Genomic DNA, 56,653 nt, shown 5'->3' with positions numbered 1-56,653 from the left:
CCCCACTGGAATACAGGCAATACCTGCTTAGTTCAGCAGCATAAAAAATGGCACCAACCATAAGGAAATGGCCGGTGCCAGAGTTTTTGTTTTTATACTGTCTACTTGACGGGGTGCAGTTCACATGTCCGAACCAAGGTTGTTTTTTTGATTACCTGTTCGTTTGTGCCGCGAGACCGCTGAAGGAGATGGGGCCTACGACGTTGGCTGCTGTGCCCGCGGTAAGATTTTCCGCAGTGACCGTGTAACGGTGAGTGCCTCTCGGTACATTGCGGTCAATTCCTTGGAAGGTCACGGCGTAGTTTTGTTCGGAGCCGGCGGATTCGATGCCTTGTATAGTGTTGAAAATTTCCCTTCCGTCACGGAAAATTCTAAAAAGGATCTGGGCGATGCCGGTTATCCCCCGTACCCCTACGGTGGCTACCAGTTCGACACGATTAGGCTGGGCATTGACCGGGATCGTAATTCGAATTGTCGCGAGGACGATTCGTCCAGGTGACCGGGGAATTCTAGTAGCCGTCAGCCTGTTAAACCTTCTGCGCGGCTGAACCGCTTCTTTATCAAGAAAGCGTGCCATTTCTATCACCTCTCTTCGAGATAAGATAGATTATGATATGGCGTCAGTTTCGTAAGGATTGTGCGCATACATGAGAGAGACAGAAAATGGAGGAACGTCTCGTGCGGCGATATACCTTGCGAAATTGTGGTGGAGTTTTCCTCTTTTCAACTGCTGCTTAAAGGAGGGTTTTCCTCGCTTCTCTTGTCAAGGAGCGTGGAATCCACTATTCTGTTACTGAACATAAAGAAGAAACGGTGGATGGCATATGGCACGAGTAGGACCGAAGCTGAACCAGTCGAATACGCTTCTCATGATCTCCAGCATCTATTCTTCTCTCACGAAAGCGGAGAAGAAGGTCGCGGATTTCGTCCGCAGCAATCCCGAGGAAGCGGTGCTGGCTACCGTAACGGATTTGTCGGAACAGGCCGGTGTCGGAGAAACGTCGGTTATCCGTTTTTGCCGGAAACTCGGTTTTCGAGGATTCCATGAATTTAAACTGTCGGTGGCGCAAGATTTGGTGGACCGCCCTCCTTCGGTATCGAACCTGGAAATCGAAGAAGAAGACGACGTGCTGACCGTAGCGCGCAAAGTGACGATGAAGCACGAGATGCTGCTTAAAAACACGCTGGATCTCATTAACGTGGATAATCTCAAAAAAGCGGTTGATAAAATGTTGGCCGCGGATCGAATATTCATTTATGGCGTCGGTTCTTCCGGCATCACGGCATTAGACTTGCATTATCGTCTCATGCGGATCGGCATGAGCGTGGAGGCGCACCGGGATTCCCACATCATTGCCATGAATGCGGCACTGGTGAAGAAAGGGGACTTGGTGTTCGGCATCTCGACATCCGGAAGTACACGGGATTTGGTGGACCCGGTACGCCAAGCCAAGCTGAACGGAGCGGACGTCATCTGTCTCACCAGCCATTTGCGATCCCCGATCGCGGCGTATGCGGACACGGTGCTGCTGGTGCCTTCCCGCGAAATGCCGACGGAAGGCGGCGCATTGTCGACCAAGTTCTCGCAAATTCATTTGCTTAACATCTTAACCACCTTGCTTTCGATGAAAAAGGACAGCGCGGAGGAATCTCTCGAGAAAACGGCGATTTCCGTGGCGGACAAACTTTATTAAGGCACTGAAATTAAAGGGAAGGTCCGAGAGGATCCTTCCTTTTTGTTATGGATTATTATTTCTATTTGCATATAAATAGTGGAGTAACAATCCAGTATGTGGTACGATAATATCATCATATCAAGTGATTACGGTAGGTGAGGCGATGAGCAACTCAGCGGATATTATCGTAATTGGTGGAGGGCTTGGCGGATGTATGGCCGCGCTGGCTGCTGCCAAAGCCGGAACCCGCGTCATCCTTACGGAAGAGACCGACTGGCTTGGCGGTCAATTGACGAGTCAAGCGGTACCGCCGGATGAGCATCCCTGGATCGAGAGTTTCGGCTGCACCGCCACATACCGGGAGTTCCGAAATCGCATCAGGCGTTATTATTACGATGAATATCCTTTAAAGCCGGAAGTGCGGGACAATCCGAGGCTGAATCCCGGGAACGGCTGGGTCAGTCGGTTGTGTCACGAGCCCAGAGCAGCTCTTCGCGTATTGAACGATATGCTGGCTCCTTTCGTTAGCAACGGACGAGTTCTTGTCTGCTACGGATATCGTCCTGTAGAAGCCGAGACAGACGGCGATTTTGTGAAATCGGTTACGGTTTTTAACGACTCCACCGGAGACCGCCTGACGCTTCGAGGCTCATTTTTTTTGGATGCGACGGAGTGCGGAGATTTGCTTCCACTTGCAGGTGTCGAATATGTAACAGGTTCGGAAGCGAGAGCCGAAACCGGTGAGCCGCACGCCGCAGAGAGCGCGGATCCGCTCGACATCCAATCCGTCACGCATGTGTTTGCGATGGACTACATTGAAGACGGGAACTTTACGATTCCCAAACCGGAACAATACGATTTTTGGTGCACTTATGTTCCTTCTTTTTCAACGGTTCCGATCCTGAGCTGGATGATGCCCGACGCGAACAGCGAAGAAAGAATGAAAGAATGGTCGTTTATGCCGGATGGAGTCAACCCCATGCCGTTATGGACGTATCGACGCATTATCGACGCTTCTATCTTTGCCGACGGGTTCTATGAATGCGACATCACGCTCGTCAATTGGGCACAAAACGATTATTTTCTCGGACCTGTGTACGATGTGCCGGAGGAAGAACGGCGTATAAATCTGGCTGGCGCCAGACAACTGAGCCTGTCTCTTATGTACTGGCTGCAAACGGAAGCTCCCAGGCCGGACGGCGGAAAAGGTTACCCCGGACTCCGCCTCCGTCCTGATGTGCTAGGAACCGAGGATGGCTTAGCCAAACAGCCGTATATCCGGGAATCCAGACGCATCAAAGCGGTTTACACTGTAACCGAGAATGATGTAAGCCGGGAAGTGCGGGGAGATCAAGGCATACGCCGTTATAAAGACAGCGTGGGAATCGGCCATTACTGGCTCGATCTGCATCCGACCACCCGTACGAACAAAATGTGCTTCATTCCGACTTACCCTTATGAGATTCCGTTAGGCGCACTTTTGCCGATCCGCTTGAAAAACTTGCTCCCGGCTGGCAAAAACATCGGGACGACGCAGATCGCGAACGGTTGTTACCGCTTGCACCCGACCGAATGGAATATCGGTGAGTCGGCTGGCTGCCTAGCCGCATATGCCTTTCAGAACGAGGTTACCCCGCATGAGGTTCACGGGAAACCGCATCATCTGCAGAAATACTTGGAGTTGTTGGAGCAGCAAGGGATTCAAACCCATTGGCCGGAAGACATGACGCTGTAAGGAGAGTCCGCATATGGAGTTTGCGATCGGAGTCGATATTGGGGGTACGAAAATCCAGTTTGCGGCGGTGAATCGCGAGGGGGCGATCATGGAACGGCAATTGATGCTGACGGAAGCGCTGCTCGGTCCGCAGCAGTTAGTGGATAAGGTGCTGGCCGGCATCGAGGGCATGATTTCCAACTTGACGCCTGGCGGCAGGATTGCCGGTATCGGGATCGGCAGCGCCGGGCAAATCGATTTTCGCACCGGCTCGGTCGCTTTCGCGGGAGAGACGCTCCCGGGTTGGACGGGGACGCCGATCAAGCGCTTGGTGGAAGAGAGATTCCACATCCCGGCTTACGTGGACAACGATGTCAATGTCATCGCCGTTGCCGAGAAAGTGTTCGGCGCCGGTCGCGAGTTTGAAAGCTTCGTTGTTATCGCATTAGGCACCGGGCTCGGAGGCGCCATCGTCGAGTCCGGTCAATTGGTGCGCGGCGCGTTCGGCGGAGCCGGCGAGCTTGGGCATGTGTCCGTGGACTTTAACGGCCCCCGCTGCCCCTCTTGCGGTAATTACGGATGCATTGAACTGTACGCGTCCGGCACCGGTATTGCCAGATTGGGCGCTGAATCTCTGTCTGCCGGTGCAACAGCTGCCTGGAAGCCAAACTCGCGGGAAATTATCGAAGCATGGCTGCAGGGCGAACCGCTGGCGGGCGATGTCATGGACCGCGTTATACGTGCGCTGGGTTCTGCCGTCGCCGGATTCATTCATACGTTTAATCCTGAGGCGGTCATCATCGGAGGCGGCGTATCGGAGACGGGGCCGGTTTTCCTCGATGCCTTGAACGAAGCGGTGCAGGCCCGCACCTCCGCTGCGATGAGTAAAGCCTGCAGGCTGCTTCCGGCCTATGTCGGAACCGACGCGGGCGTCATCGGCGCCGCTGCGCAAGTGTGGCATTACGGTAACAACCGATAAACGAATCAAGGGAGAGATCGAGATGAAACTGTCCAACAAAATCGGCGTCATTGTCGACAGCTTCCGGCTTCCCGTTCGGGAAGGCCTGCTGAAGGCGAAGGAGGTCGGCGCTGAAGGTGTTCAAATCTATGCTGTAAGCGGAGAGATGGATCCCTCGGAACTGAGAGGCACGGCCCGCAAAGAATTGAAGGCGTATATCGAATCGCTGGGGCTTGAAATTTCCGCGCTTTGCGGAGATTTAGGCGGACATGGATTCCAAGACCGGGCCGCCAATCCGGACAAAGTTGAAAAATCGAAACGAATTCTCGACCTGGCCGTCGAGCTCGGCACGAACGTCGTCACGACGCACATCGGCATTGTACCGGACGAGCATAGCGCGGTATACGAAGCGATGCAGCAGGCTTGTGAAGAACTCAGCCAATATGCGAGCAGCATGGGGGCCTATTTCGCCATTGAGACAGGGCCGGAACGTGCGGCGCATCTGAAGTCGTTTCTTGATACGCTCAGCACGAAAGGTGTTTCGGTCAACTTCGATCCCGCCAACATGGTCATGGTCACCGGTGACGATCCGGTTCAAGGGGTGCGACTGCTGAAGGACTATATTGTACATACGCACGTGAAAGACGGAATCCGCTTTCAAGAAGTTGACCCCAGGGAAGTCTACGGCGCGCTCGGCTTCGAACCGATGGATCACGGCAAAATCGCGGAAATGGTGTCGTCCGGCAAAGTGTTCAAAGAAGTGCCGCTCGGTGAAGGCAGCGTGAAATTCGACGAGTATTTTCAAGCGCTTCAAGATATCGGTTACAAGGGCTACTTGACGATCGAACGCGAGGTCGGAACCAAGCCGGAGGAAGACATCCGCAAAGCTGTAGAGTTCATAAAACGGTATCGCTGAAGGAGACGAAGCACTCCGTTATGAAGATCCATTTCCTCGGAACGGCCGCGGCGGAAGGCTTTCCCGCCCTGTTTTGCCGCTGCCCGCATTGCGCCAAAGCCCGGGAGCTGGGAGGAAAGAACGTCCGGACCCGCAGTTCCGCCATTATCGACGATACGCTGAAGATTGATTTTCCCCCGGATACGCTGCACCACGTGCTTCGGGACCGGCTTGACTTGGGACTCGTCAAAGACTTGTTCGTGACGCATACCCACTCCGATCACCTGCGCGCCGAGGACTTGGAAATGAGACTTCCCGTGTATGCGCACGGATTGGACCATCCACTAACCGTCTACGGTCATGACGCGGTGGTGCGCAAATGCCGCGAAGCGTTCGGCCGGCCCGGCGATGAGCAAATCATCGTCCGCCGCATTGTACCGTTCGAGACGATCGACACAGGATCCGCCAAGGTCACGCCTTTGCCGGCGAATCACGATCCGGACGAAACTTGTCTGCTTTTCTTTATCGAGAAAGACGACAAAACGTTGTTTTACGGCCATGATACCGGATTGCTGCCGGATGAAACCTGGGCTTGGCTGTCCGATCGACAGTTGGATCTCGCCATCTTGGACTGCACGAACGGAAACCTCCCGTGGACCGGAAGCCATCTCAATATCGAATCGGTGCTGGCCATCCGGAACCGAATGCGGGATAACGGGATATTGCGGAACGGAGCACAGACGGTCGCGACGCATTTTTCACATAACATCGGATTGCAGCACGGGGACTTGAAGGCCATTTTCGATCCGGAAACGATCACTGTAGCCTTTGACGGCATGGTGCTTCACGTTTGACCGGTGAGGGATAAATCAAATCATACCCAGACATGGAGGAAACAGAAATGAGCAAAATCAAGGTAGCGGTCATCGGATGCGGTACAATCGCCAACACGGCGCACATTCCGGCTTACATGAAAAATCCGAATGCGGAAATCAAGTATTTTTGCGACATCCAATTAGACAGAGCCGAAAAAGCGGTTAAGGAATACGGCTGCGGGACGGCGATCGAAGATTACCGCAAGATACTCGAAGATCCCGAAATTGAAGCCATTTCGGTCTGTACGCCGAACAACGTGCATTCGACCATTACGATCGATTGTCTGCGTGCCGGCAAAAACGTGCTTTGCGAGAAACCCGCGGCCAGAACCTACGAGGAAGCGCTGGAGATGCAGAAGGTACAGCACGAAACCGGCAAGGTCCTCAACATCGGCGTCGTGAATCGCTTCAATACGGGCGTCAATATCATCAAAAAAATGATTGAGGACGGCGAGCTTGGCGAGGTTTATCACGTGTATGTAAGCTTCCGTTCGCAGCGTTCGATTCCGGGACTGGGCGGCGCGTTCACGACCAAGGCCATCGCGGGCGGCGGCGCACTCATCGACTGGGGCGTTCACTTCCTTGATATCGTGATGTACTGCACCGGCGATCCGAAGCCGAGAACCGTGACCGGGCAAGCATACAGCAAACTGGGCCGCGATATGAAAAACTACTCTTACATTGATATGTGGGCGGGTCCGCCGAATTATGAGGGAACTTACGACGTAGACGACTTCGTGACCGCGATGATCCGGACGGAAGGGCCTAGCATCACTGTTAACGGCGCTTGGGCGCAGAACATTTTCGTAAACGAAATGTATATCGATTTCTTGGGTGATAAAGCCGGGATCCGGCTCCAATACGGCTCCGACTTCAAGCTGTACAGCGCCAAGAACGGTGCGCTGCTCGAAACCTCGCCGAAATTTAATTCAACGGACATGTTCCAAAACGAGATCGACGCGTTTCTGGCATGCATCCGTTCAGGGGAGAAGCTGCCTTCTCATATCGACACCGTCATTCTGACTTCTCAAATCATGCAGGCCATCTACGATTCTTCGGAAACCCGCGCGGAAATTAAACTTTAATCGGATGGGCGGGAGAAGAGATGAAAAAAATCGGCTTTATCGATTATTTTCTCGATGAATGGCATGCGCAAATGTATCCGGAATGGATCGAACAGGCTTCGGGCGGCAGCATGAAAGTGGCTTACGCCTACGGCAAAATCGATTCTCCAAGCGGTGTGTCGAACGTTGATTGGTGTTCGGCGAGAGGGATCGAGCTGCTGGGCTCTATCGAAGAAGTGGTGGAGAAAAGCGACTATCTGATCGTATTGTCACCGGATCATCCCGAGTTCCACGAAGAATTGTCGCAGCTGCCTCTGCGTTCGGGCAAACCGACCTACATCGACAAAACGTTCGCTCCGGACCGCAAAACGGCTCTTGCGTTATTCGAACTGGCGAATCAACATGGCACCCCGATGTTTTCGAGCTCGGCTCTTCGTTATGCGGCCGAGTTCACCGGAATCGAGCGGGAAGGAATCGATGCGATTGTTAGCATTGGGCCGGGCAGGTTCGAAAATTATTCGATCCATCAAATTGAACCGGTAATCTCCTTGATGGGAAGCTCGCCCGAGCGGGTGATGTCGATCGGTACAGCCGACTCACCGGGTTTGCTCATTCAATTCGCGGACGGCAGACAAGCGGAGGTGCGGCATTTCGGGGAAGGGGCCCCGTTTGCCATGGCAGTAAATTACGCTGCGGGCGATTCGAAATTGATCAAGGTCGAGTCGGACTTCTTCGCAGCGTTCATCCGGGACATGATTACTTTTTTTGAAACCGGGAAGCCCAAGGTGGACCCAAGCGAGACCGTCGCCATTATTACGATCATCGAATACGGATTGAAAGCCATGACTAAGCCGTTCGAATGGCTCGAGCTTCGGTCCTGACGCGATTTCCGCACCAAAAGGGAGGATGCCCGGTCGTTCAATACGAACCGGGTATCCTCCCTTTTTCGATCAGCGAATCTTCGAAACTTCGTCGCAGCGGTCGTAAAACTCTGTCTGCAGCTTCAACGCGGTGCCGTCTTCTTTGATCCGTTTCACCGCTTTGGCCAAGTTGGCCGCGCAGAAATCCAGGTACGTTTTGCCGTATTCCGCATTGGACAGAGAAGGATTTCCGGCAATTTGATTCGGATACTCGGTGTACCAATGGATGCCGGCGAACAGCTTCTCTTCGCTCATCCACCGGCCTCTGCCCATCGGATCCCATTCTCTCGGGTTCAAGCGGTCCATATGAACGAGAGACGGATTGATGTGCAGGATTTCGGAAGTTTCCATATGATCGGCGTGCCCGTAATCCCCGGGTGTCTCAAAATGATTTTCCAGATATGCATGCTGCTCTGCGGACAGCTCCCACAAATCGTAAATATACACCATATAATCTCTTCGCTCGTCCAGCATGGATTGGGCGAAGTAACGCAGCCAATGGTTGTTTCCACCATGGCCGTTGGCTAGCAAGATTTTATCGAATCCGTTCCGTCGGATTTCCTTCACTACTTCTCGCAGCAGCTTCATCTGGATGTCGCTGCCCACTGCCACCGTTCCTGCAAAATGCCGGACTTCGGATACTTGGGCGAAAAAATAATAGGGAAAGATGACAAACGGCTCCAGATGGGAGGCTTTCTCCGAAACGGATCTCGCGATCATCATGTCGGTTCCGATCGGTAGATGGTCGCCGTGCTTCTCCAGACAGCCGATAGGCAGCACGCACACTCTTTCTGAAAAAAGGACGGCTTCTTCAAATTGTTTGACGGTTAAATTTTCCCACAGCATAAAATTCCCTCACTTTTTTATCACAGCGGATTTTTTCCATTATAATTCCATCATATCCGAGCAGAGTGTGAAAACATAGTGGAGTAGTTCTTTATTTCTAAACTTAATGGTGGAGTGAATATTCTACTTATGTTAAGATATTTGCAAATTTAAACGATTCGTGAACCCATAATGGAGAGGGGATCGAAAATTGAATCTCATCGATTGGAAAGAGACACTGGAACAGGAGCTCGTGCAATTATCGCAGCAAGGTGCGGATCTGAACGAACTTCCGGCCCATTTGCGAACCGTATCGGGTACGCAGGCGGAGCTGGCAGCCAAATGCCGCGAACTCTATGAAAAGCAGGGGCAATGGCCAATCGTGCCCGGGTACCCGTATCAAGAGCCATCCGACTGGTCCTCCATACAAGAAGCATCCCTTTTCCACGCGAAACAGGAGAAGATCGACCGGAACCGTTTGTTCGATAGAATTCACGGAGCTTGGCTTGGACGGGCCGCGGGCTGCTTGCTCGGAAAACCGGTGGAAGGCTGGATGCGTGAAGAAATTCGAAACTTGTTGGCCGCTTGTGATGGTTACCCCCTGAGAAATTATTTTACTGGAAGGTTTCCACCAGACGGCCTCGAATCGTGGAAGCATGAACAATACGCGCAGAACGTCATTGAGAACGGTTCAGGAATGCCGAGAGACGACGACATGGATTACACAATCTTGGCATTAAAAACATTAGAAATTTTCGGATCTGAATTTAATACCGACAATATTGCGGAAATGTGGCTTACCTATCTGCCTCCTTTCATGACATATACGGCCGAGAGAGCGGCCTATCTCAACTTGTGCGCCGGCGTGCCGGTCGCAGATGCCGCACTACTGAATAATCCGTACCGCGAGTGGATCGGCGCTCAAATCCGTGCCGATTTTTACGGCTACATCAACCCGGGCGATCCTGCGGAAGCCGCGAGGATGGCTTTTCAGGATGCGGCCCTCTCCCACAAGGGCAACGGCATCTACGGAGCGATGTGGATTGCCGCCATGAACTCGGCGGCATTCTGCCTCGAGGATCCGGAAGCGGTGATCCGCGCAGGCATGGATCATATCCCGCAGCAATCCAGGCTTCATGAAGCGCTCGACTGGGTGCTTAGGCTGAAGAACGAACAGCCGAGCTGGGAGGCGGCCGGCGATCACTTGCTGAAACAATTTGCGGGATACCACCGCATACATACGATCAATAATGCGGCCATTGTAGCTTTGGCGCTTTTATACGGGGAGAGAGATTTGGAGAAAACCATCTCCATCGCCGTGATGATGGGGTTGGACACGGATTGTAATGGCGCAAGCGCCGGTTCCGTAATCGGCATCCTGAACGGAGCGAACGCTTTGCCGGATAAGTGGACGCGGCCGCTTCACGACCGGATCGAGAGCTTTATCGCCGGTGAAGGAGTACAGACCATCAGCAAGCTTGCCTTGCGATCATGGGCGATAGCTGCAGAAAGGCGTTATTAAGATGACGGTATCCTTGTCCTATAACAGTCAAGGGCAGTTTAAAATCGTACAATTCACGGATCTTCACTGGGGAGATAACAACGAAGGAGACCGACAAACCCGCGCTTTAATGGAAGAAGTGCTGAAAGCCGAACGTCCCGACCTGGTGGTAATTACCGGTGACGTGATCGAAGACGGCACCTGTAACGATCCGAGACAGTCAATCCGTCAAGCCGTGGCGGCGATGGAGGATTCCGGCATAGCATGGGCTATCGTTTTCGGCAACCACGATGCTGAAGCTCGCATTTCCCGCCAGGAGCTGTTCGACTCGCTGAAAGGGGTTCGTTACGGCATAACGCAGAGAGGTCCGGAATCAATCACCGGGGTCGGGAATTATGTCATTCAATTAACCGGGCGCGATGGAAACACGGGGCACGCGCTATTCTTTCTGGACTCCGGAGATTACGCGGAGGCCAGAATCGGCGGTTATGCTCACATTGCGAGAGACCAGATTGACTGGTTTGTCCGGGAATCTTCACGATTGGCGGCCGAGAACGCCGGTTCGCCCATCCCCTCGCTGGCATTTTTTCATATTCCGCTTCCAGAGTACAACGATGTTTGGGATTTTGAAGTATGCCGGGGTTATAAACAAGAAATGATCTGCTGCCCTCGTCTGAACACCGGGATGTTCGCGGCGATGGTGGAGATGGGAAATGTCATCGGCACCTTTGTAGGACACGATCATGATAGTGATTTTTGCGGAGAATTGCATGGGATTATGTTGTGTTACGGCAGAAAAACCGGATACAACAATTACATGAAACCCGGTTTCGCGAAAGGTGCAAGAGTGATCGTTCTCGAGGAAGCCGGCAGCGGGTTCCGGACTTGGCTTCGGCTCGAGGGCGGACAAACGGTAATGGACCAGCCGATCCATCAACCGGAGGAAGGAAACCGCCTACGCAAGCATGATCATCCTCATGCAGCAAAAAGCCTCCCGTCCGCGACTGACGGGAGGCTCTCTGGATCATCACGCTTCGAGATGAAGGTCGAAACCCACCTCAAACATTCGCTTCCACGGCAGGATCACATTCTCAAGCCGGATCCGTCCGGGATCCAGCTCCTTTAGGAACTCATCAATGAAAGCCTGCAATTTGTCTTGAATCAGTGCGGCTGCCTGATCGTGTATGGCCGCGACGTCAAAGTAGTTTCCGCCGAGCTTCTCGATGTGCCGATAGGCTACGTCCATTCGCACGATGGCTTGATAGCCCCAATCTTCCACGAGACGGGATAAGTAGAATGCCTCGCTGTTTCTCGATCGGACGCTTCCGCCTTTTTTTTCCTTTTTGTGAAAATAAGACTCCACGATGGCGTGGGGGATCACCGTTCCGAGGGAATTCCCCGAAGTGTTCCATCCAGCGTAGGCAGACAAGCTGGACAGCAGGCCCATCCCGGAGAGAAGCTTCATCAGAGGCTCATCGGCGCCGTTGCAGGTGGCAACATCGGCAAGTGCCAACATATAGCCTTTGTCGGCATACCGGCGAATGGCATGAGCAAATTCACGATAATTGATTTCGGAAAAATAGGAAGCGTGCCTTTGTTCGAAGCTGTCTGTGGTTTCCGCCATGTCATATTGTCCGACAGGTGGAGAATTTATCATCAGGACAAAATCGGCATCAGACGCATGATCGGCTATGTATCCTCCCGCCGCTGTAATCTGGCATTTGAGACTTTCTGCCAAGCTTCGGTCCTCGTATTTGGGGATGGCGAACGGGCCCGAGGCGGAAGAATGACGAATGAAAATATCCGGTTGATACCATCTAATCTCGCAAAACACCCGGGCAAAGAGCGTATTGCCTACTTCGTCGGCGCCGGGATAGATGTGAACGCGGTCAAACAACTGTTTGTCCTGCACCGAGGCCAGCAATTTGCGCTGTTCGGAAGACGAGTAACCGTATTTGGCGTTGTCATCGAGCGGGATGATCAAGAAGTCGATCGTTTCGTTAGCGGTGAGTTCGACTGCCAATTCGTTGACCGCGGAATTGATGCGGCGGCGGCCGATGAAGTCTTGCTGCACCGCTTCGGGCAACTCTAAGGACAATTGCTCCCACTTCATTCGTTCCGACTCTGTCAGCCCCTCGCGTGCCTGCTTATCCTGCAGCCGGCCGAACATGGACAATTGTGCGCCATAATCGGCATAATAGTCGGGCTCTTCGTCGCTGCTGTTGTAAGCGGGAGCGCGCATGATCAAGTTAAAGGCATAAATCCGAAGTTTTGGATTCGCCTTTTTCAATTGCGCGAGTGTTTGAAGCCTGGATCGACAGTCCTCGATGGAAAGGTAGTGGAGCCTTGAAGGCACAATGCCGCCGTATACCAGCATGTCCAACGACACGATGAGATAGCCGGAGCCCGATGTTTGTTCTTGAAGCCAGTCGGCTATCCTTGCCGTATCGGCCGGCTGTTTTTTGCGTCCCAATAATGCCGGCGGGGGAGCCGCCATCTCGATATCCGCAGCAGCGGCGATTTGCAGAGGAAATTTGGCGTTGCACGGTCTTTCATCCAATGGGAGATAAACAATGCGGTCCATTTTGAAATCATCCCTTTTTTTGTTTATTGTAGCATAACTTTTGAAGGAAATATCCGAAAAGTGTAATCAAAATGAAAAATTCCTCTTTTGTATAATCCCATTTGTTGCTATAATAAAGGCAAACAGGTTGGAGGTGAGATTCAACAATTAATATGAATTCGGATAAATACTCCAGTTTGGGAACAGGTGAACTGATGAATAACACACTCATTACCAACCTGAAAAGTGGATTGATCGTATCCTGTCAGGCGTTGAAAGAAGAACCATTGTTCGGTTCCGAGCACATGGTTTCCATGGCTTTGGCTGCGGAAGAGGGAGGCGCAGTGGGAATTCGCGCCAATACGCCGAATGATATCTCAGCGATCAAGAACAGAAGTTCATTGCCGGTCATAGGTTTGTATAAGAAACATTATTCCGACTCCGACGTATATATCACACCCACAATCCAGGAAGTGATGGAAGTGGTAGAAGCGGGAGCGGATTTTGTAGCGATCGACTGCACCCGCCAAAAACGTCCCCAAGGAATATCGTTGCAACAATTTATCCATCAAATTCGATATCGCTTTCCGACAACTGCTATCGTAGCGGATATCTCTACTTTTGAAGAAGGCGTGGCAGCAATGGACTTGGGTTTGGATGTGATTTCGACCACCATGTCCGGTTACACCCCGTACAGCAAGCAGCAAGAAGAACCAGATATCGATTTGGTATCCCGTTTGTCTGCACTTCATCGAACGCCGGTTTTGGCGGAAGGCCGAATCTCGACACCAGAACAATGTGTCGCATGTTTGCATGCCGGAGCTCACGCCGTCGTAGTGGGCACTGCCATCACGAGACCTCAAGAGATTACCCGCCGATTTGTGAACGCGATTCACGCTGGTACTCAAGCTTAAACATAGAACCATCGTTTCTGGCTCTATTCCAAGAGCGGAATCGTAAACCCTATGTATTCGCTTCTGTAACCCTAATAAACGTTTAGTTAAGAAAGACTTTATTGAAGGTGGTGATGCAGCCTCATTGCAGTCGGTGTTACCGGAAAGCTTCTCTTTACCCTTCGTTTAACGAAGGAGGGTCGTAAGCCCGCAAGATCTTCTCGTGAACTCGCTCATCCTCTCATCCTAGACGAACGGACGGATCTTGTTGCCTCGGCAGTCTCAGCTTTGCGGAGTCAATTGCAATATAAAAAGAAACCGCTTACACAAACTGGCCACAAGCAACACAAGTCTAAGGAGGATATTCCGTGAAAAAAAGGTCACTGATGTCGCTTATGGTATTAATGGCGTTGATCGTCGCCATCATCTCCGCATGTTCGTCCAAGAATAACAATGATGCACAATCTTCTTCGCCATCATCTTCTTCGCCATCATCTTCTGCGCCGGCATCTTCGGCCGCTTCGGGAGAGAAAGTTGAAATTCAGTTCTGGTATGGCTGGGGCGGACCGGAAGGCGAAGTGATGGAGAAAATAATTAAGAAATTCAATGACAGCCAAGACCACATTGTCGTGAAAGGCACAGTGGAAGGCGATTACAGCAAGCAGCTTACGGCCATTACGGCTGGCAACCCGCCGGATGTAGCATCTAACTTCGGTAATGCGTCCGTGCCGAACGGCGAGAACGGCGCCAACACTCCTCTGGATGACTACATGGCGAAGAGCGGCCTCACGGCGGAGCAATTCGTGCCGGGCGCAATCAAGCAGCAGCAATATAACGGCAAAACATACGCGCTGCCGGTCGCCATGCACTTCAGCATGCTGTTCTATAACAAAGACTTGCTTGCGCAAGCCGGCTACGACAAGCCGCCGGAAACCGTGCAGCAATTGTTTGAATACTTTGACAAGCTGAGCAAATTCGACTCTAACGGCGCCATCAAAGTACTTGGACTCGGTGCTCCGACTCTGCCAGTCTATGACTACGCTTACCTCTTCGGCGGCAAATTCGTCGATGTAGACAAAAACGAGATCACGCCGCAAGATCCCGGATTCATCCAAGCAATGAAGCAAAGCGCCGCTCTGTATAAAAAAGCGGGCGGAGCCGACAAAGTGAATGCGTTCAAAGTGGGAGACTGGTTGTCCGCGAACGATCCGTTCTTTACCGGCAAATACGCAATGACTTTCGGCGGAGAATGGACCGGCACGTTCATCAAGAAATTTGCACCGAATCTGAATTATGGAATCGCTCCATTGCCGTATGACGAGAACCATCCGGAAATGAAAGGCGCGGCTTCCGTCGATACGTCCACCTTCTACATTCCGAAAGGCGCCAAACATCCGGATGAAGCTTGGGAATTCATCAACTGGTTCATGAAGCCGGAAAACATTGCGGAATTTGACGCTGGCATCGGTAACCTGACACCGGTCATTGCAGCGATTGACTCTCCTCTGTTCAATGACGCTGCCGGATTCAAAGAATTCCTGGATGCATCCAAAAACCCGAACTTGCAAAGCTTCCCGGCTTCTCCATATATGGGCACGTACACGAATGAAATCGGCGTCGCGTTTAACGATGTTCTTCTTGGCAAAACTTCCGCTGAACAAGCGGCGAAACAAGTTGCAGATAAAATGGCGCCGGAAGTCGCCAAGTACAAAAAGTAAGGAGTTCGCGGTAAACATGCGACTCCTGCCCGCGCTATGCGCGGGCAGGAGTCCATATGATTTGTATGCTATGGGGGTGCACCATCTTGCGCACGACATCAGAAAAGAAAATCGGCGTATCCAAATGGAAAGCGTTGCTCACCTGCGGGGTTTTGCTCACTTTGATTGTAGCTCCTCTAGGAAGCGCAGGCGCTTCGGAAAAGCTCGCGGATAAATACAAGGACGCACTGAAACTCAAGCCGATTGACTTTTCTGCATACAGCGAGTCTCAACTGTCGACTTACTCCACCGTGTTGAAAAAGCAGGAAAGTGCCGGTGTAAAGAATACCCAGAATATCCATGTGGAAATCCCGGCGGCAAGTTTTTCCGGTTCCGGCTCCAAAACGAATGCGGCACCGGAGCTGCAGACCGGTATCGGCGGCAGCCCGGATCAGGCTGTCGTTTATAAAGAAGAACTCGATTGGATCGAGTGGCCGGTCGATGTTCCGGAAGACGGATTTTACAATATCGAAGTGACTTATTTTCCGATAGAAGGTAAGCGTTCCTCCATTGACCGCAGCATGAAGATCGATAACGAATTTCCTTTTAATGAAGCACAGCGGCTGACATTCTACCGCATGTGGGCCGACCAGGCCGAACCGAAACAAAACAGCCAAGGTGACGATATTCGACCGAGGCAAGTAGAGGTCCCGCGTTGGGAGACCGTCAAATTAACCGATAATGAAGGAAAATACCCGGAGCCGTTCCGTTTCTATATGAAAAAAGGAAAACATACGGTCCGTTTCGATACGATAAAAGAGCCTGTCGCCATCTCGAAAATCTCTCTCGTATCCCCAGAAGCCGTGCCTACATACCAACAAGTTAAACAACAATATGAGCATAGCGGCTATAAACCGGCTGTGGATCAGGTGATCAAATTTCAAGCGGAAAAAGCCGCGTACAAAACGGAGCCGACACTTCGCAGAGAATCGAATTCGGATCCGCTTGTGGAACCTGCCATACATGGCAATCAACGGCTGAATGTAATTGGCGATTACCGTTGGCGTAAGGGCGGCCAGTACCTGGTCTGGGATTTCGACGTTCCGGAGGACGGTCTGTACAAAATCGGCTTGAAAAACGGCCAATGGTGGGGAGACGGCCTGCCTTCCTATCGAAAAATCGAGATAGACGGTAAAATTCCGTTTCAAGAGTTGGAGGAATACGCATTTCCATATGCCAAAGATTGGAGGGTATCCGGTCTCGGCAACAAGGACGGCGACTTTCTTTTCTACTTCACCAAAGGGAAGCACACGATGCGTATCACAGCTCAGCTTGGGCCTTACCGTGACGTGATCGATTCCCTTTCCCAAACGATATTTGCCATCTCCGAATTGAACAGGAAAATCATCATGGTGACGGGCACGAAACCGGACATGAATTTCCGTTATGAATTAGATCGCCGGATACCGAATCTCATTCAGGATCTCAATTTGGTTACCAAAAATTTGTCTCTCCAAATCCAATTACTTGACGACTTGTCGGGTAAGTCGCCGGCGGTTGTGCAGAGCTTGAAGTCGATCCGGGATCAGTATCAAAAAATGGCTGACAATCCGGACGACATCCCCAAACAGCTGGAAGACATCACCAACACGCAGGGGCAGCTCGGCAATTGGCTGCTGACCTTGAAGGAATCTCCGCTTGTACTGGACTATTTTGTAATTTCTACACCGAAAAAGAAATGGCCGAAAGCGACATCGAACTTCTTTCAGCGCAGCGTCTCCATGACGCAAAATTTCTTTCGTTCCTTTACTAAAAATTATGACAGCGTCGGAGACACCTTCAATAGCGGAGACGGCCCGGTTATCGAAGTTTGGATCGGCAACGCCCGTGAATGGGCGGAATTGATCAAAGATTTGGTTGAAGAAGATTTCACTCCCAAAACCGGCATCCGGGTGAACATCAACACCATTCCTGCATCTCAATTGGCCGAAGGGAATACGAACAGGCTGCTTCTAGCGGCAAGTTCGGGCATAGCCCCCGACGTCGCGACCAACCTGGACGCCACGCTCCCGGTGGAATTCGCGATACGCGGTGCGATAGTCGACCTCAAGCAATTCCCGGATTACGAGCAAACGATCAAGCAGTATTTGCCCGGCTCGCTAATTCCTTATCAATATAACGGCGGTGCCTATGCACTTCCGGAAACGCAAGACTTCAGTCTGCTGTTTTATCGGAAGGACATCTTATCCCAATTGGGATTAGGCATTCCGGATACCTGGCAGGATCTATATAAGATATTGCCGATTTTACAGCGAAACGGGATGAACGCCTGGATCCCGACGATGTTCGATCCGTTCCTCTATCAGCATAACGGCAGCTTTTACAATAATAATCTGACACGATCGGGGCTGGATACGTCGGAAGCCTACGCGGCTTTTAAAGAGTGGACGGACATCTATACCAACTTCCGGCTGCCCGTCGAAGCGAATTTCTTCAACCGGATGCGCTCGGGCGAAATGCCGATCGGCATCGGCAACTACACGACATATATGCAATTAGCCGTAGCTGCTCCCGAGCTCACCGGCCGGTGGGGTGTGGCTCCCGCTCCCGGCACGTTGATGCCGGACGGCAAGGTAGACCGGACGGCGGGCGGCGGAGTGTACGGCGATGTCATCTTTAAGCAGTCCAAACATCAAAAAGAAGCCTGGGAATTTTTGAAATGGTGGTTGAGCAAGGATGTGCAGCTTCGTTTCGGGCAGGAACTCGAATCTCTGATCGGCGTGGAAGCCAGATGGAACACCGCGAACGTCGAGGCGTTTAAGGATTTGCCCTGGCCGAAGGAGGATTTGCAGACGTTCGAAGAGCAGTGGAAATGGTATCGGGAAAGACCTGTCATTCCCGGGGGATACTTTACGCTGCGCCATGTCATGAACGCATGGAACCGAGTCGTCCTCTCCGGTACGAATCCGAGAGAATCACTAGAACAAGCGGTCAAGGATATTAACAAAGAATTGATGGCCAAGCAGGAAGAGTTCGGGATCAGCACGGCTCAGAAGTAACGAACATCAACCTCATCAGGTTGAATCGAAAGGACGGATTCCGGGTGGCGGGACAAACAGCGGTGGCGGCCAGCCATCCAACGGCTTACAAGACCAGGACAAGAAGAAGGTTGGTCGCCCATTTGAACGAGCATAAGATCAAATATCTCATGCTCGCTCCTTTTCTTATTTTGTTTGTGATGTTTTATATCGTACCCGTGCTTTCTTCCATCGCGCTCAGTTTTACTTATTACAACATGCTTCAGCCGCCGAGATGGATCGGATTGGCCAATTACCGGGTTCTCTTTTTGGAAGACGATATTTTTCTGATCGCCCTGAAAAACACGTTTGCGTTTGCCATTGTTACGGGGCCGTTAAGTTACTTTTTATCGTTCTTTTTCGCCTGGGTTATCAACAATTTGAGATTCAGCAACGCGTTCGCCTTGGCTTTTTATGCGCCGTCGATTACGAGCAGCGTGGCGCTTGCCGTGGTTTGGACTTACATTTTCTCGGCCGACAGATATGGCTTGATCAACAAAGTATTGATTGATTACGGAATGATTGACAGGCCGATCATCTGGCTGGCGAATCCGAATTACATGTTATACGTCGTCATGTTCGTTTCGCTATGGATGAGCATGGGCGCAGGGTTCCTCGTATTTTTGGCAGGTCTGCGCAACGTTCCTGCCGATCTGTATGAGGCGGGCGACATTGACGGCATTCGAAACAAGTTCCAACAGATGTGGCTGATTACCCTTCCGATGATGAAACCGCAATTGTTGTTCGGAGCGGTTATGGCAATCGTCGCCTCGTTCGCCGTTTTTGATATCGCCGTTGCGTTGACGGGGATGCCGAGCGCGAACTATGCGGCTCATACGATTGTGGCTCACTTGTACGATTATGCTTTCATCCGTTTCGAACTCGGCTATGCATCGGCGATATCCGTGGTCCTGTTCCTCCTGACCTTCACGCTGGGACGCATTAGCATGCGAATTTTCTCATCCAAAGACGAGTAAGGAAGGAGAAACCGGAATGCACGCAATATCCGAACAAATCTTTAAACCCATAAGCCGGGCGGCGTATCTGTTTCATAGAAGGTGGATCAAAGGGATAACCATCGGCAAAATTTTATTATATGTTTTCATGATCGGCTTGGTTTTCTTTACGGCGGCTCCCATTATTTTCGTTACTTCGACCGCGTTCAAACCGCTGGATGAGCTGTTTTTATACCCGCCGCGATTTTTCGTCATGAAGCCGACTCTCAAAAACTTCAGTGATTTATTGATCGCCACGGACTCGTCACTGGTTCCGTTTACCCGTTATTTATTCAACAGTGTATTTACGACAGTCGCCGTTGTGTTTTTCAGCGTCGTTGTCTGTTCAATGGGAGCATTTATTATTTCCAAGTATAAGCTCCCCGGAATGGGCTTTATCTTCGCGGTGGTCATTTCGACTTTGATGTTTCCACCTCAGGTGACATCAATTCCGACGTATTTCGTCGTTTCCAACCTAGCCATTCTGAATACGTATTGGGCGCTGATCTTGCCGAAGCTGGCGGTACCCTACAATTTGTTTCTCGTAAAGCAGTTTATGGACCAGATTCCCGATCAAACCCTGGAAGCGGCGAGGGTGGATGGCGCAAACGAGTGGACAATGTTCTGGAAAATCGTCATGCCGTTTGTTAAGCCGGCCTGGATGACCGTCGTCATTTTCTCCTTTATCGCCACATGGAACGATTTTGCCTCACCTTTGATCTATACGACGAGTGAAACGATGAAAACTCTCCCGTTAGCCATGCTCGGCGTATCCAACGGTACCGTCGGCCGGATGGGGGCTGCGGCGGCCGGTGCTTTCGTGACGGTGGCGCCGAGTATCATCTTGTTTATTCTCATGCAGCGTCAAGTCATGGACACAATGTCGCATTCCGGGATCAAATCGTAGAGACGAGGGGGGGTACATACGTGAGAAGGCTGCGGCTTGGGTTCGTTATTTTGATTGTCACCATGGCATCAATCTTTACGGGTACGCTTACGGCATTCGCCGTGCCTGCACTCGGCTACGTGATCGCTCCGGAAGGTTACCGCATTTCCGTCCCTCTCGGCTATTCTGTGGATCGGGTACTGACCGGAGATTACGAAAACGGTATGTTGAAAAATCCCGAGGATCTGTTCATCGACTCCCGGGATCAAGTGTACATAGCGGATACGGCCAACAACCGTGTTCTTAAAATGGATAAGTTCGGGAAAATACTGAAGGTTTTCGGTACGAAGGAAGACAAGCTGAATTTGATGGAGCCCCGAGGAATCTTTGTGGAGGATGACGGCGATATATACATCGCCGATACTGGAAATAACCGTATAGTTCATCTCAGCCCGGAAGGGCAGATGATCGAAAAATTCGTCGCTCCCAAATCGGATCTAATCGATAAAGATTTTCCGTTCATGCCGACAAAGCTGGTACTGGACCGCAGCGGCAACATGTATGTCACGAGCGGCAACGATTATCACGGCCTTTTGGTCATCGACGGACAAAATCAGTTTCAAGGCTATATCGCTCCGAACAAATTGAAGTTTAACCTGAAGGACTACATTCTTCGCAAATATGCGACCAAAGAGCAACGGGAAGCTTTAGGTAAAGTTGTACCTCCGAATCACCGCAACGTGACGATCGATCTCAACAGCGGATATCTATATACCGCAATTGAAAACACGACCATCGATGAAATCAAACGGTTTAACTTTTTGGGCATCAATACCTATCCGGCCGATAAGCACTATGGAGAATTCACGAATCGCAGGGGCATTATCACATCTCCTAATGTGGTTGACGTGTCGGTAGATAAGGACGGAATAATCACCACCGTGGATTCCAATCAGCGAAAAGTTTATCAATACGACCAGGAGGGCAACAACCTGCTCGTTTTCGGAGGCAACGGAGATCAGACGGGATTCTTCCAGGAACCGGTTAGCGTAGCTAACGATTCGGAAGGTTTGCTCTACGTGTTGGATCGGGCACGCGGAGAAGTTCAGGTGTTTCGAGCCAACCATTTTGCGTCTCTCGTGCACAAAGGAAGCCGGCTTTACTACGACGGACGTTACGAAGAAGCGCTTCAGCCGTGGAGAGAAGTCGTCAACATCGACTCCAACTATATTTTCGCGCATCGCGGAATCGGTAAAGCCTTGTATAAGGAACAAAAATGGAAGGACGCCATGGCTGAATTCCGCTTAGGGGAAGACATGGGCAGTTATTCAAACGCCTTTCGGGAATATCGGCACGAAACTCTCCGCCATCAGTTCGGTTGGATTGCGTTAATCATAGCGGTCATGGGTGCCGCACTCTATTATTCGATTGTAGCCTTGACCGCATACTCAAGAAAGGTGCTGGCGTCGCCGGCCGGGTCGGGAAATCCGTCCATTCAAAACGCGATTCTTACCATATTCGCGCCTCGGGAAGCCTTTTATCGAATTCAGTCCGCTCCCCGGTATATGCCGGTCATCGTTCTCGTACTGGGCATGTTGGCCGCAAGATTTTTTCACATTTACTTCACGAGTTTCCATTTTAATCTCACGCGGCCTGAATTCGCCGATTTCTATTATGAAGTGGCACAGCTAATCGTACCGTTCTTCTTGTTTACAGCCTCAGCCTGGATGATAACCTCGATTATGGACGGAGAGTCGAAGTTCAAGCAGATTTTGGCCGCTTGCTCCTATGGGGTGATCATTCCATATATCATCGGAACGGTTGCTCAAGCGCTGATGAGCCACGTGTTGTCGCGCGACGAACTGTCGATTTACAACGGGATCTCGACGGTGACGTATTGTTGGATGGGATTATGCGTATTTTTCCTCATCATGACGATGAACGATTACACTGTAGGCAAAACCATTTGGGTTATCGTGATTTCGATTTTAACCGCCATCGCTCTGCTGCTTGTCGGTATCTTGTTCTATATCCTCATGCAGCACGTGATCGACTTCTTTAAAGAAGTATTTTTGGAAGTTTACATTAGTGGATTTTAAAGGGGGGAGACGAACAGATGCTGCGACGATGGCTGCGAATCATTTCCTGGGTCCTTGTAATCGGGTTTTGTGCGTTTTTCATCTACAAGGCAGAACATTTTCAGATCGCTCGAAACGCGCTGGGTGACGGCAAAGAGCCGGATCCTCAGCCTGTGGCAAAGGAAATTGTCGATAAACTGAGCAATTTGGCTGGTTATGCCAAAGTGTCCGAGAATGACCGGCTCTCGCTGTATTTCGAACCTGTGACCTCCTCCATTGCAGTAAGCGACAAAACGACCGGAGCGACTTGGATGTCAGCTTCGAATATTACCGATGAAGCACTCGGCGGAAGTGAGCTGCTCAAAAACAGCGTAAGGGCTCCCTTAAATCTGACTTATGCCGATATTTCGCGGCCGGTTCAAGATCCTTTGTACACCAACTCAATTACGCTTCCTCCGAAAATCTCCAAAGAGGACATCGACAAAGGCATCCGCGTTCACTACGACTTCGACAAGCTGGGAATCAGCTTTGCCATCGAGTATACAATTGAAGCGGACCGGCTGGAGGTTTACATTCCGGCTGCGGACATTAAGGAAAAAACAAGCAATCTGCTCGTTTCCATCGAAATATTACCCAACCTAGGATCGGGGACGGACAAGGACAAGGGCTACATGTTTTACCCCGACGGAAGCGGGGCCATCTCCTACTTCAAGGAAACACACCCGCAGTATAAAGATAGATATTCCGCCACCGTTTACGGCTCAGAAGATGTGCTCAAGAGAACAAGCCAGCGGGTCGAAAATGCATATCTGCCGGTTTTTGGGGCCAATAAAAACGGCAACGGCTTTGTCGCTTATGTGACTCAGGGAGAGTTCGAGTCCAAAATCAACTATTACCCCAGCGGATACACCGTCAATTTAAACCGGGTGTCCGGAGAATTCTTTTACCGGCGTTTCTATGACGCAGCAATTCGCAGAGGTGAATTCTCGCAGCGCGTCGAGAAGGACTTGATGCCTGTCGACCACCGTCTGCGTTACGTATTTCTGCCGAAGGATCACTCGGACTATTCCGAGATGGCTAAAGCCTATCGTTCCTACTTGATCGAGTCCGGCAAATTGCAAAAGCGAATCGCCGACGGCGGTAAGGAGATTCCGGCGGCAATCAATCTGTTCATGGGAATCCGGGAAGACAATGTTCTAAGTAAACAATTTTTGAAAATCACTACCTTCGAACAGGCTAAAAAATTTTTGCAGGAATTAAACACAGCCGGAGTTAACGCCATGAGCGTTGTTCTGGAAGGGTGGATGAAAGACGGCTTAGGAGATTTTCCCGACAGCGACCAAGTTTCCAGCGAGCTGGGAGGAAGGGCTAAGCTCACTGATCTGACGAAATACGCAAAAGATCATCAGATCGATATATTCTTAGACTTTAATAACGTCGACGCATTCGACCGCAATTTGGGCTTCCGTAAAAATATCGACGTTATGAAATCGCCCAGTAAATTGGCCCTCGAAGATTACTACGGTTTCTGGTATCTGTTGAATGCGGAGCGGGCCTGGACGAAATTCATGGGTTCTCAAGCCAAAACGTTAGCCGGTTACGACGCCTCAGGCATCAGCTTTGCAGAGATGGGTAGCATTGCGCTCGCGGACTATAATGAGTATCATCCATTCACCCGCGAAGGTACCGTTCAAAAATGGCTGGAAATGATGAAATACTCCCGCGAGCAGAACGGCAAAGTAGCCGTATACGGCGGCAATTCATATGTACTCGGAACAGCGGACCGGCTGATGGACATTCCGCTTCACGACACCGGTTACGTGTATTCGGATGAAGCCGTTCCATTTTACCAAATGGTCGTTCACGGATATATCCCGTACAGTGGAGATCTTCCGATGAATTCCCACTATGATTCGCGCGAATTGTTCCTAAAATGGGTCGAATACGGCAGTATGCCGTATTACGAACTAACTTATGCCAAACCGGAGGAGTTTCGTTACACCTTCTACAGCGATACGTTGTTCAGCTCAAGTTTCGACCAATGGTCGCCCTTCCTCATTCAGCAGTATAAGGAACTCAATAAAAAGCTGGGACACACGTGGTCGCAAGAAATCGAAAGTCACCGGATCATCACCCGAGACGTGTATGAAACGACTTATGGGGACGGAACCAAGGTCATCGTCAATTATAGTTCCTTGCCTTACAAGAGCACTGGTGTAGAGGTCCAGCCCAAGGACTATATCGTCTTGAAACAGGAGGGATGAAACATGAAGATCGGACTTGAGAAAAGGAAAGTAATCAGCGGTTATGTGTTTATCCTTCCGTGGATGCTGGGGTTTCTCGCCTTTCTTGTTTATCCGTTGGTCATGTCGTTCTATATGGGCTTCCGTAAAATGACCAGCGTATCCGGAATGGAAATGGAGTATATCGGCTGGGAAAACTTCTCTCGGGCTGTCTTGAAAGACATATACTTTATTCCATTGTTTTACGATGCCATTCGTAACGCTTTCGTCGAAATCCCGCTCATCCTCGTGTTTTCCTTTTTTATGGCCATGCTGCTGAACCATGAGGTATTCGGGCGAGCCTTTTTCCGCGGAGCGTTTTTCCTTCCCGTCGTCATCGGTTCCGGATTCGTAATGGAGCAGCTGCTGGGGCAGGGGGTCGGGGCATTGCAGACGGTGGCCGCCGATCCCAGTGTGGTGAATACCGGAGTCACCAACGGTCTGCAAATCCCTGATGTTATCGCCAGATACTTGTCGCCCGAGATGTATGGGAATTTAACCGATATTTTAGGTAGACTCACGATTATGTTCTGGAAAACCGGCATTCAGATTCTGCTGTTTTTAGCCGGCTTGCAAGGCATCTCCGAATCGTTGTATGAATCGGCAAAGTGTGACGGCGCGACGCCATGGGAAATGTTCTGGAAGATTACGTTCCCGCTCATGACACCGGTTCTGCTGCTAAACGCCATTTTCACACTGGTAGATTCCTTCACCGATATTCGAAACCAAGTCATCCTGTATATCAAACAGGTCGCTTTCACGAACATCGAGATGGGATATGCATCGGCGCTCGGCTGGATCTATTTCGTCTTCGTCTTTATCTTGGTTGTGCTGATCTTTGCGTTCACTCGCAAACGGGTCGTTTACACGGGAATGTAATGGGGGTGCAGCTATGCAGACTGCTGTAAAAAAATTGTCGGTGAAATGGAACAACAACCCTGTGGTCGTAAAACTCAAACATTGGCAGGCCGGGTACCGCTTGTACCGGATGTTCATCTACTTGTTCCTGATCGGGCTGGCATTCGTGTTTTTGTATCCGTTCCTTTTCATGATCACGACGTCTTTCAAGTCGGTGAACGATCTCGTCAATCCGACCGTGCACTGGGTACCCAAAGAATTTAACGTGAAAAGCTATTTTAACGCATACGCTCTGCTGCACTATTTACCCTACTTTAGGAACACGGTACTGATGACTGTATTATCGGTACTGGGTCAGGTGTTATCCTGCGCATTCGTAGGTTACGGTTTTGCAAGATACAAATTCCCTGGCCGCGAAATTTTCTTTGGGTTGGCGATGTTCACGATGATTGTGCCGCCCCAGACGATCATCATACCGATGTTCATCGAATATAAGAATTTGGGCTGGATCAATACGTACCTTCCGATGATCGTGCCCAGCTTCTTTGCGCACGGTTTGCGCGGAGCCTTGTTCGTCTTTATATTCCGACAGTTCTTCCGCGGGCTGCCAGTGGAATTGGAAGACGCCGCAAGGGTGGATGGCTGCGGAGCTTTCAAAACCTTCTTCCGCATCGTGGTCCCTGTAGTCACGCCTCCTTTGCTGGTCACGACGATCTTGTCAACGGTGTGGCACTGGAACGATTTTTACGAACCGGTTATTTTCATCGTGGACCGGGTGAAATTCACCTTGCCGATGATGCTGCCGCTTCTCGGAGAGTCCATGAATAAAGCGACGGGCGGTACCGTGACATCCAATATCGATCAATCTACGATTATGGCCGCTTGTATGCTGGTCGTCCTGCCGATCGTCATCATGTATCTGGAAGTGCAAAGGTACTTCATGAAGAGCATCGAGCGTTCGGGAATCGTGGGGTAAGCGATTTTAATAACTCGATTACAGCAGGCTGCCACAGACAAATTTGGCAGCCTGCTGCTTTCAGGGAGGATGAGTCGGATGAAACGCGTTTTATTATTGGGAGATTCCATACGCATGGGGTACGAGCCGCTTGTGCGGCAAGGATTAGAGGGACTGGCGGAGGTGGTCGCGCCGGAGGAAAACGGGAGATTCGCCAAGCACACGTTGTGGGGAGTGAATCTCTGGATGCGGGACTTGGGCAAGCCGGACATCATTCACTGGAACAACGGCTTGTGGGATCTGCATCATGAGGCGCCTATGGTGGAGGCGCTGACCTCGCTTGACGAGTATATCGGTCAAATGAAACGCATTTTGAATGAGCTGCAGCGCACGGGAGCCAACATTATCTTCGCGACGACGACGCCGATTCCTCCGGATGGCGTGGGGAGAAGCAACGCGGAGATCGATTTGTACAATGCGGCCGTTGTGGAGGTCATGGATGCCAACGGCGTAGAAGTGAACGACTTGAACCGCTTGGTGAAAGAGGATTTGGCCGGTAACATTTGCGAGGACAAATTACATTTGACGGAGTTAGGCAATCAGAGGTGCGCGGCACAGGTGATCGAGAAGATCAAAAAGTATTTGTGAGGGATGACTATGAACAGAAAGGCGTTAGGGGTCGCCGCTTTTTTCGTCATCATGATGATTCTGCTTACGGGGTGTGTCCCGGGGAACGGGACGCACACGGAAGCAGATCCCGCCGGCTTTTTTTGGGGAATTTGGCATGGCTGGATCGCTCCGATCTCGTTGATCATCGGGTTCTTCAAGCACAATGTCAGAGTGTACGAGGTGCATAACTCCGGCTGGTGGTATGATTTTGGGTTTTACCTCGCCGTCGTGAGCGGATTCGGCGGATTGTCGTTCACTCGCAGAAGATACGTCAAGCATGGAACTGAGTAGAACCGAAACAGAAAAAGCACTTGAATTGCTCTGACAGCCTTTACCGGTGTCCATCCCAAGTGACTTTGGCTTTTGACCAATAGAAGGGCTGCTGTCCTGTGTCGACAGCAGCCCCTTTTGTATTACTTGTTTACCGGCACCGTAAATTGCGCTTCCGGAACCCATTGCTTTCGGTAGAAGTCCCGGCCCTTGATTTTGACTTTGTCCTTATAAACCTCTACGTACAGACCTTCGCTGTCATCGGGCCCGGCGAGCATTTCGCCGCCGTTGCCGTCATCTGTCCAGGGCTGCACCACGGAGGAGGAGTTCACCATCGTGAACTTGTCATGAACGAGTGTAAGCGGCAGTTTTAACTCCCAGTGCGTATGACCGGAGAAGAAAATGACCTGCGGGTATCCGGACAGGATCGATTTCAATTCCTCATGCTGAATGACCGCCCTGTTGTTCGTACAGCAGAAGGAGGTACCGGATACGGTATAAGGGATCGGCTGATGCAGGAATACGAAAATCGGCTTGCCGTCTTCCGCTCCTTTTTTAAGTGTTTCTTTCAACCAATTCAATTGCTCCTCGGACAAGTACGCATCCTCGAGATTGTTCCAGTCGGATTGCCGATAGTACTCAGATCCCAGGAAAATAAAATGATACCCTTTTACGAACTGATCGTAGTAGACCTTCTTTTCTCCCGCAAACTGCAGGAAGCGATTGATCGAATCTTGCTCTGTTTCGCCGTTTGGAAACGTGTCGGAATTCCACCAGCCGTCGGCGTCGTGCCAGGCTTTGTAGTACTCATGGTTGCCCATTGTATAAAACATTTTCTTGGGATGAGGGTTCGTGTTCAACAACTCCGTGAGCTTGGCATAGTCAGCCGGCATCCCGTCACCCAGGTCGCCGTTGATGACCATCGTATCCGGGTTTGGATTGATGGAGTACAGGTCATTTAAGGCGTTCATAAATTTCATTTGTGACGTGTCATACCACCACTGCACGTGGATGTCGCTGATCACCGGGAACGTCAAGAGCGGCGTCTCGGATTTCGTGCTGTTACTGCCGTTGGATTCAGACGCGGTGTGCTTGCTTTCATGGTATCCTTTTGCGGCGGCACCCGGATTTTCGAGCGCTTTACTTCCGCCGGTGGGGCCGTGTTCTTGCTTCGGACCTGCGGATACCGGGAGGATCGATAGTGTGATCATGGTGACGGCTAATACGGTGGACCATAACAATTTCCTCACATTAACTCACTCCTCACTTTCGGTTTTTATCCCAATATTTACCTTAAATGGACAACCTCGCACTGTCAAGACAAAATGGAATATTTATTTAAAATTCAAAAATATAGTGGAGTAAAGTTTACAATAGAAAGAAGCCTACTTCATAAAAAAAGCAATTTTGTTTTTAAATGAAGTGTTGAGGCGAGTATCTTATGAAAAAAATAACCATAAAATAATGTCGAAAAGGAATAATTCTTTATTCCTATGGAAATAAACGACTTTCCATACTAATATGAAAGCGAATTTACAAAGTAGGGTGTATTCCCAAAACTATAATTTTTACTGAAAGGAGTTCATTCATGATGAAGCGATGGCTGCTCTTCGGATTGTGTTTTATTAGCGCACTCCTCACAATGCCATTTGGGATCTCGAAAGCCGCGGCTGCTCCGGTGAATTCGGAAGGCAGCTTTATCCAACCTTATGTGGCATACAGTTGGAGCGTTGAGGATTGGAAGCAGGAGCTGGTGGCGTTAAAAGAAGTGGGCAATAAGCTGCTTATCCTTCAGTGGACTGCAGATACGCGAAGCAAACAGACGATTTATCCGACGTCCATTCCGGGACTTTCGCAAGAAGCCAATTACGAAGGAGACCCGGTAGAAAAGTTGTTGACGGCGGCCGACGCATTGGGTATGCAGGTGTGGCTCGGAACCAACGTCAACGACGATTGGTACATATACCACGCGCTAAATAAGCCTTGGTTGGACGAATTGTTCGGCTACAGCGAACAAATGGTTCGTGAATTGTGGAGCAACTACCATCAACACCCGTCCCTCACGGGTTTCTACTTCCCGAACGAAATGGAGAATTGCAGCTATCAGGACGATACGTCAATCGCAAACTTAACTGCAAAGTACGCTTCCATGGCCAACCTTGTGCACGAGCAAACGGGCAAGACGATCTCGCTTGCGCCGGCCATTTGGAACGAGCGCAACTGCGGACAAACGTTCGAACAAAACAGTACGGCTTGGACCAAAACGTGGGACGGGATTTTGGGCGGAGCGAATATCGATTACCTGATTCCCCAGGATGGTTTGGGCGGCGGTTATCACAGCGTTGCCGAAGTAGTTGACTGGTTTCGGTTAACCAAAGAAGTGGTGGACCGGCATCCCGCCGCACGATTGTGGGTGGATGTGGAGACGTTCCATACTGTGATTTCCGATCCGTGGAAGGCTGAATCGATGGTAACGAAAGATTTGGTTGATCATATGACACTGCTAAAGCCTTACGTAGATCGCATCATTACATTTTCTTACGATCATTATCAGGCGCCTAAACTGACGAAGACCTCTATTTTTCATGATGCGTATAAACACTATTACACGACCGGGCAAGTGGACACTTCCAGTCCGGACGTACCTTATGCGTTAAAGTCGAAAGTCAGAGGAACGGATAAATTAACGCTCTCCTGGCACGGTTCTTCGGATGTGTTCTATTATGTCATCTATCGTGACGGGCAGGCAGTCGGCAGATCGTATACGACGAAATTCCAAGATAACGGTCTGAAGCCAGCCGCAACGTATTCTTATCAAGTGGAAGCATACAGCGCTTCAGGCTATCCGTCCGAGTTGTCTAAGGCAGAGCAGGTGACCACGGCTGCCGCCGCTGTCAATCTTGCGCTGAATAAGCCGTACACGAGCTCGTTGCCGACCCATCCCGCTTACCCGGACACAGACGGTCAAGAGATGACCAATGGCAAGTTCGGAGCCGGCTACTTTTGGGATCAGGAATGGCAGGGCCGGAACACGGAGGGAACACCGCTCGTATTTTCGTACACTGTGGACTTGGGAGCCGTACAACGAATTGACGGCTTGTCGATTAATTTCTTCCAAGATCTCGGCTCCGCGATCAAGCTTCCCAAGTCAGTGGAGTACCAAGTCTCGAACGACAACATCAACTTCACTTCTCTAGGTTATTCGCCGTTCCGTCAATTGAATTTTGGCCCGACTCCTCCGGATTTGGCCCCGACTTCTTATGGCTTGCTGCCGGAGAAATCCGTCAAAGCCAGATTCGTGAAAGTAATCATCAATGCGGCCAATTATGCATGGACCTTTACGGATGAACTTCTGATAGAGCGATATACGGCCAACGGAGCTGCCGGTGAGGACAGTCAGCAGCAAGGTGCCGAAGCATCACGCGACACCGCCCGCGGTCTTTTCGATCGGCAGCCGGCGCATCACGCTCGCGATAACGGCTAGCATAACTTAAAAAAGAGCTATCCCTTATCCATGATGAAAGGGATAGCTCTTTTCCTCAGGCGCCTGCAGCGGCCGGTTGCTTTTTAACAAAGGGTTTCATAAGCGTGGTGTATAGGATATAAATGCCGTAACTTTGCAAGATGAGGAAAGCAGGCAATATGTCCAAGCGATATCGCGTCTGCACCTCAATCACAATATGTACAAGAGCATAGCCAAGCAGAAGCACGAGGAACAACAGATGCTCTTTCCTCTCACTTTTCACAAATAGGAAAACAAGGGAGATGAGCATAAAGAACGCCACTGAGGTGTACATCACTCTTTCCGTCTTGACGAGAAATGAACCCAAGTTTGGCTTGTTTATCTCATATAAGCTCCAAAATACGGAGGCGTCTTCAGATCCCCACATCATTTTAAACTTTTTGACAAACAAGCTGAGGACGGCGTTTTTATCTTGCAATCTCTCTTTAAATAATTTCAATTCTGCCTGGTTTCTTTCCTCGCCGAGTTTGTACTTGAGCGCGTAGTCGGTATCCTCCTGCGACCATCCGCCGACGGTCTGCTGGTTTAGGCCGACCATGAATTTCCAGTAAGGTTCTTGGCTTTTGAAAGGATACTCCGTGACACCGGAGTAAATGAAACTGTAACTGATGATTTGAGAAACGATGAAGTAAACGGCAACCGCTCCGATCGTGCGAGTCAGAATGGGGACTCTGCGGCTGTTCTCGGCTGGCAGCAGTTTAAACAGCAGCGCAAATACGACGAATCCGATGACGAAGAATGTGCCTAAGGGACGAATCATGTTTCCGATGGCAAAGAGTAAGCCAATCCAAGTCCATGAATACTTGGACGTAAACCCGTTTCGAACAACGAACAGACAGCCCAGCGCGAACAGAAAGGTAGACAAAAACTGGTTGGTGAGCACGGAACACATGATGATATTCGGGATGTATACGGCATAAAGCAGAGAAGCGATTCTGCCGCATGGCTCGTTAAACAGTTTAGAACCGGCAAAATAAATCACGATCGCCGTTCCGACGTTAAACAAAATATTGAATACTTTTAAAACCGCAAGGGACGCCCCGAATATTTTCGTGATCAGGGCTTCATACATGGTGAATCCAAGCAGATAAACCCAGCGTGAAAAATACTCGTTGCTCCCGAATGAGAGATCACCGCGGGCCGCGCTCAGCGCAGCGTTGCGCATATCCAGGAAATCGGATATCGGAGGAGTTTGAATGGACAGTATCCAGGCGAGCCGCAGACCGAAGCCGACCAGGACCAACAGGATGATGAATTGTACGGGTGACAGCCATCTTGTGATGAAGTAGGCGGCCGCTAAGATCAAGATCGTGGCTCCGAGCAAGATACCGGCCGTTTTCATGCTTGTTCCGATGAAGACAACGGAATTTTGAAAAGCATAAAAGAGCGTAAATACGAGGAATAAAATTCCGGCTGCGATCACCACTCTGGAAACGAAATTGCTGATCCGATAGCCTTTATGAATGCTTTCCACGCTTTTCACCACGTCCTCTTATATGTATTCGCTTTCATTATAAAGGGTAAGAAATATTATTCCAAGTATCACAAATATTTTAGAGTTAAAATCCATTTTTGAAACAGCAACGGGCACGGAAGGGAGGTGAGGCGGCGTAAAGCAGCGAGACCTCACTCGATGGTTTGAAATGAAATCAAAACGTGAAATGAGGGATAACTGTTGAAGAAGAGAATGTTGCTCAGTCTTGCGATGGCGGTAGGGTTATTCGGAGCGGGAACCGCTTTTGCGGCACAGGAGACGGTTCCGATCTCCTCGCTTCAGCCTGCCGTTCAGTTGGAGAAGCCGCAGCTTTACGGAGTGGGAGGCAAACTGATTTTCAGCGACTCGCCGGAGACGTTCGCCACGCCGGGCGGGCTGTATCGAGGCGTTGCCGATGGAGAGTTTCGTGTGTTTTGGCATCATCAAAACGCTTCCGACACCACCTTCGAAATCGGTGCCGCCATCACAAACACTTCCTCGCAAACAGTCCGTTTATACACCAAAGGCCGCGGAGTGGGCACTAATTACTACGTGGACGTTGCCGGTCAGGACGCGCTCGTCCAATTTTTAAACACGCAAAATACGAAAGTGCTGGTTGCGGAGCTTGCGCCGGGACAAAGCTACTATATCACGGCTCCTACGCCAAAAGACATTACGAACAGCGGGATCGTGCAATTCGTGGCGTCGGACAAAAGCGGCAAGCCGGCACAAGTAACGGTGACCACTCTGGCCTACGAATCGAAGCCCAAGAATCCCGAGAAAATCGCCATTCTTCCTTCGGACGATCACGGGAGGGGGACGTTTCCCCATTTCGACCGAATCGGGGTCATTCAGTATGATACGGCCCAAGGTAACGCTTATATATCGGTAGATGCCGCAGCGTACGGACCATGGCAAGACGATATGCCCGGCGAGTACGAGAACGGCTGGAGCGCAGTAGACAATGCTCCTGTTATCAACAACGGGAACTACGGCGTCATGTATCACTTTGCGGTGCATGTGACGAATAGCCACAGTGATCCGCGACAGGTCGGCGTGTATTTGAATCCGGCGGGCGGATACGGACATTTTGCGCTCTTGTGGAACAAGCAATTATTTCAATCCGATTATTTGAACTACGAGCAAGCGTGGCACATTACCGATTTCAAAGTGAATCCGCATGGCGGCTTGTACTCCTCCCAAATGAGCCTAACCGGCGGCTCCGCCGGTCCACAGGTCATCTATTTCACGAATCAACGCAGATAATCGGATTACTTACGAAAACGCCTCAGCTGACGGCTGGGGCGTTTTATTTTTGCATATCAAAAGTGCCGCCTTTCATAAAGGAATGAACTATCCGGGCTCAAGGTGTTTGGACTCCCTCACAGCTTGCCCAATTCCAGGGCATGCGGTGGCGGAGCTTTTTTGTTGCATACAAGAAATAACTGGATATGGGGGATGCTAGCCATAAGTTCATGTCAAACGCGTATTTAGGGAGGTACATGATGAATAGTCTGTTTGGACTGAGCCACAACGCTACGCTGATCGTCTGGACGCTGGTGTGTATCGTGCTCCTCGTCCTTTTGATCGCCCGATACCGGTGGAATGCCTTTGTCGCGCTGTTATTGGCGGCATTGCTGCTCGGACTGCTTACCGGCATGCAGCCGCCGGACGTTATCAAGGCCATCACCAGCGGTTTAGGCGGCACGTTAGGCACGATTGCCATCGTCATCGGGCTCGGCACCATACTGGGCAAAATGATGGCGGAGTCAGGCGGTGCGGAAAGGATCGCCACGACGCTTCTGGACCTGTTCGGAGAGAAACGGGTCCATTGGGCGATGATGCTCGTCGGTTTCATCGTGGGCATCCCCGTCTTCTTCGAGGTGGGGGTTATTCTGCTGATCCCGATCGTGTTCACGGTCGCACGGAAAACGAAAGTGCCGCTGCTGAAAATCGGCATCCCGGTATTGGCCGGCCTCTCCACCGTGCATGGTCTGGTGCCGCCGCATCCCGCGCCTATGATTGCCATCGACGCCTTCGGCGCGGATCTCGGAAGAACGATTCTGTATTCCCTCATCGTGGGGATTCCGACGGCCATTATCGCGGGACCGCTGTTCGGCAATTACATCGGCAAACGCATTAATGCGGAACCTCCGGCCGACTTGGAGAAGCAGTTCTCGACGAAGTCGGTCGACAATTTGCCCGGCTTCGGCATCACGCTGCTCACGATTCTGATGCCCGTCATCCTCATGCTGATCGGTTCCATCGCGACCATTCTGGATCCGGACGCAACCAGCGGGTTCACCAAATTCGCCGAATTCATCGGCCATGAAGTGATCGCGCTGTTAATCGCGGCAATATTTTCTTTCTTCTCTCTCGGCTATGCACGAGGGTTCAAGATGGAGCAAGTGTCCCGATTCGCCGGCGAGAGCTTGGCACCGACCGCCTCGATTATCCTGATCATCGGAGCAGGGGGATCGTTCAAGCAAGTATTGATCAACAGCGGTGTCGGCAAGGCGATCGGAGAAATGGCGACACAAGCCAATGTGAACATTATTTTGTTCGCCTGGTTCGCAGCCGCGGTGATTCGGGTGGCTACCGGTTCCGCTTCCGTGGCCATGACGACGGCCGCCGGCATCGTGACGCCCGTGCTTGCGCTCAATCCGGGCACCAATGTGGAACTGACCGTACTCGCAACCGGCGCCGGTTCGCTGGTCTTGTCGCATGTCAATGACGCCGGCTTCTGGATGGTGAAGGAGTTTTTCAACATGTCCGTCCCTCAGACTTTAAAATCTTGGACGATGATGGAAACGATTCTTTCCATCATGGCATTGATTTTTATCTTAATTCTGAGTACGGTAATGTAAGACAGGCATCCAACCAGAAAGAAGGTTTCGCTTTGAGCAAGACGATGTACATGATTGGTGTGGATATCGGCACCACCAGCACCAAAGCGGTGCTCTTCGAAGAGAACGGAAAAGTCGTGACCCAGGCCAGCCAAGGGTACCCCTTGCATACCCCGAACGCCTCCGTCGCGGAGCAGGACCCGGATCAGATTTTTCAGGCGGTTCTCTACAGCGTCCAAACGGTGATGAACCAAAGCCCGGCTTCGGCCGGGCAAGTTTTGTTCGTGTCGTTCAGCTCGGCCATGCACAGCGTCATCGCGGTCGACGCGGACGGGAAGCCTTTGACCGCTTGCATCACATGGGCGGACAACCGCAGCGCGGAGTGGTCGGATCGCTTGAAACGCGAGCTGGGAGGCCATGAAATCTACTTGCGGACCGGCACGCCCATTCATCCGATGTCACCGCTCACGAAGCTCATGTGGCTCCGGAACGACATGCCCGATGTGTTCCGGAAGGCGGCCAAGTTCGTCTCGATCAAGGAGTACGTTTTCGCCAAATTGTTCGGCCATTATGTCGTCGATTATTCGATTGCTTCTTGTACGGGGCTGTTCAACCTGGAGCAGCTGGACTGGGACGAGGAAGCTCTCCGCGTCGCGGGCGTATCGAGAGAACAGCTTTCCGATCTCGTGCCGACCACCCATCAAATGCAAGGACTGAACCCCGCGTATGCGGAGCAAATGGGGCTGCCGCAGCATACCCCGTTCGTGATCGGCGCCAGCGACGGCGTACTCTCGAACTTGGGTGTCGATGCCGTCGAACCCGGCGTCGTTGCAGCCACGATCGGCACGAGCGGTGCCATCCGCACCGTGGTGGACCGGCCGGTCACGGATCCGAAAGGCCGCATCTTCTGCTATGCATTAACCGAGCGGCATTGGGTGATCGGCGGTCCCATCAACAATGGCGGCATGCTGTTCCGCTGGGTGCGGGACGAATTGGCGGCGTCGGAGATCGACACGGCCAAGCGACTCGGCTTGGACGCTTACGACCTGCTCAATCAAATGGCGCAAAGAGTGCAGCCGGGTGCGGACGGACTGCTGTTCCACCCTTACATGACGGGGGAACGGGCGCCGCTGTGGAACGCCAATGCGCGGGGCTCCTTCTTCGGCTTAACGATGCACCACGGCAAAGAACATATGATTCGCGCCGTGCTCGAAGGGGTCATTTTCAACCTGTATTCGGTATTGCTGGCGATGGAAGAGAAGATCGGACGGCCGAAAAAAATTCACGCTACCGGCGGGTTCTCGCGTTCTCCGTTATGGCGGCAGATGATGGCGGATATTTTCGACCAGACGGTGGTCATTCCCGAAAGCTTCGAAAGCTCGTGTCTCGGAGCCGTCGTTCTTGGCCTGTACGCGACGGGCCGCGTCGATTCGCTGAACGTCGTCTCCGGCATGGTGGGCTCCACCCACGAACATAAGCCGATCAAAGAAAACGCGGCGATTTATCATGAGCTGCTGCCGATTTTCATCTCGGTCTCCCGCAAGCTGGAAGAAGAATACGAGGCGATCGCCCGCTTTCAGAAGAAGCATATTTAACGATGGCCTTCGGGATCAAAAGAGAAGAGCTTGAGGCGTGGAAGGAACAGGTGGAGAGAGGCGAGATTGCGTTTTTGACGCATTTTTGGCTTGAACCCCGTTTTCCCGGCATCAACACGGTCACCAAGGTCGGCTGCGCCGATCTTGACCGGTTGACCGATTGGTGTGTCGCCAATGGACTGAACCCGAAGTACATTCACCGGCGGCAGCCGTTTCCCCATTTTGATCTGATCGGTCCCAAGCAAAAAGAAATTCTCACCCGCGAGCGGCTGTGGGAGCAGATGCGCAAGTTCGGGATGATGGAATAAAACGGGTTGTCCTACAAGGTTCGCGAAGAGCCGAGGGACAACCCGTTTTCCTTTTCATGGTCAGTTTGTTCTGCTGCCCAAATGATCGTCGAGCCAGCCGGCCAATTGCCGAAAACCGTCCAGGGAGAAGGAGATGACCTGCTTCTCGTTGTTGTCGCCGTTCATCTCGACGAGCAGACTGTTCTCGCTTTCCGTGCAGATCACGGAATAGTGGACGGTACCTTCATTCGTTTCTTCCTGCCAGTTACACATCAATCTGCTGACGAAGCTCTTCATCTTCTCATTCCTCCTGATCGAATCAACGCTATTGGTTGTAGGCTCGTCAGCCGGTTCAACGGCCGCCGCCGTTTCCATTACGACTTCCGCCTCCGCCGCATCAACCTCACCATGAAGTGTAGTGGAGGGAACAAGGAACGGAACGGCGTATTTTTGAATGACCTCTTGCAGGCGCTTCGGATTGAACGGTTTCGACAAATAACCTTTGGCGCCCGCCTCGAGCGCCTCGAATATTTGCTCCTTCTGGTTGCTGGCCGAGCAGATGAGGACGACGGCCTCAGGGTTGATTTGCAAAATTTGTTTCAAGGCATCAATCCCGCTCAATTCCGGCATCGTCAAATCCATGATGACAACGTCCGGCCGCAGCTCTTCAAACAGCCTTACCGCATCTTTGCCGTTCGCCGCCTCTCCGGCTACTTCGTACCCGAATTGTTTCAAGCAATCGGAAGCCATTTTCCGCATGAAATTTGTATCGTCAACCACCAGAAACCGGTATGCCACTGTTGTTGCCTCCTTCGAAATGTGTGAAGGTGACGGATTTCATCACTTCATCCACTGTCGTGAGTCCTTCCCGTGCTTTGCCCAGACCATCGGACACCAAGCTTTTGCAGCCGTTCAATCTTGCGTGCCGCTCGATTTCCCGAATCGGCATCCGTTCGGCAATCCGTTCGCGCAAGGGGTTGTCGATCGTCAGCGATTCGTGAATCGCGATAAGGCCGTGATAACCGGTGTTGCCGCACACGCGGCAACCGATGCCCCTGGTGACCGCCGGTTTCCCGCTGACTTGGGCGGAGACGAATGAACGGAAATTGCCGATGACGCCTTTCGCGGACTGTTTCGATTCTTCGGACAGGAGAATCCCGTTTGCTTCGAAATGACGCAGTTCCTCTTCCGTCGCAGGTACGGCTTGCGCGCATTGCCGGCAGACCCGCCTGACCAGCCGCTGGGAAACGATCATTGAGAGAGAGGTGGCCAACAACTCCGTGTCCCGTACACATGCCATCAAGCGGCCAAGCGTCTCAAAAACTCCGTTTGCCGTAATCGTGGCGAGGGTGAGGGGTCCGAAGCGGGAAGCGAGCAGAGCATGTTCCGCGGTTTCCGCGTCGGCGATTTGGTCGATCAGGAGAGCGTCCGGCCGATGCCGCAGCGCCGCCCGGAGAGCGAACGACATGGTCAAACCGGAATGCTCGCAGATCTCCACTTGCATCATGTTGGGCATCGTACGCCCAATCGGATTTTCCAAAGAGATGATTTTTCGTCCTGTCTTTGCAATCTCCTGTGCGACGGAGTAAGCGAGCGACGTTCTGCCCGATCCTGGAGGTCCTGCAAAAAGCAACAGGCCCGACGGCTGCCGGATCGCCCTGTCTACCGATTCCCGATCGTTCTCGTTCAAATCCGACTCGGAGAACTGCAGCAGCGGAGTATACGGATCCGATAGCAACAAATATAAGCTCTCCCCGTACCGGGTCGGCAGCGTCGAGACGCGGACATCTACAGGTTTGTGGTCGACGTCGGTCTGAAAACGGCCGGATTGCGGCAGCGGCATGTTTTCCGTCCTCATGCCGGCCATTCGCTTGATCCGCGCGACCAGAGCGAGTTGTTTCGATTTATCGAGCGTGCGCTCATCCGGATGCGATTCAGTCGTCCGGTAACGGACCGACAGCCCGTGGCTTAGGGCTTCAAGACGAATGGCGGACGCTTGGCACTTCATGCCTTCTCTCAGAATGGCCGCTAACTCCTCGCGAGAATCGTCCTCTCCGTAATAGCGGACAAGCACTTCATCCATTTCGGAGCGGGCGGCGATCAGAGGTTGTACGCGGAGCCCCGTTACCATCTGGATCTCTTTGATCGCCTCCTGGTTCAGCGGGTCGATCATGGCCACCCGAAGTTTTCCGCCGTCTTTCCCGATCGGCAGCGTTCGGTGCTTAAGCGCGACCGAATCGGGTATAAGGTGCACGGCAGCCGGATCAAAGGCCGTTTCGGACAGCTTCACCACCGGCACACCGAGCTGAAACTCCAATACTTCGACCAGTTGTCCTTCGTTTATAAATCCTTTGGCGATCAGGATTTCCCCAAGTTTGGCGGGGTGGAGGCGCTGCTCCTCCAACGCTTCGTTCAGCTGTTCGTTGGAGATCCATCCGTTCATGATCAATAGTTCGCCTATACGCATAAGGTCCTCCTTTCGACGTTCCGGATGGGGGTGACCGCCTTTTCCGGACAGCAAAAAGCCAAGCTCCTGGAGCAACCCGGCTGTCATGCCATCATCCGTGCGATGGTTTAGATCCGCGGCTTTGCGTCCCCGGCTTTCGCTCGGGTTTGCCTTTGTTCTTGCGCTTGGCTAAGTAAATGAATCTTGTCGGCGTTGACACTATAATAAAAATTCTGCAAAATAGGACCAAAATCCTTCCGGGACAAGGTCGTCCGAATCTCCTGTTTTTCCAACATGCGACATGGTTCTATTGACGTCCCGGCTTCAAGTTCATTAGACCTAAAAAATAGGATCCGCCCTCGAGGCTTTCGTAGGTAAACGTACCTTCTCTCGACAATTGTTGTCGAACAATTCCGTTTCCTCTTGTATAATGGACAGGACAAGATCGGCATGGAGGGACATCAGCTTGGCACAGTTGTATTTTAAGTACGGTACGATGAACAGCGGGAAATCCTTCGAAATTATTAAGGTCGCTCATAACTATGAAGAGCAGGGCAAGCCGGTCATGATTTTTTCTCCCGCTGTCGATACGAGGGCCGGCGCCGAGCAGATCGGCTCGCGAGTGGGCATGACCCGTAAATCGATACCGGTGGACGAGCATACCAATTTGTATGAATTCGTGAAAGAGTACCGGCCGCAGTTCGAGCCGAAGCGAATTTATTGCATTCTGGTGGACGAAGCGCAGTTTTTGAAGAAGCATCATGTGCTGGAATTGACCCGGATCGTCGATGAGCTGGGCATTCCCGTCATGGCATTCGGACTGAAGAACGATTTCGCGAATCAATTGTTTGAAGGCAGCTATAATTTGCTGATTTATGCCGACAAAATCGAGGAAATCAAGACGATTTGCTGGTACTGCGACCGCAAAGCCACGATGGTCATCCGTTTCCGCGACGGCGTGCCGGTCAATGTCGGCGAGCAGATTCAAATCGGCGGCAACGAAGACTACAAGCCGGTGTGCCGCCGTTGTTACCACGACGCGTTCGGTCCCCAGCAAGCATAAAGTCGCGCAGGAAATGGAAAACTCCGGACAAGCGTCCGGAGTTTTCCTGTTTTTGTGGTTTTCCGGGTTCTAAAACGTTTAAAAAGATGTTAACATACAGGTAATATGGACATGACATTCATTTGACAAAAGGAAGGGTAAGTGTTGACCTCCATGTTATCGAAAATCAAGTGGCCTCAGCCTTTTTTTGTTTTAACCGTTATATTGCTTCTCAAAGTGATGCTGCTCCGGTATTTCATCTTCGAGGAAATCGCGTGGGGCAGATTGTTCTCGGATGCGGCTTCGCTCCTGTTCATTGTGTGTCTGTTCGAGCTCATCACGCCGGACAGGATGAAAAAGTATGTGTTCTGGTTTGTGGACCTAGTGGTTTCGCTGTTGTTTTTCTCCTCGACGCTGTACTTTCAATATTTCGGCACGGTTCCGACCTATACGGCGCTTAACGAGCTTAAGCAGGTAGCCGGCGTCAAAGACAGCGTGAAGGCCACCATCCAGTTCAGCAACTATGCGTTCTTCATTGATGTGGCGTTTGCAGCTCTGGTCTGGATCGTCGTCCGGATCGCACGGGTCCGTCTGCCGCAGCGCCGGCCGGCAAGCCGGGCTTGGAACCTCGGCATCGCCGCCGTGGCGCTCGTAGGGTTGGCCGCCTCCACGATGTTTATCCGGGAAGGTAAATCCATTCAGAATGAACTCGCCCAAGCGGAGGACGTCGGATTTTTCAATTTTCAAGTAGCCGCCGCGTTAAAGGCTAAGCAAACCGCCAACATCGATACGACGAAAGTCAGCCAGCAGATCGTGCAGCTGCAAAGCCAGGAACCGGATCTGAAAACGAACGCGGCTGCGCCGGTCGCCTTCGGCTCGGCGAAGGGCAAAAACTTGATCATTATCCAGATGGAAGCTTTCCAGAACTTCCCGATCCACTTGAAGGTGAACGGTCAAGTAATTACGCCGGTGTTGAATGCTTTGGCGGAAGAGGGATATTACTTCCCGCACTTTTTCCAGCAGATCGGACAAGGAAACACCTCCGACGCGGAGTTCATGTCCAATACGTCGATCTACCCGACGGCGAAAGTCGCCATGTCAACGGGATACAGCGACCGGGCGCTTCCAAGTTTGCCCAAGCTTCTGCAAAAGTACGGCTATCAAACGGCTACGTTCCACGTTAACAACATCACGTTCTGGGACCGGGACAAAATGTACCCTGCGCTCGGATTCAACAAGTGGTATGATAAGCCGTCTTTTAAAAATGATCATTTCAATGGCTTCGGCGCCTCGGACGAAGAGCTTTACCGGGTGGGTGTCAGCAAAATGCTGGAGTCGAAAAAGGCCAACAAGCCGTTTTACTTCCAGTTCGTCACGGCTTCCAGCCATCATCCGTTCAAGATTCCGGCCGACAAGCAGTGGCTGAAGCTGCCGGCTTCCATCAAAGGCACGCAGCTCGGCGATTATTTGCAAGCCGTCCATTATACGGATTACGCCGTCGGCCAATTGGTGAAGCAGCTGAAAGCGAACGGGCTGTACGACAACACGATGATCGTCTTTTACGGCGACCATTTCGGGCTTCAGCCGAAGGACAACCCGCCGGAGGACGTCAGCGCGAAGCTGGGCATAACGTATCACGAAAGAATTTCCCGGTTTAACATTCCGCTCATTATCCGTATGCCGGGAACGGCGCCTCACAAAGTCGTCAAGACGGTCGGCGGACAGGTGGACATTATGCCGACTGTCACCAATCTGCTGGGCATCTCGCTCCAAGACGAGAAGTACTCGGCCTTCGGACACGACTTGCTCAACACGGAGAAAAACCTCTTCGGCATGCGTTATTACTTGCCGACCGGTTCTTTCTTCAACAATGAAGTCATGTTCGTCCCCGGCAAAACGTTCGAAGACGGCGCTGCCGTATCGCTGGATACGTTGAAGCCGGTTACCGACATCTCTAAGTATAAGAGCGATTACGATTATGTGCTGAAGCTCATGCAGCTGTCGGATCAATATGTGGAGTCGCTGCCAGCGCGAAAATGAAGAAAAGCGTCCTCTCTTCCCGCCTGTGGCGGTGGAGAGGACGCTTTTTCGTTTAGTCGCCCAATGTGGCTTCGAAATGTTTCTGCAGCCTGCGGGTGACCGGACCCGGTTGGCCGTCGCCGACCCGTTGTCCATCGATCATGACGACCGGCATGACTTCGATCGTCGTGCCGGTTTGGAACACCTCTTCGGCGGCGCGCAGCTCATCAAGCGTAAATGTCCGCTCTTCTACAGGAATACCGGCGGCGGCCGCGAGCCGCAACGTCACCGCCCGGGTGACGCCGTGAAGGATCAGGTGATTGGCCGGATGGGTGATCAGACGTCCTTGCGAGACGATCATGACGTTCGAAGCGCTGCACTCGGTCACGACCTCGCCGCGATGAAGGATGGCGTCGTCCCCGCCGCGGTCGACCGCTTCTTGCTTCGCCAGGACGTTGGGCAGCAAGTTGAGCGTCTTGTAATCGCAATGCAGCCAGCGGATGTCATTCACAGTTACCGCACGGATTCCGGCTTCCATTTGCGCGAGCGGTCGTTTGAGCTCATTGCAGTAAGCCATGGTCACGGGAGCGCTGTCTTTTGGAAACAGGTGATTGCGGGGAGCGGTCCCCCGGGTGATCTGGATGTACACGGTTCCTTCTTGAAGGTTGTTGCGCCGGATCAGTTCGCGCAGCCGCTCGTGAAGCTCGTCCGCCGAATACGGCATCGGGATCCGTATGCCGGCTGCGCTCCGCTCGAGCCGCTCGAAATGAAGCTTCGGTTCATACAGCTTGCCGCCGTAAACGCGGAACATTTCGTACACTCCGTCTCCGAACAAGTATCCTCTGTCATCCGGCGAAACCCTGATTTCTTCTTTCGGCCAAAACTCTCCTTGAACCCAATAGATAGACATATAGAGTAACCCTCCTTATAATGAGGTGAAAAAACCGGAGCGGCAAAATGAACATTTTTCTTCATATTCTAACACATAACGTTCTCCCCTTAACCATCATGATCGCGATCGGCATCACGATGGGCAAAGTTTTTCGGCCCGATATTAAGACGTTATCGAAATTAAATTTTTATGTCTTTTCTCCGGCGATGATGTTCGAATTGCTGTTCCATACGGCCATTTCCCTCCAACTTTTCGGGCAGGTCATGCTATTCTTCTTCTTGTTCATGGCGTTACAATATGCCATGGTTGAAGCCGTGATCCGCATCCGCAAATATGAAGGCGGCATGAAAAACGCCATGCGGAACAGTGTGTTATTTTACAACAGTGCCAATTACGGCATCCCGATCAACCAACTGGCGTTTGCAGGCAACCCGATGTCGCTCGCCGTGCAGGTGCTGATCATGATGATGCAGAACTTGGTGCCGAACACGTACGGAATCTACAGCGTTAATGCGCACAAGGCGGATTGGCGGCAAATCCGGAGGATCATTTTGGGCATGCCGACCGTTTACGTCATTCCGGCCGCGCTGCTGCTGCGCAGGCTTCATGCGGAGATCCCGTCTTCGATTGAAACCCCGATCCGATACTTGTCCGACGCATTCATCGGAACAGCCCTGATCACGCTCGGCATTCAACTCGGCATCATGACCTGGAAAATCACCCGGTCGGCCGCCGTCGATGTCGGTTTGTCCACCGTTTTGCGTCTTGTGCTCGGACCGCTGATCGCCTGGCTGCTGGTGCTCTTGCTTGGCGTGGACGGCATCGTAGCTTCGGCGCTTATCGTCTCGTCCGCCGTGCCGACATCTCTGAGCAGCGTGCTGCTCGCCGTGGAATTCGACAACGAGCCCGAGTTCGCTTCTCAAACGGTGCTTCTGTCCACGGTATTGAGCATTTTGAGCGTGACAGCGGTTATTTCTTCTTTACACTTGTTGGGATAGAGGAAAGCCGCAGTGAAGGGAATGAAGTGCACCCTTCGTTGCGTCTTTGTCTTTACCCGTTAAACCAGCAAGGCCATCCATTCATCCCGGTCGACGGGACCGAAGTAGACGGTCAGATCGACGTCGGAAAGTGCAGCGGAAATCACTTCGTTGTCATAACGGACGCCGATGAGCCGGTCGGTCACATCCCGCACTTCGCCAGTTCCGAAAAAGTCTCCGTAGATCGCAGCTTCCCGGATGACGCCGTCGATGACGTTCAGTCTCACATCATAGGTGCCGGCGGAAAGCCGCTTCGTCTGCCTCACGTTGAAAGCGGGTGAGCGCCCGTAGTTCCAGTCCCAATTGCGGTACCGCTCGTCGGCAAGGCGCCGGACGGCATCCCAATCGGCTTCGGTCAACTCGTACCGCGGAATGTCGGTGCCGCCGAAAATCGATTCCAGAATGGCCTGCCTGAACTGCTCCATGGTCAAGGGCTGTTGCAAAAACTCGGAAATGTTGGCTACTCGGCTGCGTACCGATTTCGTCGCTTTCGATTCGAATTTGGCCGGATTCACGTTCAAGGCCGAAACGATGGAATCGACCTCCGAATCGAACAACAGCGTGCCGTGGCTGAACATCCGCCCTTTGGACGAGAACTGGGCGTTGCCGGATATTTTACGTTCCCCGACCTGCAGGTCGTTGCGCCCGGTCAGTTCGGCTTCCACGCCCAGCTTGCGGAGAGCAGCGACAACCGGCTCGGTGAACTTGCGGAAGTTATGGAATGACTTGCCGTCGTCACGGGTAATGAAACTGAAGTTCAAGTTGCCGAGGTCGTGATATACCGCGCCTCCACCCGACAATCTGCGCACGACATGGATGCCGCGTTCCCTGACATAGGACTCGTTCACTTCTTCGGCGGTGTTTTGATTTTTGCCGATGATGATGGAAGGCTCATTAATGTAAAAGAGCAGGTAATCGTCGCCGCCCGGCAAATTGCGCAGAGCGTATTCCTCCAGCGCCAAATTCAACGCGGGATCGTGGATGTTGCCGTTATCCAGAAACAGCAAGAGAAATCCTCCTCCGTGTGCTTGTTTGCTAACGTCATTGTATCGTTGAACGGGCTATTTCACAATTGTTCCGTTCGCGCTTGACTTTGCATAAGCTATCGTACTATTATTTATTTACGTAAAAAATAATTTTTATGGTGGTTAGCGGAATGGAGCATTTGGAACCGATTTTGCCCGTTTACCGTTTGGAGACCGCGGAACAAGCGCTGGCGCTGCTGAACCCGAAGCGTGCGGATATGCTGCGTCTGCTGGACGAACCGGCTTCCGCTTCCGAACTTGCGCGCCGGATCGGGGAACCTGCACAGAAGGTCAATTATCATCTGAAGAGTCTGGAGAAAGTGGGACTGGTCCGCCGAAGCGGCACAAGGCAGGTCAAAAACCTGGTCGAGGTTCTGTACCGGGCGGTTGCCCGCACGTATGTCATTCCGGATGCGTTCGGCTGGCCGGAGGAACTGCGATCAAGACTCAAGACGCAAGGGGCGCTTCGGCATTTGGTCTCGGCCGCCGAGCAGATTCGCAACGATGCGGTTCGTCTCATGGACGCCGCGGATGAGACGGCGGAAGTGCCGAGTGCGGCGATGGAGTTCGAGGTTGATTTGCCGGATGAAGCCGCGCGGGAAGCGTTCATTCGCGCATACACGGAAGCGGTGAAGCAGGTCGCCGGCAAATTTCGTGCCCCTCAAGGCTCCAAAGAACACGCGTTTCGGGTCATGGCGGTCATTTACCCTCAAATCGAGGCGGGAGGAACGGAACATGAGAGATGACGACAATCGGAAGCGGATCGTGCTGATTTGGGAGAAGAGCAAAGAGTCGAAGGAAGCGGAAGGAGAGGGGGAAGCGACGGTGGCGGCGACGCCTCTCGGAGATGCCGGTGCGCCGGTGCTGCGTGTCGTCTCCAGCGGCTTCGGACAGACGGTTCGCGCGGTACGGACCGGCGGACAGCCAACCGCCATGCTTCGCAGCGCGGCTTAATTTCTCATAAAGGAGCGATTCATCATGAGCGTAGTGCCGATCGTAGTCGAACAGACGAACAGGGGGGAGCGTTCCTATGATATTTACTCCCGCCTGCTGAAAGACCGGATTATTTTTCTCGGATCCGCCATCGACGACCAGGTCGCCAATTCCGTCATCGCGCAGATGTTGTTCCTGGCGGCTGAAGATCCGGAAAAGGACATTCATCTGTACATTAACAGCCCGGGTGGATCCACCACCGCGGGATTCGCGATCTTGGACACGATGCGGTTCATTAAACCGGACGTATCGACGATCTGCGTAGGGTTGGCCGCTTCGTACGGAGCCGTGCTGTTGGCCGCCGGCGCCGACGACAAACGTCTCGCGCTGCCGAATGCGGAAATCATGATCCACCAGCCGTGGGTCAGCGGGGGCATCCAAGGTCAGGCGTCGGACATCGTGATCCGCTCGAATCACATTTTGAAAACCCGGGACCGGCTTAACCGGTTTTTGGCGGAACGAAGCGGCCAGCCGGTCGAGAAGATCGAACGCGACACGGACCGCGATTATTTCATGTCGGCGGACGAAGCCGCAGCCTACGGCCTGATCGACAAGGTCGTTCAGGCGTAAGATTGTATGGGGCGCTTCTCTCGAAGCGCCTTTTGTGTTTGGTACGGTGAACCGTATCACAAGTAACGGCAAGTTTTTTCGGTAAATCATCATGAATTTGGGGTGGTAAAAGGTGGAAGGGAAATACTTGTCACAGCAAGCGCTGAAAGCTGTTGAATCTATTGTTTCTATTGTCAAACGGCGTTTAGTTGAAAGAACCGGTCCTTTGGTAGTGGCAATAGATGGTGGGAGCGGGGCAGGTAAATCAATGTTGGCAGCTGATGCTGCATTGTACTTAGGTGCAACTGTTATTCAATGCGACGACTTCTTTAGGGCAACGATTACTGACGAAGAATGGGACACATACACGCCGGAACAAAAATGTCTTCGTTGTATTGACTGGCAACGTATGCGAACTGAAGTATTGTCGCCCTTGTTAGCAGGCCACAAAGCACAATATCACCCATTTTCTTTTTCTTCCGGGAATGGTTTGGCTTCACACTTCGTCACAGTAGAACCATCAAATTGCATTATTCTTGATGGAATTTATAGTGCCCTCCCCGTGCTGTCTGATGTCGTTCATCTTACAATTCTGGTGAATGTGATTCCGGAGCTTCGTCGACATAGGCATAATATTAGAGAGGGTTCTAGCGATACGGAGTGGCATGCACGATGGGACGCTGCAGAGGATTATTATTTTTCAGAACTGCGTCCACCGTCTACATTTGATCTAATAGTCGAGAACTAATCGATTTATCCTACATAGGACTATCGTCAAGAATATTTTATTACGTCCTAAGGAGTAACCATATGTCAAAGCCGTATTTAATAGTCGTCACTGGCAGGCCAGGTTCAGGAAAAACGACCTTTGCTAAAAAGCTCGGTAATGAGATTTTTATGCCAGTACTGAGCCGGGATCAAATTAAGGAAGGGTATTTGCATACGCTAGGCAAAAGTCATAACGAGCTTTTGGAGGATACCAATAAAACGGCCACGGAAATCTTCTTTGATACATTAATGGGGCTGATAACAAACAACGTGTCGGTGATTGCTGAAGCAGCGTTCCAGCACCGGTTATGGTCGACTATGCTTGAACCGTTCATGGGAAAGGCGCGGATCTATCTCCTGATTTGTAAGGTTGATGAAAAGATCGCGCTCGACAGGTTTGTCCGGCGGGGGCTTGATAATCCGCTTCGGGAGTACTTCCATGGCGATAAAGGAGTCGACATAGCCAGAAAAGGAAGCGAATTGAGCGTGCCCCCTTACGAGGAACCTCGGATCGACGTCCCTATATTCAAAATTGACACTACGGAGGCATACACCCCCTCCATTAAGGAACTATGCGGGAAAATATTTGTTGAATAAGCCCTAAAACTTGCCGTTACAGACAGCGGGGGGAACCGTATCACAAATAGAGGCAAGCCTTTTTGAGCAAAAAAGTCACGGCTAACTTTAGAACGTAATAATCACGTTACCTTTTTTACGTTCGGTCTCTACATACTTGTGGGCATCCGGCAGGAGCTCCAGAGGATATCGACGATCGATCACGGCGTTCAGCGTTCCCTTTCTTGCGAGTTCCATGAGAAACGCCAAATTCGCTTTGTTCTGCATAAGGCCGGCTGTTGCAAAAACAACCCGTTTGCCTTTGAACAGGGAAGTCCACATCATCTGTAAAAAGATAGATAGCTTGAATGCGGTAGTCAGATAAATTCCCTTGCTCGTAAGTACACGCTTGCATGCCGAGAAGGAGCGTTTGCCTACAGCATCAAAAATGACATCATAGGCTTTGTCCGCCTTCGTGAAATCCTCTTGAGTATAATCTATAATGAAATCTGCCCCTGCTTTTCTTACCAGATCAACGTTACCGGCAGAGCAAACACCGGTTACTTCAGCGCCATAGTATTTGGCTAACTGCACAGCGTAGATGCCGACAGCCCCCGAGGCGCCATTAATCAGCACTTTCTGTCCCTTCCGCAGCGTTGCTTTATCTCTTAGAAACGTCAATGCGGTGGCACCCCCGTCACAGACGCCGACGGCTTCTTCATAGGTGATGTTGTCCGGTATAACCGCAAGGGGGCTCTCTTCGGGAAGACACTTATATTCGGCATAAGCGCCGAAGTTTTTGACGCTCATCCCCAAAACACGATCGCCTGCTTTGAAAGACGTTACTTCCTTGCCGACCGCTTCGACCACTCCGGCTAATTCGGTTCCTCCGATTGCAAATTTCGGTCTGGACAGTCCGTATAACAATTTAATCATAAACGGATCGCCCTTGCGAAAAGCGACGTCTGACGGCCCTACTTTGGCAGCATGGATCCGTATGAGAATTTCTTTGTCTCCAGGCGACGGTTTTGCGATTTCTTGCGGGACAATCACTTCCGGTGAACCATACGCGATTTGGACCATGGCTCTCATGGGTTTTCCCTCCTGTTTTTAGTGCATGCTATTTACAAAAAGCTCTCTAACGTTAGAAAATAGATGTGAGGAAGTACGGTAGAGAAGGAGATGTAGAAAAGTGGTAATTAAAGACATTTTATACAAGTATATGTCGAGATGGACTTCCCTTAACGAGGAAGATCAGCAAGCCATAGTGGACGAGATTCATATAGAAGAGTTTAAAAAAGGGACCGTGCTTTTTAAGCAAGGAGATGTCCCTACAACATGTTATTTCATCCTGAAAGGCTGCGTAAGGCAGTATTCGATCGATGAAGAGGGGAGAGAGGTAACATCCAATTTCTTCACAGAAGAGCAAGCCATCGCCGTTTTCAATCATCACAAACCGGACAAGTCGTCCGATTACACCTTCACGTGCGTTGAAGATTCGGTCATGGTCGTTGGCGATCTGGATATGGAAAAGGACATGTACAGCAAACACCCTCAATTGGAGTCGATGACCCGCAGGATGATCGAGGAGAACTTTAGTCAGGTCCAAGAGGAATTCGCAGCTTTTATCGCTTCTTCGCCTGAAGTGCGCTTCAAGACGCTCCTACTGAAACGTCCATCTCTCATCGACCGGGTACCCCAACATCAATTGGCCAGTTATCTCGGCCTTACTCCGGAGTCACTAAGCAGAATTAAGAAGAGAATCCATCAAGACCTTCGATGATCGGATAACCCATCCTTGGAATAGCATGCCCCCCTACGTTAAATTAATGATTACATTGTAACTAGGGGTGTGGTTGCGTGCATTGACTTAAGTCAAGAAACGAGCCTGAAAATTGGGAACCTGCGTATGTCGTGAGAGACGAGAAACTTGCCATTACAGACGGCGCGGTGAACCGTATCACAAGTAACGGCAAGTTTCCGTACGGATTAGCTCCATCAACGAACATTCCCCGAGTTGCTTCACTGACCCCATTACTGATAAATTGAATATAAGTTTGATTCATCGCTAAGAATAAAAGGGGATCAAGAAGATGGGGAAAAACGAATCCGCTTCGGTAAACCGCCGGATGGAAATAATTTCAGCTGCTATTGAGGTATTTGCAGAAACGGGATACTACCGTGCAACAACAATGCAGGTGGCCAAGCGAGCGGGTATTTCGCAACCGTATATTTTCCGTTTTTTTTCGACCAAGGAGGAACTGTTGCTTGTCGCACTCGAAGCTTCTTGGCAGAGAATCGCAGATTCCTTCCGCCAAGTTATTGCTACCGCATCGCCCACTCGATTGGAGCAGGAACTGATTGAGACTTATGAGGAAATCATGAACGCTTACCGTTCGGAGATGCTTCTCCAAATGCAGGCCCAGACGATACAAGAGGAGCCAATCCGGATGGCGATGCAGTCGGGGTTCAGAGACATTCGCCGCATCGTTCTGGAGGCGTTCCAAAAAAATGGAGTACCTGATTCGGAGGAGAGAACCAAGCTTTTCATTGCAAGGGGGATGTTGTGCAATATTTCGATGGCATTGGGACTGCCGGAACTAATGGAGGGTTAGACAGCGGCAAGTCTCTTTATAAATTAGTTATTGATCAATCACTCACAAACGTGTATATTGAGATTATGAATTTAGTTATGGATCAATCACTAATCTAAGCGGAGGTCGATATTATGAAAAAAGCGATTGTAATTGGAGCGACAGGCGGTACTGGTGCCGCCATCGTGGAAGAGTTGGTTAAACGGGGCATTGATGTCATTGCTTTCGGACGTTCCCGTTCAAAGTTGGAACAGTTCGCAACCCGATTAGGGAATCCCGCGCATTTGACCATAGCTATTGGGGACGCATTCCAGACAGACGACGTAATAGCTGCTTCAAAAGGAGCGGATGTAATGTTTCATTGTGCGAACGTCCCTTACCATGAGATGGAAACGCGCTTGATACCGCTCGGTGAAGCAGTCATGCAGGCTGCCGACCGGCTCAGCCTCAAAGTGGTAGCCGTAGATGGGATCTACCCCTATGGAAGAAGGCAAGCGGACCTTGTTACCGAAGATCACCCGAAGCAACCCCACACCCGAAAAGGTCGGATTCGTTTGCAGTTTGGACAGATGATATTCGACAGTCGTTGGAAAAACGCGCGGCCTCTCATAGTTCGCTTACCGGACTACTATGGTCCTACGGCGAACCAAGCTTCATATTTGGGCGGCACACTTGAAGCGATTGCGAAGAATAAGGTGGGGTTCTTCATTGGGAACATGAGCGTACCACGTGAATATGTGTACTTGCCGGATGCAGCAAAGATGATAGTAGAAATAGCCCTTCATGATCATGCTTACGGTCAGGAGTGGAACATCCCCGGAGTTGGCATCATCACAGGAAAGGAGATCGTACGGCTCGCACGTTCAGCCGCGGGAACTGCGAAACCCATCATACCACTGGGGAGGATCGGCTTATCCATTTTGGGCGCGTTTGTTCCGGTGATGAAGGAAGTGGTGGAAATGCTGTACTTGACGACGGAACCGCTCCGCCTGAGCGGAGAAAAGTACGAGCGGTACTTCGGCCCGATCCCGGCAACCAGCTACGAAGAAGGCATTGCTGCGACCATACTTCAAATTAAAGGGGTTAGGTAACACAATACCATGCAACTGAAACGGCCCCCCCCCAATAGGATGGCCATAAAACTTGCCGTTACAGACAGCGCGGAGAACCGTATCACAAGTAGGGCGAATAACAACATAGACCCTTCCCAATGGGTCTGTGTTGTTAGGTCATTTTGTAATTTGTAGACCAAATTCGCGATAAAGGCCGTTAATCCCTTCGCGGGTCACCAGAATGGCTCTGCCGTGAGGTGTTCTCTCAATCCATTTCAACTCAAAAAGCCGCTTCGTTATCGCTGCCCCCAGATATCCCGCCAAGTGATGGCGTCGTTCACTCCAATCTAAGCACTGTCTTGCATAATGGCGGCGCTTTTTGGCGACGTCATCGGTCTCCGCTCCCCAAGCATGCAATCTCTTTGTACCTTCCGCATTAAGCACATAATTTTTGCCTGATTCCTCCAACCATCCCAGATTCATAAGCCGATCGGTAAGCGCGACTCCGACCTCTCCAGCAAGATGATCGTAACAAGTCCGACAATGACGCATCCGCTTCAGTTCGTCTGATTCTCTTAAAGAACGGATCGGTTTCGAAGGGGAAATCATCAGCAAAGCCTCGAGTGCGTGTGCTACTTCTTGATTGGCCAGCCGAAAGTATTTATGCCTGCCATAACTCTCATGGACAAGCAAGCCGCCTGCAACCAGCTTGGCTAAGTGAGAGCTTGCCGTCTGGGGCGATATGTTAGAAGTACGAGCCAGATCGCTAGCTGGGAGCGCCTTTCCTCCAAGCAAACTCATCAGCATCGCAAGTCGCGAGGGATCGCCCATCAATTGCGCAGTTTTTAGCACGTTCGGATTCATACTTTTTCTCCTTTGCACGGATCGTTCGATCGCCATCGAAGTATTCACATGATAGCATATGTGTACATTCCGAGAAAGAGGTAATATATTATGAATCGTTCATTGTTCGTACTCCTTGTGCTGCTTGCGACATCGCTAATGGGTTCATCTTTTGCGGTCGGCAAAGTGGGCTTATCCTATGCTTCGCCTTTATTGCTAGTAGGGATTAGATTCGTGTTAGCAGGGGGAATTATGGCGCTTGCGGTCCGGTTGCAAAGAAGGCGCTTGCCAGACAAGCTTCGGGATTGGGCAAAGCTTCTTCTCATTGGCGCTTGCCAAACGACAGCGGTGATGGGGTGTATTTTCTTAAGCATGCGTACGATTCCAGTTGGAGCGACATCGATTCTAACATTCTTGAACCCGCTTTTCGTTGTCGTCTTAGGCGTTCTATTCATGAGGCTCAAATATCGGTTCTATCAATGGCTGGGGGTTGTTGTCGGATTTGTGGGAGTGTTCATTACGTTAGGATTTCATTTGCAATTATCTGCGGGAACGATACTTGGACTTGGAGCGGCGTTGGCCTGGGCGATCGCTACATTGCTAGTAAAAAAGTGGGGAGCCGATTTCGATAATTGGGTCTTAACCGCCTATCAGATGCTGTTCGGAGGATTGCTGCTGTTGGCGCTCGCATTCAGTTTGGAAACGCCAAGGCTGGTCATGAATGGGACTTTGCTGGCAGTCATATTATATCTAGCCCTACTAGGATCCATTGTCCAATTTGCGACATGGTACTACTTGCTTAGCAAAGGTGATCCCGGAAGAACAAGCGCTTTTCTTTTTTTAGCTCCGTTCTTCGGCGTATTGTCAGGATGGATGTTTCTAGGAGAAGTTATCCGCTGGTACGCTTATGTGGGGGCACTATTTATTTTTCTCGGGATTTTCCTAGTCAATTGGACCGGCGGTAATTATAGGAAATAGAAAATCGGTGAACCGTATTACAAGGGGGAAAGCATAATAAATAAGCGAATATAAAAATTAGATACGGATATCTAAGGGAAGTGAATCCCTTTGATCGATTCAATAATGGAGAATGGGTTCTGTATAGAATGTGGAGCGAAAGAGCAGGATGGTTTATCCTGTTCAGAACAATTCGGTTATCTTTTGGTTTGGGAACACAACGACCCTAATCTTTATGCCCTTCATTTCTGGACTGTTTCAAATTACTTGTTACAACACGCATCACATTTCACAAAAGAAGGATACGAATTAACTAAACAATTGTTCTGTGATGCTTATGATCATAATTGGGAAACCTCCTACATTCAAAAAAAGAATCGTGAGCTCACAACGAACAAGAATTTCAAAATTGTTAATCCGATTGTTTTCTTAGAAAGAGAAAGAGTTTCCAAGCAATGGACATTGGCTCACGGTTGTTGGGATACTCGGGCTGTTTACGCTGGCGCTGACATGGCTGGCGGTCATCCCAGGATTGACCGCAGGGTCTATGGAAGGGGCGACAGCATACTCGTATCCACTGATTTTCCTGCCTTTTATCAGTTCGGCTTTTGTCCCTACCGAAACCATGCCTAACATTGTTCGTGCATTCGCTGAGAACCAGCCTGTGACTTCAATCGTGAATTCGATTCGTGCCCTCTTGTATGAAGGGGCTGTTGGCAACGGTATCTGGACCGCGCTTGCCTGGTGCGTCGGCCTCATGTTCATAGCTTACTTCATCGCCAGTAAAGTATTTAAACGCCAGTTAGGGTAAGTACACCAACATAGGATTCGTCATATCACGTTGTGTTAGTTGAACAAAGCGAGAATAAAGAAAGGGCCATCCCAAAAGGGTGGCCCTAAAACTTGCCGTCTCAGACAGCGCGGAGAACTCTACCATGAGTAATGCAAGTTTTTGGGTGGGACGCTAAGTGACAGTGTTGAAATTTTACATAGAGTCATTTTTTTTCTTCGCGGTCTTCTTCATCTGGATGTAGGCCATACCTAATAACCCTGTTACGATCCCGAGACCACCCCATACTTCCAAATGACCTGTGAAATATCCAATCGCACCGCCAATTAATACACATGCAGCCATAATTAAACCAGCATTCATTCGTCTTCACCCCACTCTGTTCTTTTCCGCCGAGATGGTATACGGTAGACGGTCTACGCATCATTCCGACTAAGCCCCAACGAACGCTTTCATGTCCATGAGTGCGATTTCTTAAAAAGATTTTGTATTGAGAATACTTACTTTATAGTTACAAAAAACGGAATAATCTGTATTGTATGAATCGGAACTTGATTCTGGAGGTGAGATCCCCATGAACAACCTTTCCGTCGGACGCATATTGACGCGCCTTGTTCTACAAGATTGCATCAAAGACATCTGGGTGTTTGAGAGCAATGGGGGCTTGCTGAAGATGAGATGCAAATCATCGCACCCAACGGCTCCGTGAAATTGATTTTGTACTATAAGGGGTATTTCGCAGACTGCCAGATTGGCGGTCATTCGTTTCAGTTGCCGGAACACCGACTGTTTGTCACAGGGGTATCCGACTGCCCTTCTTTCGCCGAATTCGAACGAGACGAGCCGTTCGGCTGCATCAGTATCGAACTCAACCCCGCCGCCGCCTATCGTCTGCTAGCCGTTCCACAACATGAATTGCGCAATACAGTCGTGCCGATTGGCGAAATTATTGGCACATCGGCCGCACGCATTCTGGAAGAGCGGATGTATCTGGAGTCGAATCCGGCAAATAAGACAGCGCTGCTTCAAGAATACCTGACCGGGGTGCTCATCGGGACAGAGTGAGACGCGCCCCGTTAAGCTGAATCGTATTATAATGGCAGATTGGAGAAATAGGAATGGCAAACACGGATAAGTTCGAAATGATAGCTAAAATGTATGACACCGCTGAAAGAATCCATATAGCCAAGGTATCATCAGACGCCATTCGCGAATATTTAGTTGATGCTAAACATAAGAATGCGATCGATTTTGGGTGCGGAACCGGTCTTGTCGGCATGAATTTGTTAAACGATTTTCATTCCATGCTTTTTCTGGATACATCAATAAACATGATCAATCAAGTAAAGCAAAAAATTTCCGATTTTAACATTCAGAGTGCGGACACCTTATGCTTTGATTTTGAACAGGAAGGTTTGGCGGAATTAAATGCCGACTATATTTTCATGGCGCAGGTTCTGCTTCATATTCCTGATGTTGAATTCGTGCTATCAAGATTATTCGATGTTCTGAATGAAGGGGGACATTTACTTATTGTAGATTTCAACAAAAACGAAAACATCGTTTCAAATATCGTTCATAACGGATTCGACCAAGATGAGCTGACTGACATGATGACTAAAATCGGGTACAGGGATATTCAATCTAAAACTTTTTATACTGGAAGTAAGATATTCATGGGACAGGATGCCTCTATGTTTGTTCTTTATTCTCAG

At 51.0% G+C, this 56,653-nt stretch carries 51 protein-coding genes, 2 pseudogenes and 1 riboswitch (1 of these 54 running past the window's edge); of the genes and pseudogenes, 41 read left to right on the top strand and 12 right to left on the bottom strand.

The window, feature by feature from the left end; genetic code table 11:
• Positions 1 to 151: 151 nt before the first annotated feature.
• A complete protein-coding gene (locus E5161_RS04005) occupies positions 152 to 577 on the bottom strand; it encodes an exosporium protein C (RefSeq protein ID WP_136776355.1) in 426 nt (141 codons plus the stop codon).
• A gap of 247 nt (positions 578 to 824) precedes the next feature.
• Here E5161_RS04005 and E5161_RS04000 point away from each other — a divergent pair, with 247 nt between their 5' ends.
• From E5161_RS04000 to E5161_RS03970, 7 genes are all read left to right on the top strand, one after another.
• The gene (locus E5161_RS04000) at positions 825 to 1,694 is read left to right on the top strand and encodes a MurR/RpiR family transcriptional regulator (RefSeq protein ID WP_136776354.1); all 870 of its coding nucleotides are present in this window, start codon (positions 825 to 827) and stop codon (positions 1,692 to 1,694) included.
• 145 nt (positions 1,695 to 1,839) lie between these two features.
• On the top strand, positions 1,840 to 3,411 hold the full coding sequence (locus tag E5161_RS03995; protein WP_136776353.1) for an FAD-dependent oxidoreductase: 1,572 nt from the start codon (positions 1,840 to 1,842) through the stop codon (positions 3,409 to 3,411).
• 13 nt (positions 3,412 to 3,424) lie between these two features.
• Positions 3,425 to 4,369 carry an ROK family protein gene (locus tag E5161_RS03990; RefSeq protein ID WP_136776352.1) on the top strand — a complete coding sequence of 315 codons (945 nt, stop codon included), beginning with the start codon at positions 3,425 to 3,427 and terminating at the stop codon, positions 4,367 to 4,369.
• 22 nt (positions 4,370 to 4,391) lie between these two features.
• Positions 4,392 to 5,264, top strand: coding sequence for a sugar phosphate isomerase/epimerase family protein (locus tag E5161_RS03985; RefSeq protein ID WP_211246677.1), 873 nt, complete (start codon positions 4,392 to 4,394; stop codon positions 5,262 to 5,264).
• Between the two features lie 20 nt (positions 5,265 to 5,284).
• Positions 5,285 to 6,097 (top strand): MBL fold metallo-hydrolase, encoded by an 813-nt coding sequence (locus tag E5161_RS03980; protein WP_136776351.1) that lies wholly within the window; start codon positions 5,285 to 5,287, stop codon positions 6,095 to 6,097.
• A gap of 47 nt (positions 6,098 to 6,144) precedes the next feature.
• Complete coding sequence (locus tag E5161_RS03975; protein WP_136776350.1) at positions 6,145 to 7,203, top strand: Gfo/Idh/MocA family protein; 1,059 nt, start codon at positions 6,145 to 6,147, stop codon at positions 7,201 to 7,203.
• Between the two features lie 20 nt (positions 7,204 to 7,223).
• Entirely contained in the window at positions 7,224 to 8,063 is an 840-nt protein-coding gene (locus E5161_RS03970; RefSeq protein ID WP_136776349.1) for a Gfo/Idh/MocA family oxidoreductase, read from the top strand.
• A gap of 69 nt (positions 8,064 to 8,132) precedes the next feature.
• Here E5161_RS03970 and E5161_RS03965 read toward each other — a convergent pair whose 3' ends face one another.
• Positions 8,133 to 8,948, bottom strand: a complete 816-nt coding sequence (locus E5161_RS03965) for a creatininase family protein (protein ID WP_136776348.1) — start codon at positions 8,946 to 8,948, stop codon at positions 8,133 to 8,135.
• Positions 8,949 to 9,138: 190 nt separating this feature from the next.
• Here E5161_RS03965 and E5161_RS03960 point away from each other — a divergent pair, with 190 nt between their 5' ends.
• Positions 9,139 to 10,449: an ADP-ribosylglycohydrolase family protein gene (locus E5161_RS03960; RefSeq protein WP_136776347.1), complete on the top strand. Its 1,311-nt coding sequence runs from the start codon at positions 9,139 to 9,141 to the stop codon at positions 10,447 to 10,449.
• A 1-nt stretch (position 10,450) separates the two neighbouring features.
• Positions 10,451 to 11,554: a metallophosphoesterase family protein gene (locus tag E5161_RS03955; protein ID WP_136776346.1), complete on the top strand. Its 1,104-nt coding sequence runs from the start codon at positions 10,451 to 10,453 to the stop codon at positions 11,552 to 11,554.
• On the opposite strand, the gene E5161_RS03950 is transcribed toward E5161_RS03955, so the two are convergent.
• Positions 11,456 to 13,012 carry a DUF4127 family protein gene (locus E5161_RS03950; protein WP_136776345.1) on the bottom strand — a complete coding sequence of 519 codons (1,557 nt, stop codon included), beginning with the start codon at positions 13,010 to 13,012 and terminating at the stop codon, positions 11,456 to 11,458. The two genes, E5161_RS03955 and E5161_RS03950, sit on opposite strands and share 99 nt — an antisense overlap.
• Positions 13,013 to 13,164: 152 nt before the next feature.
• Between E5161_RS03950 and E5161_RS03945 the strand changes: the two genes are divergently transcribed.
• From E5161_RS03945 to E5161_RS03895, 11 genes are all read left to right on the top strand, one after another.
• Entirely contained in the window at positions 13,165 to 13,905 is a 741-nt protein-coding gene (locus tag E5161_RS03945; protein ID WP_246042086.1) for an N-acetylmannosamine-6-phosphate 2-epimerase, read from the top strand.
• 347 nt (positions 13,906 to 14,252) lie between these two features.
• Entirely contained in the window at positions 14,253 to 15,602 is a 1,350-nt protein-coding gene (locus tag E5161_RS03940; protein WP_136776344.1) for an ABC transporter substrate-binding protein, read from the top strand.
• An 86-nt stretch (positions 15,603 to 15,688) separates the two neighbouring features.
• Positions 15,689 to 18,640 (top strand): extracellular solute-binding protein, encoded by a 2,952-nt coding sequence (locus E5161_RS03935; RefSeq protein WP_169306567.1) that lies wholly within the window; start codon positions 15,689 to 15,691, stop codon positions 18,638 to 18,640.
• 44 nt (positions 18,641 to 18,684) lie between these two features.
• Positions 18,685 to 19,635, top strand: coding sequence for a carbohydrate ABC transporter permease (locus tag E5161_RS03930; protein ID WP_246042085.1), 951 nt, complete (start codon positions 18,685 to 18,687; stop codon positions 19,633 to 19,635).
• A 16-nt stretch (positions 19,636 to 19,651) separates the two neighbouring features.
• The gene (locus E5161_RS03925; protein ID WP_136776342.1) at positions 19,652 to 20,560 is read left to right on the top strand and encodes a carbohydrate ABC transporter permease; all 909 of its coding nucleotides are present in this window, start codon (positions 19,652 to 19,654) and stop codon (positions 20,558 to 20,560) included.
• Positions 20,561 to 20,580: 20 nt separating this feature from the next.
• Positions 20,581 to 22,638 (top strand): tetratricopeptide repeat protein, encoded by a 2,058-nt coding sequence (locus E5161_RS03920; protein ID WP_136776341.1) that lies wholly within the window; start codon positions 20,581 to 20,583, stop codon positions 22,636 to 22,638.
• Between the two features lie 17 nt (positions 22,639 to 22,655).
• Positions 22,656 to 24,881: a DUF5696 domain-containing protein gene (locus tag E5161_RS03915; RefSeq protein WP_136776340.1), complete on the top strand. Its 2,226-nt coding sequence runs from the start codon at positions 22,656 to 22,658 to the stop codon at positions 24,879 to 24,881.
• A 3-nt stretch (positions 24,882 to 24,884) separates the two neighbouring features.
• Positions 24,885 to 25,778, top strand: a complete 894-nt coding sequence (locus E5161_RS03910) for a carbohydrate ABC transporter permease (protein ID WP_136776339.1) — start codon at positions 24,885 to 24,887, stop codon at positions 25,776 to 25,778.
• A gap of 13 nt (positions 25,779 to 25,791) precedes the next feature.
• Positions 25,792 to 26,733, top strand: a complete 942-nt coding sequence (locus E5161_RS03905) for a carbohydrate ABC transporter permease (RefSeq protein ID WP_136776338.1) — start codon at positions 25,792 to 25,794, stop codon at positions 26,731 to 26,733.
• Positions 26,734 to 26,811: 78 nt separating this feature from the next.
• Complete coding sequence (locus E5161_RS03900; protein ID WP_136776337.1) at positions 26,812 to 27,360, top strand: SGNH/GDSL hydrolase family protein; 549 nt, start codon at positions 26,812 to 26,814, stop codon at positions 27,358 to 27,360.
• 9 nt (positions 27,361 to 27,369) lie between these two features.
• Positions 27,370 to 27,672, top strand: coding sequence for a hypothetical protein (locus E5161_RS03895; RefSeq protein ID WP_136776336.1), 303 nt, complete (start codon positions 27,370 to 27,372; stop codon positions 27,670 to 27,672).
• A gap of 122 nt (positions 27,673 to 27,794) precedes the next feature.
• Here E5161_RS03895 and E5161_RS03890 read toward each other — a convergent pair whose 3' ends face one another.
• The gene (locus tag E5161_RS03890) at positions 27,795 to 28,901 is read right to left on the bottom strand and encodes a metallophosphoesterase family protein (protein ID WP_246042084.1); all 1,107 of its coding nucleotides are present in this window, start codon (positions 28,899 to 28,901) and stop codon (positions 27,795 to 27,797) included.
• 338 nt (positions 28,902 to 29,239) lie between these two features.
• Here E5161_RS03890 and E5161_RS03885 point away from each other — a divergent pair, with 338 nt between their 5' ends.
• Positions 29,240 to 31,135 carry a DUF4434 domain-containing protein gene (locus E5161_RS03885; protein WP_136776335.1) on the top strand — a complete coding sequence of 632 codons (1,896 nt, stop codon included), beginning with the start codon at positions 29,240 to 29,242 and terminating at the stop codon, positions 31,133 to 31,135.
• 55 nt (positions 31,136 to 31,190) lie between these two features.
• Here E5161_RS03885 and E5161_RS03880 read toward each other — a convergent pair whose 3' ends face one another.
• On the bottom strand, positions 31,191 to 32,657 hold the full coding sequence (locus tag E5161_RS03880; RefSeq protein WP_136776334.1) for an ArnT family glycosyltransferase: 1,467 nt from the start codon (positions 32,655 to 32,657) through the stop codon (positions 31,191 to 31,193).
• Positions 32,658 to 32,849: 192 nt separating this feature from the next.
• Here E5161_RS03880 and E5161_RS03875 point away from each other — a divergent pair, with 192 nt between their 5' ends.
• The 4 genes from E5161_RS03875 to E5161_RS03860 all read left to right on the top strand — a co-directional run bounded on the left by E5161_RS03875 (position 32,850) and on the right by E5161_RS03860 (position 37,397).
• Positions 32,850 to 33,914, top strand: coding sequence for a hypothetical protein (locus tag E5161_RS03875; RefSeq protein WP_136776333.1), 1,065 nt, complete (start codon positions 32,850 to 32,852; stop codon positions 33,912 to 33,914).
• A 239-nt stretch (positions 33,915 to 34,153) separates the two neighbouring features.
• A complete protein-coding gene (locus tag E5161_RS03870; RefSeq protein ID WP_136776332.1) occupies positions 34,154 to 35,515 on the top strand; it encodes a GntP family permease in 1,362 nt (453 codons plus the stop codon).
• Positions 35,516 to 35,547: 32 nt separating this feature from the next.
• On the top strand, positions 35,548 to 37,089 hold the full coding sequence (gntK, locus tag E5161_RS03865; RefSeq protein ID WP_211246675.1) for a gluconokinase: 1,542 nt from the start codon (positions 35,548 to 35,550) through the stop codon (positions 37,087 to 37,089).
• A 2-nt stretch (positions 37,090 to 37,091) separates the two neighbouring features.
• Entirely contained in the window at positions 37,092 to 37,397 is a 306-nt protein-coding gene (locus tag E5161_RS03860; protein ID WP_136776331.1) for a hypothetical protein, read from the top strand.
• Between the two features lie 60 nt (positions 37,398 to 37,457).
• Here the strand turns inward: E5161_RS03860 and E5161_RS21330 are convergent, their stop codons facing one another.
• The gene (locus E5161_RS21330) at positions 37,458 to 38,174 is read right to left on the bottom strand and encodes a response regulator (protein ID WP_136776330.1); all 717 of its coding nucleotides are present in this window, start codon (positions 38,172 to 38,174) and stop codon (positions 37,458 to 37,460) included.
• Positions 38,149 to 39,843 (bottom strand): GspE/PulE family protein, encoded by a 1,695-nt coding sequence (locus tag E5161_RS03850; protein ID WP_136776329.1) that lies wholly within the window; start codon positions 39,841 to 39,843, stop codon positions 38,149 to 38,151. Before E5161_RS03850 ends, E5161_RS21330 begins: the two co-directional genes overlap by 26 nt.
• A gap of 67 nt (positions 39,844 to 39,910) precedes the next feature.
• A riboswitch (cyclic di-GMP riboswitch) is annotated at positions 39,911 to 40,004 on the bottom strand.
• Between the two features lie 284 nt (positions 40,005 to 40,288).
• On the opposite strand from E5161_RS03850, the gene E5161_RS03845 reads away from it, so the two are divergent.
• Together E5161_RS03845 and E5161_RS03840 are read left to right on the top strand one after the other, a co-directional pair.
• Complete coding sequence (locus tag E5161_RS03845; protein WP_136776328.1) at positions 40,289 to 40,885, top strand: thymidine kinase; 597 nt, start codon at positions 40,289 to 40,291, stop codon at positions 40,883 to 40,885.
• 153 nt (positions 40,886 to 41,038) lie between these two features.
• Positions 41,039 to 42,904, top strand: coding sequence for an LTA synthase family protein (locus E5161_RS03840; protein ID WP_136776429.1), 1,866 nt, complete (start codon positions 41,039 to 41,041; stop codon positions 42,902 to 42,904).
• A 52-nt stretch (positions 42,905 to 42,956) separates the two neighbouring features.
• Here E5161_RS03840 and dat read toward each other — a convergent pair whose 3' ends face one another.
• Positions 42,957 to 43,793 (bottom strand): D-amino-acid transaminase, encoded by an 837-nt coding sequence (dat, locus tag E5161_RS03835; protein ID WP_136776327.1) that lies wholly within the window; start codon positions 43,791 to 43,793, stop codon positions 42,957 to 42,959.
• A gap of 47 nt (positions 43,794 to 43,840) precedes the next feature.
• Here dat and E5161_RS03830 point away from each other — a divergent pair, with 47 nt between their 5' ends.
• Positions 43,841 to 44,773 carry an AEC family transporter gene (locus E5161_RS03830; protein WP_136776326.1) on the top strand — a complete coding sequence of 311 codons (933 nt, stop codon included), beginning with the start codon at positions 43,841 to 43,843 and terminating at the stop codon, positions 44,771 to 44,773.
• A 59-nt stretch (positions 44,774 to 44,832) separates the two neighbouring features.
• Here the strand turns inward: E5161_RS03830 and lplA are convergent, their stop codons facing one another.
• Positions 44,833 to 45,819 (bottom strand): lipoate--protein ligase, encoded by a 987-nt coding sequence (gene lplA, locus E5161_RS03825; RefSeq protein ID WP_136776325.1) that lies wholly within the window; start codon positions 45,817 to 45,819, stop codon positions 44,833 to 44,835.
• A gap of 149 nt (positions 45,820 to 45,968) precedes the next feature.
• On the opposite strand from lplA, the gene E5161_RS03820 reads away from it, so the two are divergent.
• The 5 genes from E5161_RS03820 to E5161_RS03800 all read left to right on the top strand — a co-directional run bounded on the left by E5161_RS03820 (position 45,969) and on the right by E5161_RS03800 (position 48,744).
• Positions 45,969 to 46,583, top strand: coding sequence for an ArsR/SmtB family transcription factor (locus E5161_RS03820; RefSeq protein ID WP_136776324.1), 615 nt, complete (start codon positions 45,969 to 45,971; stop codon positions 46,581 to 46,583).
• On the top strand, positions 46,573 to 46,791 hold the full coding sequence (locus E5161_RS03815; RefSeq protein ID WP_136776323.1) for a hypothetical protein: 219 nt from the start codon (positions 46,573 to 46,575) through the stop codon (positions 46,789 to 46,791). Before E5161_RS03820 ends, E5161_RS03815 begins: the two co-directional genes overlap by 11 nt.
• A gap of 24 nt (positions 46,792 to 46,815) precedes the next feature.
• Positions 46,816 to 47,400 carry an ATP-dependent Clp endopeptidase proteolytic subunit ClpP gene (clpP, locus tag E5161_RS03810; protein ID WP_136776322.1) on the top strand — a complete coding sequence of 195 codons (585 nt, stop codon included), beginning with the start codon at positions 46,816 to 46,818 and terminating at the stop codon, positions 47,398 to 47,400.
• A 127-nt stretch (positions 47,401 to 47,527) separates the two neighbouring features.
• Complete coding sequence (locus tag E5161_RS03805) at positions 47,528 to 48,127, top strand: uridine kinase family protein (protein WP_136776321.1); 600 nt, start codon at positions 47,528 to 47,530, stop codon at positions 48,125 to 48,127.
• A 62-nt stretch (positions 48,128 to 48,189) separates the two neighbouring features.
• Positions 48,190 to 48,744, top strand: coding sequence for an AAA family ATPase (locus E5161_RS03800; RefSeq protein WP_136776320.1), 555 nt, complete (start codon positions 48,190 to 48,192; stop codon positions 48,742 to 48,744).
• Between the two features lie 87 nt (positions 48,745 to 48,831).
• Here the strand turns inward: E5161_RS03800 and E5161_RS03795 are convergent, their stop codons facing one another.
• Positions 48,832 to 49,785 (bottom strand): NAD(P)-dependent alcohol dehydrogenase, encoded by a 954-nt coding sequence (locus E5161_RS03795; RefSeq protein ID WP_246042083.1) that lies wholly within the window; start codon positions 49,783 to 49,785, stop codon positions 48,832 to 48,834.
• A gap of 115 nt (positions 49,786 to 49,900) precedes the next feature.
• Here E5161_RS03795 and E5161_RS03790 point away from each other — a divergent pair, with 115 nt between their 5' ends.
• From E5161_RS03790 to E5161_RS03780, 3 genes are all read left to right on the top strand, one after another.
• Entirely contained in the window at positions 49,901 to 50,485 is a 585-nt protein-coding gene (locus E5161_RS03790) for a Crp/Fnr family transcriptional regulator (protein WP_136776428.1), read from the top strand.
• A gap of 310 nt (positions 50,486 to 50,795) precedes the next feature.
• Positions 50,796 to 51,317, top strand: coding sequence for a TetR/AcrR family transcriptional regulator (locus E5161_RS03785; RefSeq protein ID WP_136776318.1), 522 nt, complete (start codon positions 50,796 to 50,798; stop codon positions 51,315 to 51,317).
• A 113-nt stretch (positions 51,318 to 51,430) separates the two neighbouring features.
• The gene (locus E5161_RS03780) at positions 51,431 to 52,387 is read left to right on the top strand and encodes an SDR family NAD(P)-dependent oxidoreductase (protein ID WP_136776317.1); all 957 of its coding nucleotides are present in this window, start codon (positions 51,431 to 51,433) and stop codon (positions 52,385 to 52,387) included.
• A gap of 138 nt (positions 52,388 to 52,525) precedes the next feature.
• On the opposite strand, the gene E5161_RS03775 is transcribed toward E5161_RS03780, so the two are convergent.
• The gene (locus tag E5161_RS03775; protein ID WP_136776316.1) at positions 52,526 to 53,212 is read right to left on the bottom strand and encodes an ArsR/SmtB family transcription factor; all 687 of its coding nucleotides are present in this window, start codon (positions 53,210 to 53,212) and stop codon (positions 52,526 to 52,528) included.
• A gap of 90 nt (positions 53,213 to 53,302) precedes the next feature.
• On the opposite strand from E5161_RS03775, the gene E5161_RS03770 reads away from it, so the two are divergent.
• The 3 genes and pseudogenes from E5161_RS03770 to E5161_RS03765 form a co-directional block, all read left to right on the top strand.
• Complete coding sequence (locus E5161_RS03770) at positions 53,303 to 54,169, top strand: DMT family transporter (RefSeq protein ID WP_136776315.1); 867 nt, start codon at positions 53,303 to 53,305, stop codon at positions 54,167 to 54,169.
• A gap of 105 nt (positions 54,170 to 54,274) precedes the next feature.
• Positions 54,275 to 54,598, top strand: a pseudogene (locus tag E5161_RS21045) (DUF5946 family protein); the annotation flags it as partial.
• A 13-nt stretch (positions 54,599 to 54,611) separates the two neighbouring features.
• Positions 54,612 to 54,959 (top strand): annotated as a pseudogene (locus tag E5161_RS03765) (ABC transporter permease); the annotation flags it as partial.
• Positions 54,960 to 55,133: 174 nt separating this feature from the next.
• On the opposite strand, the gene E5161_RS20670 reads toward E5161_RS03765, so the two are convergent.
• Positions 55,134 to 55,301, bottom strand: a complete 168-nt coding sequence (locus tag E5161_RS20670; protein ID WP_169306566.1) for a hypothetical protein — start codon at positions 55,299 to 55,301, stop codon at positions 55,134 to 55,136.
• A 315-nt stretch (positions 55,302 to 55,616) separates the two neighbouring features.
• Here E5161_RS20670 and E5161_RS03760 point away from each other — a divergent pair, with 315 nt between their 5' ends.
• Both E5161_RS03760 and E5161_RS03755 read left to right on the top strand, forming a co-directional pair.
• On the top strand, positions 55,617 to 56,003 hold the full coding sequence (locus E5161_RS03760) for a hypothetical protein (protein ID WP_136776314.1): 387 nt from the start codon (positions 55,617 to 55,619) through the stop codon (positions 56,001 to 56,003).
• A gap of 53 nt (positions 56,004 to 56,056) precedes the next feature.
• On the top strand, positions 56,057 to 56,653 hold the 5' portion of the coding sequence (locus E5161_RS03755; protein ID WP_136776313.1) for a class I SAM-dependent methyltransferase. Its footprint extends 6 nt past the window's final position; 597 of the gene's 603 nt are visible here — the first part of the coding sequence; the start codon lies at positions 56,057 to 56,059; the stop codon falls past the right edge of the window.

The sequence above is a fragment of the Cohnella pontilimi genome, from assembly GCF_005049045.1.
In the GTDB taxonomy this organism is placed as follows: Bacteria; Bacillota; Bacilli; order Paenibacillales; family Paenibacillaceae; genus Cohnella; species Cohnella pontilimi.
The sequence above is the reverse complement of the archived record's forward strand: the minus strand, read 5'-3'. Positions and strand labels throughout refer to the sequence as shown.

Coding starts and splice junctions, on each gene's coding strand:
- E5161_RS03945 (WP_246042086.1), top strand. CDS start 13,165: ATGAATTCGGATAAATACTCCAGTTTGGGAACAGGTGAACTGATGAAT.
- E5161_RS03915 (WP_136776340.1), top strand. CDS start 22,656: ATGCTGCGACGATGGCTGCGAATCATTTCCTGGGTCCTTGTAATCGGG.
- E5161_RS03980 (WP_136776351.1), top strand. CDS start 5,285: ATGAAGATCCATTTCCTCGGAACGGCCGCGGCGGAAGGCTTTCCCGCC.
- E5161_RS03910 (WP_136776339.1), top strand. CDS start 24,885: ATGAAGATCGGACTTGAGAAAAGGAAAGTAATCAGCGGTTATGTGTTT.
- E5161_RS03820 (WP_136776324.1), top strand. CDS start 45,969: ATGGAGCATTTGGAACCGATTTTGCCCGTTTACCGTTTGGAGACCGCG.
- E5161_RS03965 (WP_136776348.1), bottom strand. CDS start 8,948: ATGCTGTGGGAAAATTTAACCGTCAAACAATTTGAAGAAGCCGTCCTT.
- E5161_RS03830 (WP_136776326.1), top strand. CDS start 43,841: ATGAACATTTTTCTTCATATTCTAACACATAACGTTCTCCCCTTAACC.
- E5161_RS03895 (WP_136776336.1), top strand. CDS start 27,370: ATGAACAGAAAGGCGTTAGGGGTCGCCGCTTTTTTCGTCATCATGATG.
- E5161_RS03885 (WP_136776335.1), top strand. CDS start 29,240: ATGATGAAGCGATGGCTGCTCTTCGGATTGTGTTTTATTAGCGCACTC.
- E5161_RS03955 (WP_136776346.1), top strand. CDS start 10,451: ATGACGGTATCCTTGTCCTATAACAGTCAAGGGCAGTTTAAAATCGTA.
- E5161_RS03900 (WP_136776337.1), top strand. CDS start 26,812: ATGAAACGCGTTTTATTATTGGGAGATTCCATACGCATGGGGTACGAG.
- E5161_RS03970 (WP_136776349.1), top strand. CDS start 7,224: ATGAAAAAAATCGGCTTTATCGATTATTTTCTCGATGAATGGCATGCG.
- E5161_RS03850 (WP_136776329.1), bottom strand. CDS start 39,843: ATGCGTATAGGCGAACTATTGATCATGAACGGATGGATCTCCAACGAA.
- E5161_RS03860 (WP_136776331.1), top strand. CDS start 37,092: ATGGCCTTCGGGATCAAAAGAGAAGAGCTTGAGGCGTGGAAGGAACAG.
- E5161_RS04005 (WP_136776355.1), bottom strand. CDS start 577: ATGGCACGCTTTCTTGATAAAGAAGCGGTTCAGCCGCGCAGAAGGTTT.
- E5161_RS03795 (WP_246042083.1), bottom strand. CDS start 49,785: ATGGTCCAAATCGCGTATGGTTCACCGGAAGTGATTGTCCCGCAAGAA.
- E5161_RS03925 (WP_136776342.1), top strand. CDS start 19,652: ATGCACGCAATATCCGAACAAATCTTTAAACCCATAAGCCGGGCGGCG.
- E5161_RS03975 (WP_136776350.1), top strand. CDS start 6,145: ATGAGCAAAATCAAGGTAGCGGTCATCGGATGCGGTACAATCGCCAAC.
- clpP (WP_136776322.1), top strand. CDS start 46,816: ATGAGCGTAGTGCCGATCGTAGTCGAACAGACGAACAGGGGGGAGCGT.
- E5161_RS03985 (WP_211246677.1), top strand. CDS start 4,392: ATGAAACTGTCCAACAAAATCGGCGTCATTGTCGACAGCTTCCGGCTT.
- E5161_RS03770 (WP_136776315.1), top strand. CDS start 53,303: ATGAATCGTTCATTGTTCGTACTCCTTGTGCTGCTTGCGACATCGCTA.
- E5161_RS03815 (WP_136776323.1), top strand. CDS start 46,573: ATGAGAGATGACGACAATCGGAAGCGGATCGTGCTGATTTGGGAGAAG.
- E5161_RS03840 (WP_136776429.1), top strand. CDS start 41,039: ATGTTATCGAAAATCAAGTGGCCTCAGCCTTTTTTTGTTTTAACCGTT.
- E5161_RS20670 (WP_169306566.1), bottom strand. CDS start 55,301: ATGAATGCTGGTTTAATTATGGCTGCATGTGTATTAATTGGCGGTGCG.
- E5161_RS03870 (WP_136776332.1), top strand. CDS start 34,154: ATGAATAGTCTGTTTGGACTGAGCCACAACGCTACGCTGATCGTCTGG.
- E5161_RS03785 (WP_136776318.1), top strand. CDS start 50,796: ATGGGGAAAAACGAATCCGCTTCGGTAAACCGCCGGATGGAAATAATT.
- E5161_RS03990 (WP_136776352.1), top strand. CDS start 3,425: ATGGAGTTTGCGATCGGAGTCGATATTGGGGGTACGAAAATCCAGTTT.
- E5161_RS03995 (WP_136776353.1), top strand. CDS start 1,840: ATGAGCAACTCAGCGGATATTATCGTAATTGGTGGAGGGCTTGGCGGA.
- E5161_RS04000 (WP_136776354.1), top strand. CDS start 825: ATGGCACGAGTAGGACCGAAGCTGAACCAGTCGAATACGCTTCTCATG.
- E5161_RS03905 (WP_136776338.1), top strand. CDS start 25,792: ATGCAGACTGCTGTAAAAAAATTGTCGGTGAAATGGAACAACAACCCT.
- E5161_RS03780 (WP_136776317.1), top strand. CDS start 51,431: ATGAAAAAAGCGATTGTAATTGGAGCGACAGGCGGTACTGGTGCCGCC.
- E5161_RS03950 (WP_136776345.1), bottom strand. CDS start 13,012: ATGGACCGCATTGTTTATCTCCCATTGGATGAAAGACCGTGCAACGCC.
- E5161_RS03775 (WP_136776316.1), bottom strand. CDS start 53,212: ATGAATCCGAACGTGCTAAAAACTGCGCAATTGATGGGCGATCCCTCG.
- dat (WP_136776327.1), bottom strand. CDS start 43,793: ATGTCTATCTATTGGGTTCAAGGAGAGTTTTGGCCGAAAGAAGAAATC.
- E5161_RS03760 (WP_136776314.1), top strand. CDS start 55,617: ATGCAAATCATCGCACCCAACGGCTCCGTGAAATTGATTTTGTACTAT.
- E5161_RS03800 (WP_136776320.1), top strand. CDS start 48,190: ATGTCAAAGCCGTATTTAATAGTCGTCACTGGCAGGCCAGGTTCAGGA.